Genomic DNA, 57,671 nt, shown 5'->3' with positions numbered 1-57,671 from the left:
AGAGCGCGTGCATCTGACTCAATCGGCCCTGTCACATCAGATTAAAGACCTGGAAGAACGCCTCAACTGCTCGCTGTTTATTCGTAAAACCAAACCTATCTCCTTTACCGCCGCAGGCAAGCGCCTATTGGTACTTGCTGATGAACTTCTGCCAATGATTCGTAATGCCGAGCGCGATATTGCCCGACTGGCTGGCGGTGAAGTGGGACGATTGAATATCTGTATTGAGTGCCACAGTTGTTTTGACTGGCTAATGCCTACGATCGACCACTTTCGTCAGAACTGGCCGGAAGTGGAAATGGATCTGAGCACCGGCTTCAGCTTCCAACCCTTACCCGCGCTTAGTCGTGGTGACCTGGACCTGGTAATTACTTCGGACCCGGAACCCCGCAATGGCATTACCTACCTGCCCTTATTCAGCTATGAATCGGTATTGGTCATCAGCAAGCAACACCCGCTGACTCGTAAAAAACAGATACAACCGGGCGACCTCTGTAACGAAACACTGATCACTTACCCGATCGATCATGCCCGCTTGGATATTTTCAGTCGCTTTCTCGACCCTGCCGGTAAAGAGCCTAAACAAACCCGCACGGCGGAACTGACTGTGATGATCATGCAACTGGTCGCCAGTGGCCGCGGTGTATCCGCTTTACCCAACTGGGCCATTCATGAATACCTGGAGAACGACTATATTGCTGCTCGTCCACTAGGAGAGAAGGGGTTATGGTGCACCCTCTATGCTGCCATTCGCAGTGAGCAGGCTGAGGCCGAATTTATGCTGGATTTTCTGGATACCGCCCGCGATATCACCTTTCGCAACCTGAGCGGAATTAAAACCGCCTGACGCTTGTTTCTCTGTGTCAAAGCCTTAAACTCTTGGGTTTACGTTTTGACCACACAGAAGAGACACTATGGAAAACTGGACCCTCGACAGCTGGAGAAACAAACCCATCGTTCAACAGCCTGTTTATCCTGATCAGGATGAGCTGGCGGCCGTTGAGCAACTGCTCGGCAATTTTCCGCCACTGGTATTCGCTGGTGAAATCCGTTCACTGACCCGGTCACTGGCCAAAGTATCGGCTGGCGAAGCCTTTTTGCTGCAGGGAGGCGACTGCGCCGAGAGTTTTTCCGAGTTCAGTGCCAACAAGATTCGTAATACCTTTCAGGTGCTGTTGCAGATGGCGGTGGTGATGACCTTTGCTGGCAGTAGCCCGGTAGTCAAAATAGGTCGGATTGCCGGTCAGTTTGCCAAACCCCGTTCAGCCGGTACCGAAACAATAAATGGTATTGAGCTACCCAGTTACCGCGGCGACATCATCAATGATATCGCCTTTAATGCCACTGCACGTCAACCTGATCCCAAACGACTCATCGCGGCTTACCATCAGTCCGCCTCGACACTGAACCTGCTACGCGCTTTTGCTAGCGGTGGATTTGCCGATCTGCACCAGGTTCACCGTTGGAACCGTGGCTTTGTCGACAAGAGCCCACAAGGGCAGAAATACCAGCACCTGGCGGAACAGATCACACAAACACTGGCGTTTATGGATGCCTGTGGCATTAACTCACAGAACACCCCGCAGCTGCATGAAACCTCACTCTATACTTCACACGAAGCCCTACTGCTGAACTATGAGCAAGCCCTGACCCGTCAGGACAGTTTGACCGGTGACTGGTACGACTGCTCGGCGCATATGCTCTGGATCGGTGATCGAACCCGCCAGCCGGACCATGCCCATGTCGAGTTCCTGCGCGGTGTGCATAACCCCATTGGCATCAAAATCGGTCCCAGCACCCAGTGCAATGATTTGCTGAAACTGCTGGATCAACTGAACCCAGGTCGTATTCCTGGCCGCATCACCCTGATTGCGCGCATGGGGGCCGAGAAAATCACTGAACTTCTGCCACCGATTGTGCGCGAGATTAAGGCTTCCGGCCATCCGGTGGTCTGGAGTTCCGATCCGATGCACGGCAATATCATGAAGGCCTCAAGCGGTTACAAAACCCGCAGCGTTGATGCCATTTTGAAAGAGATGCAAGGCTTCTTTGAAGTCCACCGCGCCGAGGGAACCCATGCCGGAGGCGTGCACTTTGAAATGACCGGGGATAATGTGACCGAGTGCATCGGTGGTGCTTTTCAGATCACCGAAGAAGGTCTGGCTGATCGCTACCATACCCATTGCGATCCACGCTTGAACGCTGACCAGTCACTGGAACTGGCTTTTTTGATTGCAGATACACTCAAGGCAGCACGAGGTTAAGATGGAAAAACTGCTGACACAGCTGCTACAACATGATGATAATCGTCTGCGCATTTTTGATATGGGTCGTCGCATCAGCAAACTGCCGATCGACACCTTTACCCGGGTCGAGCAGAACCGTATCCCCTACCCCTTGCCTTTTTTACACCATGCCTGGGTAGGTTTACTACTCTGGAATCCATCGGCAAAAGATCAGAATCTGATCTGGTTTCTAAAGTTACCACTGGATGAGCAAGGCTATCTGATACAGGCAGCGCGTGATGATATCGTCAATCGCCTGCTGCAAAATGCTATCGATCCACAGTCTGAGCAGGATGCGCTGAAAGACAACCCCTTTGCCTTCACCCCCGATCAGGAAAAGATGGCCAGTTTTCATGCACTGGCCAGCTGCACACTGAAAACTCCGGCCTCACGTTACTATGAAGATGTGCAACAGTACCTGGCGGGACAGTTGGACAGGGATTACTGGAGCAATCTGGGACTGCAAGGACTAGCAGACTATGTTATGCGTCTGGATCAGGGCGATAATACGAACCAGCTGTGCAAGTGCATAAGCCAGTTGCCAGAGCCCTTGTTGTTGATGCTGGCCCGGCTGTTGGAACATACTCAGCCCAATCCAGCGCTGCAACAGCGCTTAGCGGATCATCTGCTGCAGTTATTGCAACACGCTGACACACCACCGGAATTAATTGCTGCATTAATTCGCAGCCTGTGCGGCGGCAGTGACAAGATCCGTGATCAGGCTATTGACGCGGTGTTAGCCAGCCCCTATGCACTGGAAGCTGAAGTGATTGTAGCACTGGCAACCCGCTGCCATACCAGCCTTAATCAACCCCAGCGGCTGCAGCGGTTTCTGGAACAACTGGCCGCGGGTAAAGCCGGCCAGTTGGGTTTCAACCGCATCCTCAGTGACTTGATGTTTCTTGCTGACCTGCGCCCGCGTATTCTGGAAGCGTTTCGTGACCCCAATCGTAGTGAGCAGCTTAGCCAGGCCATCGGAGAGATGCTTGGTTCAGGCTTTTCCACCACTGGTCACGCCCATTGAGGTATCCGCTGGCAACTGCAAGTTCAGGCCCATGGCCTCGACCTGCAGTTGCGCATCCGCGCGTAAACGCTCGCGGATGCGAGTGCCCAAGGGTTTGGTCATGTAATACAGCAGGCTTTCCGGCAATTGGTGTTCAGTCGCGAAGGCCTGAATAAAACGCGCGGTGGTATTGTCCTGCTGATCACTGATTGCCTTGGGAATCGGCTGCTCCAGTGTTTCACCCCGGCGCACCCGCTGACAGAATAGATCGTAGGCATAACCGAATTCAGGCAACACCTGTCCTTGCTCTTCAGCGCGCAAACGGAACCAACCGGTTTCCTTACCCGCCAGATAAACTGCCACATGGCTCCAGCTATGTGCCAGCGGATCCGCCGCATACTGGCAGGCTTCCTGATAAGCAGCATAGGGTGCAGGCAAGCCAAAATCACCATTAATGCTCCGTAGAATCGTCAGAAATTCTGATACTGTTGGCATCCAGGCCAGGGTTTCCTTGCAACGATTGACCGCAGCCACCAGGTCGGCTTCCGCATAGCCGCGCAGACTCAACGCCCACTCCCGCTTGGCCAGACGGATCTCATTCTGAGTTTCAAAACAGCTTTTGAACTTGTGGCCGTAGATCGCCATAAAGCGGGCGAAAATCATATTCACATGGGCTTTGGTTTCAAGCGGTATGTCGGTAATGCGGCTTTCATCGGCCGCATAGTCGTCACCAATCGGTGTCCTTGATGTCCATGATGGCCGCGGTAACCCGTTTTCTGTTTTCGCGAGTATCTCTTCGGGTGTTTTCATTCAATTGACCTGCCGGTTGCTGTTCATGTGTTCTGGGGGCGGCATCACGAGACTGCTTTTTGACCCATTCTCGCTTGACCCAACCCAGAAACTTCTGATCCCAGTTGGTTTCCTTGCGATCTTTATCCAGCCAGTAAAGTACAAATTCATCCAGACAGTGGGTCGAAAAAGCCTCAGGTATGCCCTGACGCGCGAGCATATCATGGAAAGCAGGCCCGGGAGCCCAACCCATTGTCATCGGAATCAGGCGCTGATTACGCTCTTCATGCCAATCGAAAATCTGCTCTAGTTCATCCTTATGACGGCGCCAGCCTGACGTACCGCCAAACACCGGCGCTGGCCCACGCTGTCGACCCTTAGCGGCTGGAACGGGTGCTGAAATCGGTGGCGTATCATAAACTGGCAGGGAGCGTGCGGCAGGTGCTGGCGGTGGAGCCTGCTCAGACGCTGGAACTGGCTGGTTTGGCTGAGCTGGCTGAGCTGGCTGCTGTGCAACCTGCTGACGTGTTATTTTCAGTGTGCCACCCTGAGCACGCTCAACTTGCAATAACGCCTGATCCTCCAGGCTATCCAGGGTCAGGTAAAAATGTGCTTCGCTCCAGAATGGCGTCAAGACTTGCCAGTGGCCGGGAGCTAACAACAATCCTTCTTCGCCCGGGGACCGGGCTCCTACATGATTGGCATTACTGTTGTGGGAGCTCGCTCCGCGAGCGATGGTTTTATCGCCCGGGGACCGGGCTCCTACAACGCCGGGTTCGTCCGGGGACCGGGCTCCTACGCCGAGATAATGAAACTGTTCATTGAGCAGGCTTAACAAAATAGCTTCGTCTGCTCCGTAACGCTCGGCCATCGACGGATAAAATAGTATCGGTTTTTCAGGGAACAAGTTGCTCATAAACGCTCAACTAACCAGCCGCAATTAACCATCATTGGCAAAATCTTCCACAGCACGCAACACATCAGCACGTGAAATCATGCCGATCAGTTTACCGGCTTTAACAACCGGCAGACAACGACGTCCTTTATCAATAAAAGTTCTGGAGACAAATATAATATCCGCATCATGCCTGATGGTATCCACATCCCGCGACATGTAGTCTCCCACCTTGCCGCCACTGCCCATTTCTTCTTCATGATAGGTTTGGCTGAGAATGGCACGCAAGCCATCCACTTCTGAGAGTAGTCCTACAAGATCCCCGTCAGCATTGACTACCGGAGCGGCTGACAGTTTGTATTCACGCAGAACCATCAAGGCACGAAAAAGATCCATTTCCGGAAAAAAAGAGACCAATTTACCCGCCATATAATCCTGAGCTTTAACAGATCTATGCATTGTCGTTATCCTCTGTTGGCCGACTCTTCAAGACAACTTTGTATTTGTCCCGTCTAATTGTAAGTGTAGCGTATTTTTTAAAGAGCCCGACGTAATGTCGGACGGATCAGGCAAACACAATGGTTTTATTGCCGTGCACCAGCACCCGATCTTCGAGATGCCAGCGTAACCCCCGCGCTAACACCGCTTTTTCTACATCACGTCCGAGCCTGACCATTTCTTCAGGGTGATCACGGTGACTGATCCGAGTGACATCCTGATCAATGATCGGTCCGGCATCCAGATCCTCAGTCACATAATGACAGGTGGCCCCGATTAACTTAACCCCACGTTCATGGGCCTGATGGTAAGGGCGCGCCCCGGCGAAAGACGGCAGAAAGCTGTGGTGGATATTGATAATACGGTGCGGAAAATGGGCACACATACCCGCTGGCAATATCTGCATATAGCGTGCAAGAACCACCGCATCGGCATCATGCTCCAGAATCAGTTTTTCCACCTGATTAAAGTGTGCCTGTTTATTATCAGGATCGACCGGCACATGATGGTAAGGAATGCCATGCCATTCCACCATGCTGCGCAGCTTGTCATGATTAGAAATCACACAGGGTATTTCACAGAAAAGTTCATCACTATGGTAACGATACAGCAAGTCAGCAAGGCAGTGTGACTCGCGACTGGCCATCAATACTATCCGTTTGGGTCGATTGGAATCCTGTATTTCCCAATCCATACTAAAAGAATTGGCGATGGGTGTAAAAGCTTCTTTCAGCGCGTCCAGGCTAAAGGGTAAAGTCGCTGCACTGATTTCCACACGCATAAAAAAGCAGCCTGAGACTGGGTCAGAGTGCTGGTTAGCATCCGCAATGGAGCCACCGTGACTGGAGATGAAGTTACTGACCATTGAGACAATGCCCACCCGATCCGGACAGGAGAGTACCAATCGAAAACGGCGTTCCATGATTTAAAATTCCCGCAAATTAAACACGCGCATATCTTAGCAGGAACAACCGCAACAGCGAACCTTCCGTTATGGCCTGGATCAGTTTTCACGCTGATAAAGTAATTCCGTTTCAATAGCACTCAGAAAATCGCCCTGCTGCACCCCCCCGATTTTGTGAGTGTACCAGACCACCTCCACCAGCCCCCAACGGGTGAGTATATCCGGGTGGTGACCGATCGACTCAGCAAAGGCGCCAACACGATTAGTAAAAGCCAGCGCGCTGGCAAAGTCGGGAAAACTGAATTCACGCTTCAGCTTAAGCTCATCCGTGTCATTCATCAGGCTCCAGTCCGGAATAACGCGCATCTCAGATTGAGCTTGTTCGGCGCTAAGCTTTGGCGCATCGCTTCTACAGAAGTTACACTGTTGATCTTTCATTAGACTCTCCTCATTGTATTGATTGCCCTGGTTGCGTTGCTAACCTCTGTGAGGTCGTCTTTACTAAAGGATAAATTCGGTATCTACTTTCATTTAACCGGCATTGTTTTCTATATTGGTGCCATTTGAATAAAGGATAGTTCCTCAATATGAATTTTGTACCTGAACGCATGGCACCCTTGCGAGCCCGTCGCATGGGCATTGATACACACCATGAGCCGACACTTTACTTGCGTGCTGAAAGCCCGGTATGCCGGTCCGAAGGCTTCGAAAGCCTATCGCGCATTCTAGCAAGCAGTCATGCCGATAAATGCATCATTGCTTCTTTGAACATCATCACCAGCGATCTGATCAGTGATGATGAGGTGGGCTTCTCAGAGGTCGCATGGCGCCGTTTCAAAGTCGAGCCTGGGGCACCGGTGTGGTTATCCCACCCTCGCCCGATAAACTCTCTGTCGCACGTGCGTGCCAAGGTTTATGGGCACCGCCTGAGTGATGCGCAATTCAGTGACATTATCACCGATATTGTTGACGGTCAGTACGCTGAAGTACATTTGGCAGCATTTATCACCGCTTGCGGTGATGACAAGCTCGATGATGAGGAAATCACCTCGCTCACGCGTGCCATGGTTGACTCTGGTAGCCGAATTGACTGGAAATTGCCGGTGGTACTGGACAAGCACTGCGTCGGTGGGTTGCCAGGTAATCGCACCACACCCATTGTGATTTCCATATTGACAGCCTGCGGCATCACCATACCAAAAACCTCATCCCGCGCTATCACCTCCCCTGCAGGGACTGCAGATACCATGGAAACCCTCACCAATGTCAGCCTGTCACTGGATCAAATGCGTGATGTTGTCAGGCGTGTCGGTGGATGCCTGGCCTGGGGTGGTTCAGTACGTCTTAGTCCGGCTGATGACCTATTGATACAAGTGGAACGTGCTCTGGATATCGACAGTGAGGGGCAGTTAATTGCGTCCGTACTGTCGAAAAAAATTGCGGCGGGTGCTACGCATGTGCTGATCGACATTCCGGTCGGACCGACGGCCAAAGTGCGCAGCCAGGAAGCTGCCGACAAGCTTGCCGCCAGTTTTGAAGCCGTGGCCGCCAATCTTGACCTGAAAATCCGGGTACTATTCACCGATGGCTCACAACCTGTTGGTCATGGTATTGGGCCAGCCCTGGAAGCCAGGGATATCCTGGCGGTGCTTCAAAACCTGGCTGATTCTCCCAGCGACCTTCGTGACAGAGCCGTGCTGATTGCTGGCGCCATGCTGGAAATGGTCAAAGACCTGGCACCAGATGAAGGAATTGATCTGGCGATGAAAACATTGATTTCAGGGGCTGCCTGGAACAAATTCATGGCTATCTGTGCTGCACAGGGCGGCATGAAGACCCCACCCCTAGCTCCTTATCGTTATGCCCTGATTGCCAAAGCAAGCGGCATAGTGACTAATATAGATAATCGCCAGCTATCCAAAGTTGCAAAACTTGCCGGAGCACCTGCCGATCCGGCTGCAGGCGTTGATATGCATGTACATCTGGGGCAGCCAGTGACTGCCGGAACCCCCCTGCTGACTATTCATGCAGAGAGCGTTGGAGAACTGAACTACGCGGTGGACTATCTCGGTGAGCATACCGATATTATCTGTTTAGGCGCCGAACGCAGAGACAAGGAAAAACATTGATGACTACACTCTTCTACAACCTCGACTCAGATGCGGCACTGGCTGCACAAATTTGCACAACCTTGTCGGCTGAAGCTGGCACGCTGGAAATGCGCCACTTCCCGGATGGTGAAAGTTATGTGCGTATACATGACTCCTGTCAGAGCCGCCCTTGTGTGGTGTTCTGCAACCTGTTCCATCCTGATAACAAGCTGCTGCGCTTACTGTTTTTGGCGGACACGCTACATGAACTGGGAGCCAGCCAGGTTATACTGGTGACCCCCTATCTGGCGTATATGCGCCAGGATAAACGCTTTCATGAGGGCGAATGCGTCAGCTCAGTGCCGTTTGCACGATTACTGTCACAGGCATTTGACGGATTGATTACTATTGATCCCCATCTGCATCGCTATGCCAGTCTATCAGAGATCTACACAATACCAACCGAGGTGGTGTCAGCGGCCCCCTTGATTGCCACCTGGATCCAGCAGCACATTGCCAATCCTGTGCTGATCGGACCAGACAGTGAAAGTGAACAGTGGGTGTCTCATGTTGCCGAACTGGCCAACGCCCCCTTTCAGATATTAGAGAAAGAGCGCTTTGGTGATTACCAGGTGTCCGTTTCCCTGCCGGAACTGGCCCCCTATCACGACCACCAGCCGGTACTGGTTGATGATATCATTTCCAGTGGCCGCACCATGCTGGAAACCATTGCTCACCTGGATCGAGCAGGACTGCCACGCACCACCGCGATAGGGGTGCATGGTATTTTTGCCGGTAGTGCCTATGCACAATTAAGTGAGAAAGCACAGGTAGTCACCACTGACTGCATTCCACATATCAGCAACCAGATTGAGACCAGTGGTGCGCTGGCAGCCACTATCCGCCAGTTACAGTCAGACCTTTCCAAGTCGTAAACCCATTCAGGATCCACTATGACAAATCCAACCCTTGAGCTACTCAAACAACACCGATCCATTCGCAAATTCACTCAGCAGACAATTTCACCAGACTGGATCAATGCAATTATCGAAGCAGGACAGGCGGCAGCCACCTCCAGCTTCATTCAGGCCTGCACAGTGATTCAGGTCACCGATGAGCACAAGCGCGAACAGCTGGCGGAATGTGCCGGAAATCAGGCTTACGTCGCCACGGCTCCGATATTTCTGGTGTTCTGTGCCGATATGCAACGACACAAACTGGTATGTGACATGCATCAGGCTGATATGTTGAGCGGCTTCACCGAGCAGTTTATTACCGCAACGGTGGACTGCGGGCTGTTTGCCCAAAACTGTGCCATAGCGGCCGAGTCCCTGGGACTCGGCGTAGTCTATATCGGTGGCATTCGTAACCAGATAGCACGGGTTTCCGAGTTGCTGGGGCTGCCTGAACTGGTCTATCCGGTGTTCGGCATGTGTATCGGCTATCCGGACCAGGACCCGGAAACCAAACCACGCTTGCCTCTCTCTGTAGTGTTAAAACAGGATGTCTATGATGACAGCACAGATGCTGACAGTATTCGTGAATATGATCTAAGGGTCAGAGAATACTACCGCAGCCGCACAGGGGGTACCAAGGAGATGAGCTGGAGTGAGCAGATTTCCGGTATGCTGGTAAAAGAGGCGCGTCCACACATGCTCGATTTTCTGCACAGCAAAGGCTTTCTAAAACGCTAAAACCTCTGGGTCACGGCAGCGTCATACTGTCGTGACCTGATCCTATTAAAGCGCCTGCATCCAGGTCTTCATCCATTCTACAGCCACCCCTTCCGGGTCCGCTGTTTCGCAGGCATCGATATATAAAACCTCGCCGATACGCTGTGCCTGCAGCTCTTGCAGCAACTCATCACACTGACGCCCGGCATCGGCAAAAGTATCATAAGAGCTATCGCCCAACGCAATAACACCATAGCGACGCTCAGGCATCAGTGGAAACTGTTCACGCAACTCACTTACCAGCGCATAGATATTATCAGGCAGTTCTCCCTGACCGGTTGTGGAGGTGCAGATAATTAGTACGGCTTGCGGATGAGCCAGCAGATCATCCAGCGTTGCATTGGAATATATCTCGGCTTCATGGTCAGCACTGCGCAGTACCTCGGCACACTCTTCGGCAACTGACGTACTGTTGCCGTAGACAGAACCTACTGCGAAGATCACACTCGCCATATCACTCCCCTTTATTAAAATTTACTGATTTACAGGCATGATAATCGATAGTATCGCCACTTAACACGGTGAAGATTCAGGGTTTTTACACAGGGAACTGAATTTACGCTATCCTGTTAGTCAGGTTACCTGCTTGCCGGAGATAGAGACCATGCTAGAAACCATGCCAGACGATTATTTCAGTGCCCTGCTACTAAAGCTGGAACGCCACGCGACTGAGCGCAAGGGACAGCAATCTGTCACCCTGCCAATCCATCAGGAAGACCTTTTCAGGCTACAGGCACTTTGTGAGGTGTATGCTGTGTCACTGGATGAACTTGGGCCCGCCCTGTTTCAAACTCTGCTGCAGGAGATTGAAGCACGCATGCCCTACCGACCGGGGGCACGGGTTATCCGTGAAGAAGATGGCGACCCTGTGTATGAAGATATCGGTCCGACACCGCGTTACCTTGAAATCATCAGGCGACTGGAAAAAGCCTCGGAAAAATCGCAATAAAGCCTGGTTTGTAACGCTAGAAAACAAGACGGCGGACCCGTGGGTCCGCCGTCAGAAGGTACTATCTTAGTCTGAAATCAGACGATAGATACGTTCTCAGCCTGAGGACCTTTCTGGCCCTGGGTAACTTCAAAAGTTACCTGCTGGTTTTCATGCAGTGTACGACGACCATTGCCGTTGATTGCACGGAAGTGTACGAATACATCCGGACCGTTCTCCTGCTGGATAAAACCGAATCCTTTCTCATCGTTGAACCATTTTACGGTACCGGTAACTAGCTGTGACATGTCTTGCCTCTTTCTTTTACGTATTTGCCATCAATTGGCATTCTTTCAAAAGACCGGATTATCCGGTCTCGTTTCTGTTCCTGTACCCGGACATTTCCGAATACACTGAACACTGGTTAGAGACGCTGACTTAAAGAGCCAGCATCTCAGAATCTGTTTCCGATTGAACGGATAAAGGCTGCAAGGTTACACACAAAGATTTCCCGAGGATGATGCCATCCTGACGAGGAAAAAACTGAGTAATCGATTGAGTAGTGTTCAAACGAGGAAGTGAGCGAATCAGCCTAAGCTGCTTGCTGCTTTGTGAGTATATGGATCGGAGTGGTGTGTTCCGATCAGTGGCGAACCGCAGTCCGCATGTTATAACTTGCATCAAATTTTCTATAACTCTAATCCAGCATCAAGGCTGGTAACCCGGTCAAAACATTTACAGACAGGCTGCAATTCGAAGCACAACGACTTACCGGGAAGCTGTTGATAAAAATAACTATACACCTGTTCCAACGAATTACAACGTTGAAAAGGTTAATAATTGCGGATTTTTGTAAAAATTTTATCCCTTCCGGCGCCCCGCTATCGCTGGCTTGTGGTTTTTTGTCACCTTATGAGAACGCGGTGGCAACCCGGTATGCTGGGTCAAGAGTTTACCTTTAACAGCGCGCGCCATGCGCGGCGCATTGTTGCGGCGCGAGCCTGGATAAGCTTCGGCAACCTCCTCATCAGGTATTAATTGCTGCTCACCCGGACCGATCAAATCGGCACGCCCCATCGAATTAAGTGCTTCACGCAGCAGCGGCCAGTTTTCTGGATCATGCCAGCGTAAAAACGCTTTATGCAGACGACGTTGTCTTTCACCTTTAACGCTGTCCACCTTCTCAGCACTTTTCTTATAGGAAAGGCGCCGCAAGGGATTGCGCCCGGTATGGTACATCGCTGTCGCGGTAGCCATAGGTGAGGGATAAAAAGCCTGCACCTGGTCGGCTTTAAAACCGTTGGTTTTCAGCCAGAGCGCCAGATTAAGCATATCCGTATCGGTGGTACCGGGATGTGCAGCAATAAAATAGGGAATCAGATACTGATCTTTACCCGCTTCTTTGGAAAAACGCTCAAACATCTTCTTGAAGGTATCGTAACTGCCGATACCCGGCTTCATCATTTTATCCAGCGGACCCTGTTCTGTGTGCTCCGGTGCGATTTTCAAATAGCCGCCAACATGATGAGTCACCAGTTCACGTACGTACTCCGGATCTTCAATCGCCAGGTCATAACGCAACCCTGAGGCTATGAGGATTTTTTTCACCCCTTTGAGCTTACGTGCATCCCGGTATAACTGCGTCAGCGCTGAATGGTCGGTATTCAGATTGTTACAAATACCCGGATAAACACAGGAGGGTTTGCGACAAGCCGCTTCTATTTCGGTAGTTTTACAGGCGATGCGATACATATTGGCCGTTGGACCACCCAGATCTGAAATCACCCCGGTAAAACCCGGTACCTTGTCACGAATCTGTTCAATCTCTTTAATGATCGAGGTTTGCGAACGATTCTGAATAATCCGCCCTTCATGTTCCGTAATAGAGCAGAAGGTACAGCCACCAAAGCAGCCACGCATGATATTGACTGAGAAACGAATCATCTTGTAAGCCGGAATCTCGGCCTTGCCATACAGCGGATGCGGCACACGGGCATAGGGCAGATCAAAAACATAATCCATTTCATCTGTGGTCAAGGGAATTGGCGGTGGATTCAGCCAGACTTCCTGATCACCATGCAGTTGCACCAACGCACGTGCATTACCTGGATTGGTTTCCAGATGCAGTACCCGGCTGGCGTGAGCATAGAGCACCGGGTCCTTGCTGACTTTCTCAAATGACGGAATACGTATAACAGTTTTGCTACGATCCAGACGCACGCGGGGTTCAATATGCAAAACCTGCACATCATCTTCCGCATCCATTTCGGCGCTTTCACCGCCACCGCGCTGCTCGATTTCACACTGCGGCAGATCACGGGTATTGACGTAAGGATTGATTATTTTGTCGATTTTTCCTGGACGGTCAATACGGGTTGAATCGATTTCCATCCAGTTTTCCGGAGTATCCTTGCGCACAAAGGCGGTACCACGAATATCACGCAGGCTATCGATAGCCTCACCGGCTGCCAGGCGATGTGCCACCTCAACTATGGCGCGTTCCGCATTACCGTAAAGCAGCAGATCTGCACGTGAATCCAGTAAAATAGAGCGGCGGACTTTATCCTGCCAGTAATCATAATGGGCGATACGACGCAGTGATGCTTCGATGCCGCCAAGCACCAGCGGCACATCTTTATAGGCTTCACGACAGCGCTGGCTGTAGACAATACTGGCACGATCCGGTCGCTTGCCAGCGACATTGCCCGGTGTATAGGCATCATCAGAACGGATTTTGCGATCAGCAGTATAGCGATTGATCATCGAATCCATATTGCCCGCGGCGATGCCAAAAAACAGTGCAGGCTTGCCCAGTGTTTTGAAGGCCTCAGACGAGTGCCAATCAGGCTGAGCGATAATACCGACACGAAACCCCTGCGCTTCCAACAGGCGCCCAATAATGGCCATACCGAATGACGGATGATCCACATAAGCATCACCCGTGACCAGAATAATGTCACAACACTCCCAGCCCAACTGCTGCATTTCCTGGCGGCTCATGGGTAAAAAAGGTGCCGCTTTGGTTTTATTTTGCCGGAATGCAGGGCGTGTGTGGATCGGAGTGAATACCTGGTTCATGTAAAGCTCATTGCGTGAAATTCGACCAAAAATAGTAACAGAAAATGGCGCAGAACACCCACTATTGTCGAATAGGCGGCGGAGGGATTGCTTTGGGATGACGCACTAAGCAGGTGCCAGGTTGGGGTGTGCGGGTATGTGCCTTGCTGGGGTAGTGGTATCTCTTTGGTGTAACACGCTTTTCGCCGTCCATGGCCGCTCGACTGCCGCCGTCCTGGCGGCAGACGGTCACAACAAAGTGATACCACCACCCCGCTGAAACCCCGTGCCAGTCCACATAGCAGACAAATATGGATTTGGCAGCTGACTGTGGGGTTCTATAACTCAAGTTTCGTGTTTCAATAACAGCAAAATATCATTTACGTTACAATGTCTTTTTATAGCAGGGGCTTTTCTCGACATGGCAGTATCAACGCAGGATATCCCGCAGGCAACCGAGCTGGTGCAACAATGGCTGGAGCAGGTGGTGATAGGGCTTAATCTATGTCCATTTGCACACAAGCCTTATCGAGAAGGGCTGATACGCATACGGGTCAGCACGGTTGCAACCGAGGAGGCGGCGCTGGCGCTAATGGTTGAAGAGTTGGAAGGTCTTGATGCAAGCCAGCCTGAAACGCTGGAAACGACGATTCTGGCATTTCCGAACCTCTGGCCAGATTTTCTTGATTACAATGATTTTCTGGATCTGGCGGATGCGTGCCTTGTCTCAGTTGATCGTGTAGATCAGTATCAGGTTGCCAGTTTTCATCCGCACTATCAGTTTGGCGGCACCCAGTCTGACGATGCCGAAAATCTGACCAACAGAGCGCCTTTCCCACTACTACATCTGCTCAGAGAGGCGAGTGTCGCTGATGCGATTGAGCGCCATCCTGATGCTGAAGGCATACCTGAACGCAATATCCGACGTGTGGGTGAATTGAATGAAGAAGAACGACGAGCACTCTTCCCATGGCTTTAGCCTCTAGTCTCAGACATTACTGAGCGCTTGCACGTCACAGTAACGTCTGCACACGAAGCACTGATGCCAAACCAACTTTACTCTGGCACCCAAGTTGGTGAGGGCTGAGGGGATCGGATCTGTCTGACCCGGCCCATTAGCCCAATAGCTGGATAACCAGGTAGCCGAAACCTCAACCGTCCTGATTAATCTGCGCAATCAGCTCGTTAAGAACCGTTTCAGCCTGATCGTTGGCAACCTGACAGGTACCTGCCGCCTGATGCCCACCGCCACCGTATTTCAGCATCAGTTCGCCAACATTGGTTTTTGAACTGCGATCAAAAATGGATTTACCCGTAGCAAACACGGTGTTCTGCTGCTTCAAACCCCAAAGGACATGGATAGAAATATTGCACTGCGGGAAGAGCGCATAAATCATGAAGCGGTTACCAGCATATATTGTCTCTTCATTGCGCAGATCCAATACCACCAAATTGCCGTGAACCGTTGCACAACGCTTAATCTGCTCTTTGAACTTGGTTTCCTGCTCAAAATACAGATCTACACGCTCTTTGACATCCGGCAAAGCAATGATTTCATCGATATTGTGATTTTTACAGTAATCAATCAAATCCATCATCAGGTTGTAATTGGAAATACGGAACTCACGAAAACGCCCTAGCCCGGTTCGTGCATCCATCAAAAAGTTCAATAAGGGCCAGCCCTGAGGATTCAGCACTTCTTCTGGTTCAAACTGCGCCGAATCACCTTTATCTACGGCATCCATCATTTCATCCCACTCAGGCGGGAAGGCTTCGTGGGCACCGTAGTATTTCCACACCACACGTGCGGCTGAAGGCGCATCTGGGTCAATAATATGATTGTCGCGTTTCTCATTACGCAGGGTTTCAGACAGATGGTGATCAAATGCCAGATACACCCCGTCAACATAGGGCAGGTTAGTTGAGATATCGGTGGTGGAAATAGCGATACTGCCGTCCTGCATATCTTTGGGATGTACAAATTTGATATCGTCAATCAGGTCCAGATGCTTCAGTAATACGGCGCAAACCAAGCCATCAAAATCACTACGCGTGACCAGGCGAAACTTTTGAGCTGTCATGAGAATTTGACCTCCAACCAATTAATCTTCAAGTTTGCACAAAACATACCCGCAAACCTGTGAAATAGGAACCGTTATGCCTAATAAACTCTCTTTTCAAGCGTTTCGTACCTTGCAGCAACTTGCTATGCTGTAGGCTGCTGCCTGACCGGATATAGGGACACCTTTCCATGGCTTTTTCATCATCTTTGATCAAACTACGTTCATCACATTTTTCGCTTGCATTAGCCCTGTTGCTAGCCGCCTTACTGGCGATTTGGTTATTAAGTGGTTCAGTGTATTCACTCGCCACGGATGAACCTGAATTCATACCCAGCCCCCAGGAAACTGAACGTCCGGTTGTAGAAGTACAGCAACTGCAAGCCAGCACTTACCACCCTAGTTTCCAAGTGCAAGGTCAGTTGGAACCTTACCGGCAGAGCACCCTGACAAGTCGCATCAATAGCCAAGTCGAGGCCTGGCATGTGCGTCAGGGTCAGGCCGTCAACGCTGGTGATCTGATTATTTCATTGGATCAGGAAGATCGTCAGGCCCAGCTACAGCGAGCCGAAGCAGACTTGCGGGTTGCTGAAGCCAATCTGCGAGCAACCGAACGCCTGACAAACCAGAATCTGTCCTCTGAAACCGCACTGTTAAACCAGCAGGCCATAGTTGCCAGCGCCCGTGCTGAACGTGACCGGGTGAGCATGGAACTGCAACATACAAAAATCAGAGCACCTTTTGATGGTTTTATTGAATCCCTGCCAATTGAGGTAGGTAATAGCGTCCAGCCAGGTGATGCCCTGGCAAGCCTGGCCGATACCCGCACCCTGAAGCTGACTGCACATATTCCGCAACAGAAGGTCAGCGAATTGTCCGAAGGCCTGGTCACTGAAGCCCGGCTTCTGGATGGTGACCAACTGACGGGAGAAATCAGCTTTGTCGCCCATGTAGCCGACAGCGCCACGCGCAGTTATCGCATTGAAGCGCAAATTGATAATCCGCAATTACACCGCGTAGCTGGCGCCAGTGCCACCATTAGCATTTTGCTGCCCAGTCAGACAGCTCACAGATTCTCACCCGCGCTGCTGGCACTGGACAACAAGGGTCAGACCGGTGTCTACCTCATCAACAATGAGGAGATTATGGTGTTTATGCCTGTGCAGATTCTCAGTTTGGATACCAGTGGCGTCTGGGTCAGTGGCTTGCCCCCCCAGATTGATCTGATCACCCAGGGCGCAGGCTTTGTCAGTGAAGGGGAGCAGGTTAAAGCTGTTCCAGTGGAGTCAGACTGATATGGAGGCAATAATCCGTGCTGCGCTGCTTCGTAGCCGCGCCACCCTGACCCTGTTTGTTTTTTTGATGCTTGGCGGACTGGCGGCATATCAGGCTATTCCTAAAGAAGCCAACCCGGATGTCGTCATTCCGATGATGTATGTCTCGATGAGTCTTGAAGGCATCAGTCCAGAAGATGGCGAGCGACTACTTATCCGTCCGATGGAACAGGAACTGCGCTCACTGGAAGGGGTCAAGAAAATGACCTCAACCAGCAGCGAAGGCCATGCATCGGTGATGCTCGAGTTTGATGCTGGTTTCGATCCTCAGAGCGCGCTGCAAAACGTCCGCGAAAAAGTGGATACCGCCCGGTCAAACCTACCCTCAGAGGCCGATGAACCCAGTGTTCATGAAATTAATGTCGCCCTATTCCCGGTACTGTCCGTTGCTCTGTCTGGCCCGGTATCTGAAACTGAACTGGTGTACATGGCGCGACGTCTGAAACAGGTAATTGAAGGCATTCCCGAAGTGCTTGAAGTGGATATTGGCGGTGACCGCGAAGATCTGCTGGAAATCATTGTTGATCCCCAGGTACTAGACAGCTACCAGATAGATTACACCCAGTTATTTAACCTGGTCTCTCGCAACAACCGTCTGGTAGCTGCAGGTAGCCTGGACACAGGGGCCGGGCGCATGTCGATGAAAGTACCCGGTATCATCGAAAATCTGGATGATGTACTCAATATGCCGGTAAAAGTTGACGGTAATACAGTCATCACCTTTGCCGACATTGCCCTGCTGCAACGCACCTTCAAAGATCCTTCCGGTTTTGCCCGCATCAACGGCCAGCCAGGTATTGTGCTGGAAATCAGCAAGCGTGCCGGTGCCAATATCATCGATACCAATACCCAGGTTCGCGAATTGGTTGAGCAGGCCCGTGCACAGATGCCGGACGACATCAGCGTCGATTACATCATGGACCAGTCCGATGAGGTCCGGATAATGCTGGATGAGTTGCTCAACAACGTGTTGACCGCCGTGGTGCTGGTGTTGATGCTGATCATTGCCACCATGGGCCTGAAATCAGCGATTATGGTGGGACTAACCATTCCTGGAGCATTTTTAACCGGTATTCTGATGGTCTGGGCCGTCGGCTACACGCTGAATATTATTGTGCTCTTCTCACTGATTCTGGTGGCAGGCATGCTGGTTGACGGGGCCATAGTGGTCAGCGAACTGGCCGATCGTAATCTACGTGAAGGTCAAGCACCTAAAGAAGCCTGGATAGGCGCCGCCACGCGAATGAGCTGGCCGATTATTGCCTCCACCGCCACCACCCTATCAGTATTTTTCCCACTACTGTTCTGGCCCGGCGTGGTCGGTGAGTTTATGAAGTACCTGCCTGCCACAGTGATTCTTTGCCTGCTAGCCTCTCTGGCCATGGCGCTGATCTTTCTGCCGACCATGGGTGGCGTACTCTCAGGTCACGTACCCAAGGAAGAAACTCAAGCAGGCTTTTTTACTCATGCCTACCGGAGTCTGTTAGCAACCTTGCTCAAGGCCCCCTGGCTGACCCTGCTGGGCATGCTGCTACTCATCGCACTGATTTATACAGCCTATGGTCGTTTCAATCACGGAGTTGAGTTCTTTCCGGATATCGAACCAGAAACCTTGCAGCTACAAGTCCGGGCACGAGGCGACCTTTCCGTGTATGAAAAAGACAGCCTGCTGCAACGGATAGAAGCCCGCCTGAATCACTACCCGGAGGTCGAATCAATTTATGCACGCAGTTTTGCTATGCCTTCTATGCAGATGGGCACCGACGTCATAGGTATTTTACAGTTCCGCCTGGTCGGCTGGCACCAACGCCGCCCATCCGAGGCCGTTATTCAATCCCTGCGTGAACTGACCCAGGATATTCACGGTATCGAACTGGAATTTCGCAAGCAGGATATGGGACCAGGAGAAGGCAAGCCAGTTGAGCTGATGATCAGCGCCAATGATCCGCAACTGACAGAGCAGGCAGTAATCCAGATCAGAACTCTGATGCAAGAACTGGGTGGCTTCGTAGATATAGAAGATGACCGTACACTACCCGGTATTGAGTGGCGACTGCAAGTAGACCGCGAAGCCGCCGCCCGTATGGGGGCGGATGTAATGAGTGTAGGTAATGCGGTACAACTGGTTACAAATGGCCTGATGCTGGCCACCTACCGTCCGGAAGATGCTACCGATGAGGTTGATATCCGCGTAAGACTACCCGAAGACTGGCGCTCTGTGGACCAGCTCTCACGTCTGACCATCAACACCAGCCGCGGTCAGGTGCCATTGATCCATTTTGTCAATCTGGAACCGGCTCCGCGTATAGGCAACCTACACCGTGTGGATGGTGTGCGGACTCTGACACTCCAGGCTGACTTGGCCGAAGGCTTCCAACTGGATGAACGACTCACTGCCCTCAACAGCCACTTTGACCAGCTACCCGAAGGCGTTCAGATACGCACTGGTGGCGAAGATGCTGACCAACAAGAAGCCTCACAGTTTCTTATCTCAGCCTTCATTGTGGCCATTTTGCTGATGCTGCTGATTCTACTGGTACAGTTCAACAGTTTTTACCAGACGGCTTTGATTTTGTCTGCCGTGGTATTCTCCACTGCTGGCGTATTGCTGGGATTGCTGATCAACGGCCAATCCTTTGGCGTTGTGATGGTAGGCATGGGCATCATTGCGCTGGCTGGTATCGTGGTCAACAATAATATTATTTTGATAGATACCTACAATACACTGCGGCAGGAAGGCATGAGCGCTTACACCGCTGCACTGGAAACGGGTGTGCTACGTCTACGCCCGGTCCTGCTGACCGCCATCACCACTATTCTGGGGCTAATGCCGATGGTACTGGGTGTAAATGTTAATCTGCTAGAGCCAAGCCTGGGCTTCGGTGCCCCCTCCACGCAATGGTGGACACAACTCTCCAGTGCTATCGCCGGAGGTCTGGCGTTCGCCACACTACTGACGCTACTGCTGACGCCCTGCATGCTATTGCTGGGCACCAAAGTACTAAAGCGCTGATTTAGCTCTCGGCTGATGGTTGATGAATACGGAAAAACAGGCTGTACAAGGCCGGCACCGCCAGTAACGTCAACAGCGTCGCGAAGGCTAGTCCGCTCATGATGGTCACGGCCATATCGGCAAAAAACACATCAAATGCCAGTGGCAGCATGCCCAGAATAGTGGTAATTGCCGCCAGAACGACCGGTCGGAGACGTGAAACACTGCCGTCGACCAGCGCCTTGGCAGGTGGCTCGCCCTGAGCAATACGCTGATCAATTTCATCAACCAGCACAATGGCATTTTTAATCAACATGCCTGACAAACTGAGCATTCCCAACAGCGCCATAAAACCAAATGACATACCGGTTATTAGCAAGCCCCAAGACACGCCACAAATAGCCATGGGCACACAAAGCCAGATAATCAAGGGTTGTTTTATTCGTGCAAACAGCAGTATTGAGATCAGCATCATCACCAGAAGGCTCAAGGGCAGTTGGCTTGCCAAAGCCCGCTGGGCATCACCGGAGCTTTCATACTCACCACCCCATTCCAGTTGATAACCCGGTGGCAGAGCCAGGGATTCAATATCTCCTCGAAGCTCAGCAAATGCCGCAGCCACATTCACCCCTGGCAAAGGGTCAGCACTGACCGTGAGCGTGCGTTGCATATCACGTCGCAATATTAGCGCCTCTTCCTGTCGGGTTTCAAAACGGTCGACTACTTCGCTGGCGGGCACGAAGTGATCTGCTGCCCGACTCCAGATCATACGATCCTGCAGCTGTGTTGCCCGGCCTCGCTCATTGTCCGGTGCGCGCAACAACAGCGGAATCAGACGATCCCCCTCACGGTACAATCCAAGTGTTTGCCCGGTAGTAATCATTGACAGTGATTGAGCCAGATCCTGACGACTTACACCCAGTACACTGGCGCGATCATCGGCCAAATGCGGCACGATCACGCGCTCAGGCTGACGCCAGTCGGTACGTAGATGCGTTAAACGCTGACTGTCACGAAATACCTGCTTGGCTGCTTCCGCCAGTTGTCGCAACACCTGCGGATCCTCACCTTTAAAACGTGCCTGAACAGGTGCACCCTTGCCAGGCCCCAAACGAACCCGCTCTACCCAAGCCTGAGCCTGTGGGTATTGCTGCAACTCTGTCTCTATCTGCAGGGACAATTGCTCAATCTGTTGTGTTGAACTGGCGGTGATAATCAACTGGCCATAGGCTGGATTGGTGCGTTCCGGTTGATACACCAGCATCATCCGTGCAGCGCCCATCCCGACCACGCTGGTCACCTGTTCTACACCTTCCAACTTACTGACAAAGTTACTCAATGCTGCCAAATCACGGTCAGTCGCGCGGATATCTGTACCCTGCTCACGCCAGTAATTGACATAGAACACCTCTGTCTGTGCATTGGGAAAGAACATCTGCGGCACCTGAGTAAAGGCAATAAAACTGATACCGGTGAATCCCAGCAATCCCAGCAAAGTTACACGACGATGACGCAGTACCCGTAATAACAGACCACGGTATCCTGACGAACCTACAGCCGGAGCAGGTGTTGCGGTGCCTTCGGTTTGGCTGACAAACAACAGGCTGGCCAGCAAAGGGACAACGGTAATCGCCAAAATCCAACTCAGCAGCAATGACAATCCAATCACCACAAACAGGGACAGGGTATATTCACCAGTGACATCCTGTGACAGGCCTATTCCGGAAAATGCCAGAATGCCAATAATAGTAGCGGCTAATAAAGGCATCTGCGTCTGTCCAGCAATACCGCTAGCTGCATCTCGTGCACTGCGCCCCTGCTGCATCCTCACCAACATGCCTTCGGCAATAACAATGGCATTATCTACCAACATGCCCATAGCTATAATTAACGCACCCAGTGAAACACGCTGCATCTGTAAACCGGTTATTTTCATCAGAAGAAGTGTTCCGGTGACCGTTAGCAACAATGCGCTGCCCACCACGACCCCGGCACGCCAGCCTAGAAACAGACAAAGCACCAGAATCACAATCGACACAGACATGAGCAAATTGAGCATAAACGCATTCAGTGAGCGTTCTACGATATGATGCTGTTGGTAGATGGGTTGCAGAGACACACCCAGCGGCAGCTCTGCCATATGCCCAGTGAGCGCGGCCTCCACTGCATGACCCACTTCAACAATATTGCTATCACCTGTCGCGGCGATCCCAATGGTGACGGCATCTTCACCGGCAAAGCGGATTAACTGCCGGGGTTGTTCATGATAATCACGCGAGATGACAGCCACATCGCCCAAGCGCAAGGTATCGCCAGATGGTGTGGTAATAAATAAGTTACGTATCTGCTCCAGACTGTCAAGTTCACCCGTAGGAACAACTCGTACCGCCAAGTCATCGAGGGTCTGGCGCCCGGCATCAATGACCGCATTCTGTAGCTGCAGGCGTCCGGCCAGCTGTTCCGGACTCAACCCCAACTGAATCAAAACCGTCTGGGGAATTTCAACAAGAATACGCTCATCACGCTCACCGTTGATCACCACCTTGGCAACCCCCGGAACGCGTAGTGCAACCCGGCGTAATTCACGGGCAAAATCACGCAGTTCAGCCACTTCGAATCCAGGTGCCGTCACTGCATAATACAGGCCGAAAACGTCGCCAAAACTATCATTCACACGCGAAGGCCCTGCGCCAGGCGGCAAATTAGGCTGGGTATCTTGTACTTTGCGGCGCAACTCATCCCAGACCTGAGGCAGATCATCCGAGCGAAAGGCATCTTTGATTTCAACCGTTATTTCGGACAGCCCCGGCATTGAGCGGGATGTAAGGCGCTTCAGTTGTGGCATCTCTTGCAGAGCAATTTCTAATTGATCCGTAACTTCCTGCTCTACCTCCCTGGCCGATGCACCTGGATAAGGAGTCAAAATAATCGCTTCCTTGATGGTAAACTCGGGATCTTCCAGTTGCGGCAACGTCAACACGGCCCAAATCCCCCCTATTAGACAGATCAAAACCAACAACCAGGTATTGACCGACTTATCAATCGACGCACGTGCAATATCCATCAGCGCGACTCCTGTGGGCCCATATCCACTCGGACCTGCATACCGTCACTCAGAAAACCGGCGCCAGTTGCAACCACCCATTCTCCCCGCTGGATTCCCTGCAGAATTTCTATACCTTCGGCCATTAACCGTCCCGTTTCTACAGCGCGCTGTTCTACCTGCTTAGTGTCTGGATCATACACAAACACTCGGGTTTGATCGCCTTCACCCACCAGTGTCTGCAAGGGCAGCACAGGTAATGGGTCTTTATCTTGCATGAGGGCCACCCGAACTGTTGCACTCATGCCAGGTAACAAGCGCAAATCGGCTGGATTTTCCATATCGAAGGTGACTCGATAGGTACGTGATCGGGGGTCTGGCTCAGTGGCATATTCTTTAAAGCTCAGCTCAAACTGCCGATCCGGCACTGATGGTAATGTAGCTGTGACATAGTAACCGGCAGGATCCTGTACCTGCGGCAATAACATTTCAGGTACCGCTATTTCTACCTTAATGCGGCTTAGATCCTGAATACGCACTAGCGGTGTACCTGCGGCTAACTGAGTAAATTTATCCGCCATGCGATCGGCAATCAGTGCATCATAGGGGGCAAATATTTCGGTATAAATTAGATTTTGTTTGGCACGATCCAGTTCAACAGTCGCGCGATCATAAACTGTGCGAGCTTCATCCAGTTGCGCTTGTGAAACATGGTTCTGACTGCGTAATTGTTCTAACCTGTTCAGATCACGTTCGGCTTGTGCATAGGCTACACGGGTTGATTCCAACAGCAATTGATAGTCAGTCTGATCCAGTCCAGCGATCAATTCTCCCTCACGAACCTGATCACCCTTGATAACAGGAAAATACACTAGTTTTCCCGACACCTGAAATGACAAATCAGCCGCCTGAGCAGCCTCCAGGCGCGCCGGAAAATAACGCTCAGCTATAGTAGAGTCAGGACTTATCTGCAATAACCTCACCAGCGGGACCGTCAGTGTCTGTTGCTCGGTATGTGAATCATTGCAGCCAAACAGAATAAAAAGGGCTGATGCAAGTATCAGTAATCTGAACATTTATCTTTCCTCTTGAACACTACCCCTAAAAAAACCTGATTGAAGGCGCTATACTATGACAGCATAAGGATATTCCCTTAAGTATGACGCCTTTTACCTAGGCTTCAATAACATTTGAAATCATTTTGACAGTTAACAGATTTTTAGACTGACTGCCCAAAGCGGCAAGAATTAGCGGAGAGTGTATGAGCCAAACCAAATGTATCAGTGTCAATGCAGAGATGGGTGAAGGCTTTGCTGTAGAAGCCCTGCTCGGAGAGCACAGAGTGGTAATAGACCAACCTGTGGCTGCCAGAGGTACAGGTCAGGGACCCACACCCCTGGAATATTTTCTGTTTGCCATTGCCGGTTGTATCGGCACCATTGGTCGCATCGCCGCCATGCAGCAGAAAATTGAACTACGGGGCATGAAAATCGCTGTTACAGGTGATTACAACCCTGCCGGACTACTGGGTAAACCCTCTGATGACCGTACTGGCTTTCAACAGATCCGTATTGAAGCTGAGATCGATGCCGACCTGAGTGAGGCAGAAAAGAAGGTTTTCCTAGATCAAATCTGTGAGCGCTGCCCTCTGCACGATAACACCCGCTTGGAAACCAGTATCGTTCACAGCCTGAAAGGCTAAGTTTTACAGCTTTCTTTTACACGCTGCTTTTGTGTATCCGCCGTATCAGCGATAATGGCTTGCCTGATACGGCTGATGTTTATCTGCGGAGTGTGTACACCTTATGAAACTTTATTGGACTCGCGTTCAGGATAAACTGGAACGACTGCGCGCTAACAAGCTTTTTGAAACCTTTGTGATCTTCGTGATCATTGCGTCAGCGCTGCTGATCGGTGCCAAAACCTACGAAGAAACCTCGCGCTTTGATATTATCATGCGTTGGCTGGATCTCGGCATTACCCTGTTTTTCCTGTTCGAGATCTTTATCCGTCTGGCGGCTGAAAAACGAACCCTCGATTTTTTCAAGAAAGGCTGGAACATTTTCGATTTTGTTATCGTTACAGCCAGCCTGATTCCAATCAATGACTCAGAAATGGTGTTGATTGCGCGCTTGTTGAGAATATTCCGGGTATTGCGTCTGGTCTCAATGATCCCGGAGTTACGCATGTTGCTCGGCGCACTGCTGAAATCTATCCCGCGGATGGGCTATGTAGCCCTACTGATGTTCATCATTTTTTACATCTACGCCGCCATCGGCAGTTTCCTGTTTGAAAGTGTAGACGAGAAGCTTTGGGGGAATATCTCTGTGGCGATGCTCACGCTGTTTCAAGTAGCGACCTTTGAAAGCTGGGCCACCGCGGTACTTTATCCAACAATGGAGCAATACCCCTATAGCTGGATATTCTTCCTCACCTTTATTTTTCTCAACGCATTTATCTTTTTGAATATGATGATCGGCATAGTGCTGGATGTGATGCAAAAAGAGAACACCGCGGCGCAACTGGAATCCGGTGAAGGTGAAGCTGCTGAAATCCACTGGATGCGCGAACACATAGAGAGTATGGCTGAACAATTGAACCGGATTGAAACGCAGTTAAATACTGCAGAAACCGCATCAAATAAAGGCAAACAACCATGAGATACTAAAAGCACCTCATGGATAGATTTAAATATAGTAGATCAATTCAGTGTAGCCAACTTAGAATTTTAACTGGCTCACAATTTCTTTAAGCTTATCAGCGTGTTCTGCAATCCGGCGACTGGATTCAGCCGTCAGCTCAGATGCCTGTGATGTTTCATCAGCCGCCAGATTGATACGATTAAGATTTTCATTCATCTCATCAGCCACAGAGCTCTGCTCTTCGGCTGCACTGGCAATCTGTGTATTCATATCATTGATGGCCATAATAGCTTCCATAATCTCCTCCAGCGCCTGACTTGCCTTATTGGCATTGCCAACCCCTTCACTAGCGCGCTTCTGGCCTTTATTCATGACTTCTGTAGCATTAACCGCCGAGGTCTGCAGGTGTGAAACCATTGATTGTATTTCACTAGTGGATGCTTGCGTGCGGCTAGCGAGTGAACGTACTTCATCGGCAACTACAGCAAAACCTCTACCTTGCTCACCTGCTCTCGCAGCTTCAATTGCAGCATTGAGTGCCAATAGATTAGTTTGCTCAGCGATATCACGAATAACATCCACGACAGAACCTATTTTACGTGCATCCTCTGCTAATTCATTGATAACCCGAGCGGCAGATTCAACTTCAACAGCCAGTTGTTTCATACCCTCTGCACTACTACCTACAACATTTTGGCCTTCGCGTGCACGCTGATCAGCTTCATTGGCACTAGACGCAGCGCTGGCTGTGTTTTTTGCAACATCATGTACTGTGGCATTCATTTCATACATAGCCGTCGCCACCATATCTGTTTCAGAACGTTGTTTCTGAATACCACGACTGGCCTGTTCGGCTACCACCGATCCTTGTTCAGCTAACTCTGACAAAGATTGACCCGCCTCTCCTATTTGACGACTCATTATATTCAGATGATCTCTAGTGCTTATAAATTGCCGAATAATGTCACCAAACTCATCGGTTGCAGCATGATGAGAGACAGTGTGATTTCTGAAATCCCCATTTGCCAAGTAGGTAGCCATACTCGACAAGCCAACCATTCCATTATTTAAACGACTAATTACACGCCAAGCAAAAAATAATGCCAATATCACACCAACAAGACCCACACCAATCAATTGATAGGTCAATCTGGCCGATGTGTGATCCATTTTGGATTTAGCTTCTTGCGCTCCGCGTAGCTTGCGATCACTAAGTGCGTGTCTTGCGCTATCAACCTGGGTATAAAGTGAATTTACCGAACGTAAAATATGCAAATTTGCCTGGGCATATTGGTTATTTTCCAAATAAGTCATTGTTGGACGAACACCATCAGATAAATAACGTTGATAAGCGACCTCAAATTCACCGCTTATCTTCATAGCTTCTTCGCCATGATAGACCGACATGAAATGTGTCCATAATCGATCAATTTCATCTGCATTGACTTGGATAGCGTCAAGATGCAACCGGGTAGGATGATCATGCATATCAACAAATTGGCCAACGGGGTTATGCTGTATTGACAACAATAACTGTGTACGGATTTGCTCGATTAAGCCACCGATTCGTTCAACTTCATAGAGTGGTACCATACGGCGATTGTAGTTATCGTCAAATTCAAATGCTTCGTATTTAAGACCGTATAACGCAAAAGACAATATACTGGCAACAGCCACTAGAAAAACAAAAACCAGAAAACGCATCTGGTTTTTGACCGAGCTTAAATTCAATAGCATTGAGTGCCCCGACGGCTGATTAAAAAGAGACTTGAGAGACTAAGGTCGAATATAAATTATACCTTATATTAAAAGTCTCTCAAGTAAACTTCATAATATTTTACACCTTGACTAAATACTCTTTCACCCGTAACGTACCCCCGGCAGCCAAAGCACCAGATCCTTCCAGTAGAACACCATCGCCACGGCCAGCAGCTGAATCAAGATGAATGGAATAACGCCTTTGTAAATATCGGTGGTCTTGATACTCGGTGGCACCACCCCTTTCAGATAAAACAGCGAGAAGCCCACAGGCGGAGTCAAAAATGATGTTTGTAATGCCAGCGCAAACAGCACTACAAACCAGGTCAGATCAAAGCCCAGAGCAGAAACGACCGGCCCAACCAGTGGTAACAGGATTAAACTGATTTCCAGCCAGTCAAGGAAGAACCCTGCTGCGAAGGTAATCAATAAAATCACGATGACTATGCCTTCTGGCGACAGCGGAATGGACTTCAGCATACCACCAATAAATTCATCACCTCCCAAAGACCGCATAACCACCGCAAAGGCTGTGGCGCCAAGGAAAATACCAAACACAAAAGCCGTAGTAATACTGGTTTTGATACTCACATCTTTGAGTACTTCTTTATTCAGACGACCATTCATCGCAGCCAGTATAGTTGCACCCAAAGCACCGACACCCGCCGCTTCTGTGGGTGTGGCAATGCCGAGAAAAATGGAACCCAGCACCGCCAGAATCAGACCCAACGAAGGCACAACGGCCCATAAGGTCGACAGCACCATTTTAAAAGAGATTGGTGGCAGATCCGTTTTCGGACGAGCCAGTGACGGAACAAATATGGAGGCCAGTACCACATAAGCGATATACATTAACCCCAGCATAACCCCCGGAATCAGAGCCCCCATAAACAGATCACCAACGGCCAAGGACAACTGATCAGCCATGATAATCAGCATGATGCTCGGTGGAATCAGAATCCCCAGGGTGCCGGCTGAAGCTACAATGCCACTGGCAAAGGCGGGCGAATACTTTTGTTCCAGCATGGTCGGGATAGACAACATCGCCAGCAGTACCACCGAAGCACCCACTATGCCGGTTGAAGCCGCCAATAGAATACCGATGGTAATAACAGCCACACCCAAACCACCCCGAAAGCGGCCAAATAGCTCGACAAAGTTCTTCATCAGCTTTTCAGCTACGCCGGATCGTTCCAGCATCAACCCCATAAAGATAAACATGGGCAAGGCCACCAATACCCAGTTGGTCATCTGCGTATAGATTCGTTGGACCATCACCCCAAAGATACGCCAATCGGTCAAAAAATAGGTATCTACATCAAAATATTGATAAGCAATGATTGAACCGGCACTAAACAACACCGAAATGCCAGCTAGTATCCAGGCAACAGGGTAGCCAGAAAAGATCAGCAGTATAAAACTGCTAAGCATGGCAATTACAATTAATTCATTGGTTTCAAACACAAAAAAGCCCTCTTACACAGCCTGTACATTCGCCTGAAACTTAGGTTACAGGCAATTTTTTATTATTTGCTGCTTGGCTTTCGCTCACGCGGGAAGCCGGTCAGGAAAGAAAATGCCCGTATCAATCGTGCAACCGCAGCCATCGCCATCAGCGTAAACGCAAGCAAAATGACCGATTTAATCAGCCAGCGCATCGGCAAACCTCCCGGCGCTGCAGATACTTCGTTAATCCGGTAAGAACGCTCAACAAAGGGCCAGGCGTAGGAAAGGATGAAATAACAGAAAGGTAAAAACAGCACCACCAATCCGATAATTTCAACGACTGCCCGGGTGCGTGGATGCCAGTGTTCAGCCAAAACATCGACGCGCACATGACCATCATGCAAGACGCAATAGGACAGGCCCACCATGAAGCCCACGGCATAAAGATGCCACTGGAGTTCTTCCAGCGCGATAAAGTTTGTTCCGAGGGTATAGCGCATCAGCACATTGGCTACGATCAACAACATCAGCGCAATCCAGAGCAAAGAGGTGTATTTGCCGAAAAATTCAACAGTTCCTTCAAGCACATCAGAAACCAGCGTTCGAGGGTATTCGACGGCCGCCTTGTGAGCGACCGCCTCCTCGACTTTATTCAGATCTACGTTATATTCAGCCATTGTGAATATCGCCTTTAAGTTTAAGTCAGAGGGTTAACGGGTTTCAGTCTTCAACGCCCCAATCACGCGGCAGATAACCCAGATGTTTCCAGGTACGATGCTCGGCCTGGAAGGCTTTCATCGATTCATAAACCTTGGCAAACATAGGATCACTTTCTGAACGACGCGCCATGACTCGATCAGTGGCCTCCTCAAAAGCCTCCAACACATCTTCAGGATACTGATGCAGTGTTACACCCTTCTCTTTAAAGCTTTCCAGCACGGCCCCCTGCAAAGCTTCAGCTTTGGCAAGTGCCATAGCGTTACCGGCCATACAGGCATTTTCAATCAGTGCCTGGGTCTGCGCATTCAAGCCGTTCCACTCATCCATATTCACATAGAGGAATTGGTTGGTAGATGGCTGATGCCAACCCGGCAAGTAGTAATGCTTAGCTACTTGATAGAAGCCCAACTGCTCATCCACTGTTGGTAATGAGAATTCGGTGCCATCCAGCACACCGGTTTCCAATGCCTGATACAGCTCGCCACCTGGCAATAAGGTCACAGACATACCGAACTCGGCCATGATTTCACCACCAACACCGGCAGCACGAAACTTCAGGCCCTCAAATTTATCTACTGAATCCATTTCTTCACGGAACCAGCCAGCGGCTTCCGGACTGATAGTGCCACAATGAATCGGGTAGACATTGTAGGGTGCGAAGGCTTCTTTCAGCAGTTCATCGCCACCGTGAAAATTCATCCAGGCCAGAAATTCCTGCGATTCCAACCCGAAAGGTGTGGCACCGAATAAGGCCGCAACTGGAAGCTGACCCCATTCATACCCCATCCAGGAATAGGCCGCGGGTACGTTGCCGTTGCTGACGTTTTCGAAAGCGCCTAAAGCAGGGATCAAGGCACCTGGTTCAAAGGTCTGTAAAGTGACTCGACCATCACTCATTTCATCTACCATGCGAGAAACCTCGGGCATGGTATCCCCCAACGCCGTCAATGTAGATGGGAAGCCCATGGGAACCTGCCAGCGAACACGGTCGAACTCGGCCATAACAGCCGTGGAGGTCACCAGAGAGAAAGAAACAGCAGCGGCTAGTAGTGATTTTTTCATGCTTTTATACCTTTTGTTAGATTTATAAAACAGGCTTATTTAGCTTAGATTTTTTATGTTTAATTGCTTAGTTGTGCATAGAGTTCAATGGGCAGTCCAACCTCCATCTATCGGCATTGATGTTCCGGTAATGGCTTTGGCCGCGTCGGAACAGAGGAACAGTACCAACTGACCAATATCAGCTGGTGATACGAAATCCGGATAAGGGGCTTTCGCCTTGATCAGGCCTTGCTTGGCCTCTTCATAACTGGTGTTATTGTCTTGCGCATAGGCTTTAAATTGCTCTACCAACAACGGCGTGTCCGTCCAGCCGGGACAGATGCAGTTGGCTGTTATTCCTTTAGCTGCCAGTTCAAGTGCCGTCACTTTAGTCATACCAATTAAACCATGCTTCGCCGCACAGTAAGCCGCTTTATGAACCGAAGCGACCAGACCGTGAACTGAGGATATATTGATAATGCGCCCCCAGCCCTGTGCCTGCATGGCCGGGATCGTCAAGCGCGTGGTGTGAAATGCAGCCGACAGATTAACTGCCAGGATCTGATCCCACTTATGCGGTGGAAAATCCTCTACCGGCGCGGTGTGCTGGATCCCGGCATTATTAACTAGAATTGTTATTGGTCCAACCTGTGCTTTAATCTGCGACATCATGGCATCAATATTATCTGGATGACTGATATCTGCCTGAACATAGATGGCTTCAACACCATGCTGGTTGTGAAAAGCAATGGCAAGTTTGTCACCATCTTCCTGCGATTCCAGGCCATGCAACACCACATCTGTTCCGGCAACTGCAAGCTGATGGGCGATAGCAAGACCGATACCACTGGTCGACCCAGTGATCAGTGCGCGTTTGATTCGACTCATAAGTTACTTTCCATTGTTGTTATTTTTTAGTTGTGGCTTTAACACGGCATTACTGTAACTGCGGCAGATCCCTGAACAGTTCCAAAGCTTCTGGATTCGCCAGGGCATCTTTGTTTTTAACCGTTTCACCCAACACCATTTTTCTAACCGCCAGTTCCACGATCTTGCCACTGATGGTACGTGGAATATCAGCCACTTGAATGATCACAGCAGGCACATGGCGAGGTGTAGTATTAGCGCGAATAGTGGTCTTGATATGATCGATCAAGGCGTCATTCAGTGTCACGTCTGGCTTTAATCGCACAAACAGCACGACACGCACATCCTCTTTCCAGGGCTGGCCAATACACAGGCTTTCCAGTACCTGATCCACCTTTTCCACCTGTCGATAGATTTCTGCTGTACCGATACGCACACCACCGGGATTGAGTACCGCATCTGAGCGACCATGAATAATCACGCCATCATGCGCCGTTATTTCACCGTAATCACCGTGCGCCCAGATATTATCGAACTGGGAAAAATACGCTTCAGTAAAACGGCTGTTATCAGGATCATTCCAGAAACCGATGGGCATGCTGGGGAAAGGTTTAGTACAGACTAATTCACCCTTTTGCTGACGCAGTGGCTGACCTTCATCATCAAAAATATCCACAGCCATAGCCAAGCCACGGCACTGCAACTCACCCGCCCATACCGGCAGAATAGGCGAGCCCAATGCAAAACAGGACACTATATCCGTACCACCGGAGATAGATGATAGCTGCAGATCCTGTTTGATCTCACGGTATACATAATCAAAACTTTCATGCGCCAGCGGTGAACCGGTAGATAATACCGCCTTCAGTGAACTCAGATCAAAATCACGTCCGGGTTTTACATCAGCCTTTTCTAACGCTGCAATGTATTTAGCACTGGTGCCAAATACACTAATCTGCTCTTCGTCCGCCATTTTCCAAAGTACCGTTGGGGCTGGAGCAAAAGGCGAGCCATCAAATAAAACCAGCTTGCAGCCTGTGGCCAGCCCGGTAACCATCCAGTTCCACATCATCCAGCCGCAGGTAGTGTAGTAAAAGAAACTGTCTTTTCGCGAAAGATCGGTATGCAGAACCAGTTCTTTCAACTGTTGCAGTAATGTGCCACCTGCACTATGAATAATACATTTAGGCACTCCGGTGGTACCTGAGGAATACATGACATACAACGGATGATCAAAAGGCAGTTGCTCAAAAACCACATCAGTGGCATCGGCATCAGTGAAATCCTGCAGTAATTTAGCGCCAGGCAGAGCTGAAATATCAGGACTGACTTCAACAAAAGGAATAACAACAATATGTTCAACGCTGCTTAATTCAGACGCTATACCGGCTACCCGTTCAATCGAACTGTTAATTTTGCCGTTGTAAATATAGCCATCAGCGGTAAACAGGATTTTGGGTTTGACCTGACCAAAGCGATCCAACACACCGTTGATGCCAAAATCCGGTGAACAGGAAGTCCATACCGCGCCAATTGAAGTGGTTGCCAACATAGCAATCACTGTTTCCGGAATATTGGGAACGAATCCAGCAACGATATCTCCTTTTACAACTCCTTGCTGACGTAGGGCGGAAGCCAGCCCAGCCACCTGGATATAGAGTTGTGCATAGGTGTAACTTTGCCGACGCCCATCTTCTCCCCGAAACACCAGTGCAGGCTGGTCATCCCGGTATTTCAGCAAATTTTCAGCGAAATTCAGACGAGCCTGTGGAAACCACTGCGCACCGGGCATTTTGTCGCCATCGACGAGTATCTGCGATCCTTTTTCAGAGGCCAGCACCGCTGCAAAGTCCCAGAAATGATTCCAAAAGCTCTGAAGCTCATCCACACTCCATTGCCATAAATCTTGATAAGTGGAAAATGAGGTACCTTGATGCTGATTGACGTATTGAATGAACGATTCAATACGGGTCGCCTGAATGCGATCGGCTGACGGGCTCCAGAGAGGCGTTGGCATAGACTTTCCTTATTATTATTTTGCTATTGAACGCTGACAGGCAGGTTCAATGAATTTCTTTTTTAATGTTTTTGTTATTGCAGATAACGTGCCAACTCCACACAAGGCAGGCAGTACGCTTAACATCGAAATACCTTGTTGAAATTATGTTTACAAAAAAAGACACTATGTCTAGTATTAACAACAAATACTGTCCAATAATAAAGACAATACAACTATGACAGCACTGAATCTAAAAGAATTTGACACCCGCATTCTCAGAACCCGCATCCTTAAGTTTCTGCAGCACTCCTTTGATGATTTTTACGAACACACCATTGCGGCAGATAAAAAAGGCATCCTCACCTGGATGAGCGAAAGCTACTGCCAGTTTCTGGGCCTGACTGAAAGTCCGGTGGGCAAACACATCACCGAGATTATTCCCAACAGCTACCTGCCTCAAGTAATCGCGAGTGGCAAGCCGGTACTGCTGGATGTGCTGTATATTCGCAATCAATGGGTTCTGGTCAGTGCTGTACCGCTATTGAACAAGCAGAAGGAGGTGGAGGGTGCTTTTGCCTTTGTTGCCACAGACAGCCCTTCGACTGCCAAACCCTTGCTAGCTAAATACAACCGCCTGCAAAGCGAGCTGCGCAACTCCAAGCATTATCAGTCAGAACGCAGCTCGCGTTATCAATTGTCACAGATTTCCGGACAAAGCGACGCCTTAAAAACCGTTAAACATCAGATACGTCAGGCAGGTCGGTTTGATATCTCGGTATTACTAACGGGTGAAACGGGCACCGGTAAAGAATTGTTTGCCCATGCACTGCACAATCTGTCGGATCGGGCTGACAAGCCGTTTGTATCCATTAACGTCGCCGCCATTCCGGACACGCTGATAGAGGCCGAATTTTTTGGTGTAGCACCCGGCGCATTTACCGGTGCAAAGAAAGAAGGTCGCCCTGGCAAGATAGAGATTGCTCAGGATGGCACCCTGTTTCTGGATGAAATTGGTGATATGCCGCTTGCCCTGCAATCCAAGTTACTACGCGTACTGCAGGAAAAGGAGTTTGAAAAAGTGGGTTCCAACGAGGTCCAGGCCACCAATGTCAGAATTGTTGCCGCTACCAGTCGCGACCTGCTGCACATGGTCTCCATGGGAGAGTTCCGGGCGGATCTTTATTATCGCCTGAGTGCCATGCCGATTCATCTACCACCCTTACGTGAACGTATGGAAGATATCGAACTACTCAGTGAGCGTATTCTGGATGAATGCTGCGAGCGTCTGGGCGTGGCCACTAAAGAGCTGACTGTGGATGCGCTGGACCTGCTCAAATCACATGACTGGCCAGGTAATGTACGTGAACTTTACAATGTCATCGAACGCGCCTGTATCATGAATGAAAATGCTACCCAGATCAGTGGCAAGGGTTTTCGTGACGTATTCACCAACAACCTGATACGCCATGAAGAATTGCGTACGCCCCTGGCGGCCCTGACAGCCAATCAGCAGAATCCCTGGCAGAATATCGGTAGTGAGCCCAAAACACTGAAAGAGCAGGTTCGTGAAACAGAACGCCAAGCCATTACTGAGGCACTGAAACAAGCCAGCGGCCATCGTACCCGGGCGGCTAAGGCATTAGGGATTTCACGCGCTGCGTTATATCAGAAACTGGAATCACTGCAGATCAACTAAGTGGGAAAAGCCGCGATAACAGCACCGGAACAGCTGTTTCCACACGCAATATACGCGAACCCAAGGATAACCGATGCAAACCCGCCTCTTGCAACTTATCTACCTCGTAACTGATAAAGCCCCCCTCAGGACCTACGGCTACCAGTGCCGGTGCATTGGAGGCAGGCGGGCAAGGTTCAGCATCGTAAGGATGTGCAACCCAGCCTTGTCGGTCAGCCAATAACCCCGGTAACTCATCCTCAACGAAGGGTTTGAAGCGTTTACGTATCTCAACCCGCGGCATCAGGGTATCACCGGCCTGCTCCAACCCCAGCAGCAACTGAGCCTGGATCATGGAATCACTCAGCAAAGGTGATGACCAGTAACTTTTATCCACTCGGTAGGAGTGTATCAACCAGATCTCTTTGACGCCGAGAGTCGCCACTGTTTGCATAATACGTTTGAACATTTTCGGCCGTGGCAGTGCCAGCACTAAAATCACCGGCAGGGGCGCTGGCGGCTGACGTGGTGCACTAAAATCCACCTCCAGCTCTACTGAAAGTCTATCCAGTCGAACGACCCGAGCAGCTCCGATTGCGCCATCAAGCATACCCACCCGCAGGCTGTCACCTGGCTGCGCACGATGTACATCACGAATATGTTCGAAGCGACGATCTTTTAACACCACGGCAGTTGAATTGCTCAACTCCCCTGGGTACAGCAATATAAGATTCATGATTCAATATCAGCCGACGCGAGCAAAAGAAGCCTGTTATGTTAACAAAAACCCGATCAATTTCAGAGTCGGCAGTGTCCCTGACCGCGCTTAGCAAGGTACTGTTGGTGGTATTCTTCAGCGCGCCAAAAAGTTGCTACTGGCAGAATCTGCGTCACAACAGGTTGCGCGAACACCCCGGCGGCATCCATATCCGCTTTACTCTGCTCTGCCAATACACGCTGCGCCTCATCCTGATAAAAAATGACCGAACGGTACTGTGTGCCAACATCCGGTCCCTGTCGATTCAAAGTTGTGGGATTGTGGCACTGCCAGAACACAGCCAGGAGTGCTTCATAGCTTAGCTGCTCTGTATCGAACACCACCTGCACCACTTCAGCATGACCAGTATCTCCCTGGCATACCGCTTGATAATCCGGATGCTCACTACTACCACCCATGTAGCCCACGGCTGTCTCTGTGACACCGCTCAATTCGGCGAATGTCAGCTCTACGCCCCAGAAACACCCGGCGGCAAACGTTGCTATAGCCATGCTTTTACCTCAATTATTACCGATTAAATGCTTTTATATTCTACGCAAAAGCGCTTTACTTAGATTAGAAATTTATAGCCTATATGGGGTATGATTCAGTGACAACACAGGGGATTTATGGCTACTTACGCAATTGGCGATATTCAGGGCTGCTATGATGAGCTGATGCAACTGCTTGATCTGATCAACTTCAATGATTCAGACCATCTATGGTTTGCAGGTGATCTTGTCAATCGTGGCCAACAATCGCTGGAGGTGCTGCGTTTTGTATCCGGGCTCGGTGAGCGCGCTCAATGCGTACTGGGTAATCATGATCTGCACCTGTTAGCCCTGCATTATGGTGCTACACGTGACAAACGTAACAGCACCCTGAGCCAGGTACTGCAAGCCCCTGACCGTGATGAACTGATGCACTGGCTCAGATGCCGGCCTTTACTGGTCGAAAATGAGCAACTTGGCTACATTATGACACATGCCGGCATTCCACATATCTGGTCGCTGGGAAAAGCCAGAAAACGTGCTCAGGAAGTTGAACGGGTACTGCGCAGTAAAGATGTCGGCGATTTTTTTAATCACATGTATGGCAACAAACCGGATACCTGGCATAACGACCTTGAAGGCTGGGCACGCTTACGTCTGATCACCAATTACTTTACCCGAATGCGTTTTATCACACCAAACGGACAACTGGAATTTAATGGTAATGGTGAAGCGGATACAGCGCCGGATGGCTTTTTGCCCTGGTTTGCTGTCAGGCGCCAATCACCACTGCTGCGTAGACAGCTTTTTGGTCACTGGGCCGCACTGATGGGGAGCACCGGCAAACCGGAAACCATCGCCCTGGACACTGGCTGTGTCTGGGGGTTCAGTCTCAGCGCTTTCTGTCTGGAAAACCAGACACTGACTCGCTGTAACTGCACGGCCTATCAACCCAAACCACATGAGAAAATTGTCTGATGAGCCAATTTAAAGCGATTGCACCCCAAGCGGCAGCCACTCTTATAGAGCAGGGTGCTGCCATTGTCGATATACGCGACCAGAACAGCTTCAGCGCTAGCCATATTGCCCAAGCCCAGCACCTCAACAACGATAATCTGCCAGTTTTCCTGCAACAGGCTGACCGCCAGCAAGCACTGATCGTCTACTGCTACCATGGAATAAGCAGCCAATCTGCAGCTGACTTTCTCGCCGGACAGGGTTTTTCCGAAGTCTATAGCCTGGATGGTGGCTTTGAACAATGGAAACTACAGTACCCGGAACTGTGCCAAGCCTGATGGAGATATGTCTGGTAGGCGGCGCCGTCCGTGATCAGCTGTTGGGGCTGGAAATCAAAGACCGCGACTGGGTTGTTGTCGGTGCCACACCGGAATTAATGCAACAACAAGGCTTTCGTCCGGTCGGAAAGGACTTCCCGGTGTTTATCAGACCGGATACCGGTGAAGAGTATGCGCTGGCTCGCACCGAACGCAAATCTGGGCGGGGATATCAGGGTTTCACCTTTCACACCAGCCCAGAGGTCACCCTAGAGCAGGATTTACAACGCCGCGACCTGACCATTAACGCCATGGCGATCCGCCCTGACGGTACTCTGGTTGACCCGTTTTACGGCCAGCAAGACCTGCAACAGCGCACGTTGCGCCATGTTTCAGAAGCCTTTGCCGAAGACCCATTACGCGTTCTACGCGTAGCGCGCTTTATGGCACGCTTTGCCGCACTGAAGTTTACAGTCGCGCCTGAAACACTGGCGCTGATGCAGCAGATCAGCGCCAGTGGCGAACTGAGCCACCTGAGTGCCGAGCGCGTGTGGATGGAATTTGAGCGAGCACTGGCAACCGCACAGCCCGTCACCTTCCTGCTCTGTTTAGCTGAGGCCAATGCGCTTGAACATCTGTTACCTGACTTCTGCGGGCTCAATTTCAGCTACTGCGAACAGCTGATCCAGCAACTTAAAACGCAAGACTCTGATGCTGAAAGCTGCTTTGCCCTGCTGTGTCAGCAGGCACTGACGGATGATCCTTGCTCACAGTTGAACAATCTGTGTGATCGACTGAAAACCCCAAACCGTTTTCGCCAGCGAGCTCGTGACCTGATCGATTGGCATAGCAAGCTAGCGGCACTGGATAGTCTTAGCGCAGAAGAGCGCATGAGTCTGATCAAGACCCTGAAGTTGCTGCGAACCCCTGAACGCGCCAGGCCTCTGCTGCAACTGTCTCGCGTACTACATCCGCACATGCACACCTCTGTGGAGAGGCGTTTGTATGCATTGCTGGAGCAACTGCAACAACTCTCCATAGAGCCTTTGTTACAACAAGGCTTACAGGGCAAGGCACTGGGCAAGGCATTGGAAGCTCAACAACAGCAACTTGCTGAAAGCTTCTGATACAGCCAGCTTACGCTATTCTTCTAACCCACCCGGCAACACCAGTTGTGGCGAAGGTCGACCGATGAAGTAGCCCTGCCCATAATCGATCCCCAACGCACGAATGGCATCCATGACGGCCTGATCTTCAACAAACTCTGCCACCGTCTGAATACCCAGGTTGTGCGCCAGGGTGACAATGCTTTTAACAAACGCCATATCTTTATCATCAATGAGCATATTACGAATAAACTCCCCTTCAATTTTAATCACATCTATTGGGAAGTGTTTAATGTAATGAAATGAAGAAAAACCCGAACCAAAATCATCTATGGCAAAATTAAAACCTTCCAGCTTCAGGTCCTGCACGAAACGCTCCAGCAACGCCATATTGCTTACCGTTTCCCGCTCAGTCAGCTCAAAGACGATACGCTTCGGCTCTATCTCATATTCCATAGCCAATTGACGCACACGAGAAATAAATTCACCTATAATGAGTGATTTAGGCGACAAATTCACGAACAGCATGCCTTTGTACTGTTGCTCATGCATCTGCTGAAAGGCTTTTTCGATCAACAGATAATCCATTTTATGTACCACACCGATTGACTCAGCAATATCGATAAACTCGCCAGCCGGTACGATTCGATCACCCATATCAATACGCATCAGCAGCTCATGGATTGCAATATCACCGCTTTCCAATGCGATGATCGGCTGAAAATATGGCACGATTCGCTGCTGCTCCAAGGCATCCAGTACCATCAGGTTCTTTTCACCCACAGCCTTGAACACTTCCGCCATTTCATGCTCATCCGGAATGGCGATCTGGTTCTTGCCCTTGCGTTTAGCCTTGTACATCATGTTATCGGCTACCACGAACAGGTCACGGGGATCGTCAGCATGACGAGGATAGACCGCAATACCAATCGACGTGGTTGCGCGGACATTACTGCCATCCGGTGCTGTCAGTGCCAGCTTTTGCAGCAGCCCAGCAATTCGCTGCGCCACCGTATGCGCCTGCTCTTCTCCGGTTTCGGGCAGAATAATAGTGAATTCATCACCACCGTAACGCGCCACAAAATCCCCCGGTCGCACAGCACTCTCCAATACTTTAGCAAATGCATGCAGGAACTGATCACCAAAAGCATGGCCATAGCGGTCATTAACGTTCTTGAAGTTATCCAGATCCAGCATTAGCAGGCTGAACTCCTCTTCATGACGTGAAGAGCGCCCCACTTCATAGCCCAGCAATTCACGGAACATGCGCTGATTATGCAAGGCCGTTAGCGGGTCACGGGTAGCATAGTACTCCAGGTCCTTGGTGTACTTATAAATCGCTTTGACTGACCCCACCAGATTCAACAAGGTTGTCAGAATGCTGTCGATGACAATATGCCGAATCGGGTCACGAGCCATTTCAGACTGCACACCAATACCCACCACTCCGCCGATTTTTGGTGTTTCCAATAGCAAGGACTTGGTTTGCAACTCAATATCATGTGAGCTCAGGCTGAGCTTTTCATGCTCCTCCAGCTCTCCGGGACAGGCAACATGATGGATAATATTCAGTATGGGAACACCACTATGGTAATGTGTATTGCTGCCCAACTGACGTGTTACCACTGCTTCAAATTGCTGCTTGGTGGTTTCACACACATCAAGGTGCCAAAACACCTCCAACTCATACCCCTCTTCTTCGACCTGGAAAATGGTGACCAGCGTGTGCGCCTTGATAATTGAATTGATATCAACCAGCAGATCCTTGATGAAATCACGCCAGTCTTTAACTACTTCAGAAGTGATAATGAACTTGCTCAGCAGGCGGATTTCGAATTCAAGTATATCCTTATCCACGGCTACACCCTTCAACCGTTCCATCAGCACATTAATCTGGCTGAAGGTGCTGTTGAACTCCTGAAAGTACAGATCTACATCACTGATATCCAGTTGCTTAAAGTCAGTGACGCTATTGACCGAACTCAAGCGATTGCCAAACTGAGCAACTGAGTCGTTGATACGACGTGATGCAAAAGCAGAAATCAGCGAGGCAATTAAAAATGTAAATACGCCAAACAGCAGAAAGAGCATAATATAGTCGCGGCGCATCTCTGTGCTGATCGCTTGCTTATCCTGCCGCAATTCGATCACACCCAGCACATCCCCTGGACTGGCATTCGCATGACAACTCAAGCACTCCTGACGCGCTTCAACCGGGTACAAACGACGAGTATGAGTAGCTTCTTCAAGTACCTGCCTACCGGCACCGTCAAAGGTACGATCAACCGCTTCGTCTGATTGACGCTGAGCCACCTCGCCATAGAGTCTTTTTACTTTAGCACCGCGATACAGCGCGATTTCGAAAGGACTGTTCGCATAAGCAGACTGAGTGACATCAACAAAATTCTCCATCTCTGCACGTGACCAGCCCTGGCTCATAATCATGAACATAGTACTGAAGGTGTGGTTAGCTATCGCTTCGGAGGTTTGTTGCGCCTGACGGTCGATCACGCTCTCGTAGAGCAATGAAACAGTCAGGGATACCCCCAAAAACACGGCCAGGGTGACCGCCATAATCGCAGAAAAAACAAAACCCGGCAGGGTTTTCACAAAATGAATAATACGGCTCAAACCAAACTCTCATCAGTACATTGAATATATCCTGCAAAAATATGTGGATACGTGACTTAAGTCAATCAGTCCTTTGCTTTTGCGTATGAAATCTGTTGGTCATGCCAACTAAAATCAACTGGCCAGAGCTTCTGATCTTGATCATAGGCCGACCATAAAGCTGCATAAGTCAGGTGACGCACAGGGTGGCATTGATTTGGTAAAAGCTCCGCTAAAGGCCACAAAACAAAGGCATTTTTATCAACTTCATCTCGTGGCAAAAGAACCCCATCAATCTCTCCTACCTGGTCATCGTAGGTTAAAATATCAATATCCAGTGTACGTGAACAAAAACGCGGGCCATTTCGCTGACGCCCATTGGCATCTTCAATTTGTTTTAAATTACGCGACAGCTCAGCCACCGACAGATCGGTATGAATAGCCACCACCATATTGTAGAAGGGACTGCCTTTGAAACCGACCGACTCGCTTTCGTAGACAGATGACAGTGCCAGCTCTCCGAATAGCTCAGCCAGCGCATCCAGCCCAGCGGCAATATAGTGTTCCCGATCAAGGTTACTGCCTAAGCTCAGCAGGACTTGAGCCATCAGCGTTTTTCTCCACGTTCAATAATAATGCCAACATCACGTGCTTCAGGCACTGCGCCTGGCTTACCCAACTGCAAGCGCAACCAGGGCACGGAAAACTCATCCATCAACAACGAAGCAATCTCTTCTGCCAGGGCTTCAATCAATAAAAACTCACTACCGGATATAAATGCAATCAGTCGATCACTAATGCTTTTATAGTTCAGGGTACTATCAATATCATCCGCATGCGCAGCCGCACGAATATCAGTACCCAGATCAAGATCGACGCAAACGCACTGGCGGACTTCACGCTCCCAGTCGTATATTCCGATAACCGTTTCCACCTGCAACCCACGAATGTACACTATATCCATTATTTACCCCTGAAAACTGTGAGCCAGTTATGCTAACCGACAGTTTATTGGAACCCATCCTGATCAGCTTTGCCTATCTACTGGGTTCTGTGCCGACCGCATTACTGGTGTGCAACTCTATGGGGATCGCTGATCCCCGTCAACAAGGCTCCGGTAACCCGGGCGCCACTAACGTACTCAGAATCGGCAGCCCTGTTGCCGCAATGCTGACGCTAGTGGGTGATTCCAGTAAAGGGGCTTTGGCCGTCTACCTGGCTGTCCTCACTAATCAGCCGCCAGGCATTATCGGACTTTGTGCGCTGGCTGCTGTACTCGGCCACTTGTTTCCCTTGCTGGGGGCCTATCGGGGCGGCAAGGGTATTGCCACTTTTCTCGGCTGCAGCCTGGTACTCAGTTGGCCGCTGATGTTCGCCCAGTTGCTAAGCTGGTTATTGGTTGCCAGCGTCACCCGTATTGCATCACTAGCCTCAGTGATGATGGCCCTGATCACTCCGCTACTGGCTTGGCTATTAGCCCCGCAACTACTCAGCCCTATGGCGCTGATCTCGCTACTGCTGATCGCCCGCCATCGCTTAAATATAGTACGGCTTTTCAAAGGTCAGGAAGCGCGCTTTTGAGACGCTTACAACGCTGGAAGACTATCCATCGGCCAGCGTGGCCGGGCCAGAATAGTCAGGTCACTCTGCTGCCCCGCCATTAAACGCTGACACCCCGCATACGCAATCATGGCGCCATTATCGGTACAAAACCTAGGGCGGGCGTAATACAGACTGGCTTTTTCCACCGAGACAGTTTCGGCCAGTTTTTCACGCAGACGCCGATTGGCGCTCACCCCGCCAGCGATAATCAACTGTTTCAAGCCGGTTTCACGCAACGCCCGACGACATTTGATCGCCAGCGTATCCACCACAGCTTCTTCAAAAGCCGCCGCAATATCCGCCATGGTTTGTGGATCTATCACGCCCTCTGCATCACGGCAGGACTGCGCAGTATTCAGGGTAAAAGTCTTCAAACCCGAAAAACTAAAGTCCAGCCCAGGACGATCCGTCATCGGCCGTGGAAATCTGAAGCGCGTGCGATCACCCTGTTCAGCCAGCTTGGCAATCAGCGGGCCACCGGGATATTCCAAACCGAGCATTTTCGCCGCCTTGTCAAACGCCTCACCGGCGGCATCATCAAGGGATTCACCCAGTAGCTTGTACTCACCTATGCCATCCACACGAACCAGTTGTGTATGGCCACCCGATACCAGCAAAGCTACAAATGGGAAAGACGGTGGCGATTCTTCTAACATGGGTGCCAACAAGTGCCCTTCCATATGATGTACACCGATGGCCGGAATACCCAAGCCTAGCGCCAGAGCACGCCCTGTCGAGGCACCGACCATTAACGCACCGATCAAACCAGGGCCTGCGGTATAGGCAACAGCATCCAGATCAGCCAGCACCAGTCCGGATTCAGTCATCACTTCACGAATCAGCGGCAAGAGTTTACGGATATGATCACGGGACGCCAGCTCAGGCACCACCCCCCCATACTCGGTATGCATTTCTACCTGACTGTAGAGGGCATCACCCAGCAATCCCAGCTCACTGTCATAGACCGCCACACCGGTTTCATCACAGGATGTTTCAATACCCAGCACACGCATTTCTATTGCTCACTCACAGTAAAACAGGCACTCATGGCCTGCTGGAAGAATAAAGACTGCATTATCACCAAAACTCTACGGAATTTCACCCCTATATGACTTTACTTCGCCTCTCGCTACCAGTAAAATTTTGCACCTTGATCACAAACTCGCCCAAGTTCCGTTTGTTTAGCGCAAACCCCTGGATGAAATTACTGATCAAGAATCAACCTAACCCTAATCTACTGAAGGAGCATTCATGCCAGCAGTAAAAGTTAAAGATAACGAGCCGTTTGACGTTGCTCTGCGTCGCTTCAAGCGCTCTTGTGAGAAAGCCGGTGTTCTGGCTGAAGTTCGTCGTCGTGAACATTACGAAAAACCAACTACAGTGCGCAAACGTAAAGCCGCTGCAGCTGTTAAGCGTCATGCAAAAAAAGTATCTCGTGAAACTGCACGTCGCGTTCGCCTGTACTAATTTGAGCATTACACCCTTTTTATAACCGTAACAACCGACTTGTAATCGAACCCATCAAGTGTTCATAGCAGGTGTTCATAACAACAGGACTTAAGATGTCTGATCTGAAGCAACAAATTACAGAACAGATGAAGGCCGCCATGCGTGCCAGGGATAAAGTGCGTCTCGGCGCTATCCGTCTAATCCTGTCCGATCTCAATCGTATTGAGGTAGATGAACGCATTGAACTGGATGATACACGCGTCCTGGCCTCTTTAGATAAAATGGCCAAACAGCGTCGCGATTCGATTGCCCAGTATCTAGCGGCTGAGCGTCCGGAACTGGCAGACAAGGAGCAGCAAGAGTTGGAGGTGATTAAAACTTTCTTGCCGCAACCTCTCAGTGATAGTGATATAGAACAGATTATTGATGATGCCATTAACGCCACAGGTGCATCCAGCATGCAGCAGATGGGACAGGTTATGGCACTAGTCAAGCCCAGGGTTCAAGGGCGTGCCGATATGGGTCAGGTCTCTACCCGAGTGAAAGCCCGGTTCTGACACCAGCAATTTCGCTGGACATGACAGCGGAGTAATTATGGCAGGGCGAATACCGCAATACTTTATTGATGACTTGCTGGCCCGCATCAACATTACCGACATCGTGGAAAGCCGCGTAAAATTACGCCGCAGCGGTAAAAATTACTCAGGCCTCTGCCCTTTCCATAAAGAAAATTCTCCCTCTTTTACCGTTAGCCCCGACAAGCAGTTCTACTATTGCTTTGGTTGTGGTGCCGGTGGCAACGCACTCGGCTTTTTAATGGAGTATGAACGCCTTTCTTTTCCGGAAGCCGTTGAAGAGCTCGCCCGCCTCGCCGGTGTCGATATCCCGCGCGAAGAGCAAAACCCCCAACAAATCGAGCGCGACCATCAGGTCAAGCAGCAAATTTCACTGCTTGATCAGGCCAGCCAGTTTTATCGAGAACAACTGCGTAGCGCCAATACCCGTGACAAAGCCATTCAGTACCTGCAACAACGCGGACTCTCCGGGCAGATCGCCTCACAGTTTCAAATCGGCTATGCCCCAGCTGGATGGGACAACCTGATACAGCATTTCAGCGACCAGAAAGACGCCACCAGCTTGCTGGAAAAAGCCGGCATGGTCATCCACAACGAAGAAAAAAACCGCCACTATGACCGCTTTCGCGATCGTATCATGTTCCCGATTCGGGATATGCGCGGCCGTGTAATCGCCTTTGGCGGGCGGGTACTCGGCGACGACAAACCCAAATACCTTAACTCTCCCGAAACCGATACCTTCCACAAAAGCCGTGAGCTCTACGGCCTTTACGAAGCCCGCCAAAGCAATCGCCAACTTAACAGACTGCTGATTGTCGAAGGCTATATGGATGTCGTCGGCCTGGCACAAAACGGCATCACCTGGGCCGTTGCCACGCTTGGCACCGCCACCACCGAACAGCACCTTATCCGCCTGTTCAAACTGGTGCCGGAGCTTATTTTCTGCTTCGACGGCGACCAGGCCGGGCGCAAAGCCGCGTTGCGCGCTCTGGATATCGCTCTGCCAGCACTACAGGATGGCAAATCCGTGCGCTTCCTGTTTCTGCCTGAAGGTGAAGACCCAGACAGCCTGATTCGCCAGGAAGGCCAGAGCGCCTTCGAGCAACGCATTCTCAACGCCACCCCCTTGAGCACCTTTTTCTTCAACAATTTATCCGAAGGCTTCAACCTGGACAGCATGGATGACCGTGCCCGCCTTGCCTCGACCGCACTACCACCGATTCGCAGCATGCAGCCGGGTCTGCTGCAACAGATGATGCTGGACCGGGTCAGTGAAATCACCGGCCTGAGCGCCGAGCAGTTGGCGAGCCTGATCAACCTGCACAAAATCAGTCAACCGGCTGCTCCAGACACTCAGGAGAACAGTTACCACCCAGATCAGGAGTATGGTGACTACCCGGAACTGAGCCTACCTGATGGCGAAACCCCGCCCGCTCCAGTTCAACGCCAAGCCGCACGCAGCCGCACGGTAAGCCTGGTAAACCGGATTATCTCCATCATACTGCATCGCCCGGCGCTGGCCCGTGAGCTTCAAGACCCCGAAGCACTGGGAAATCTACAGGAATCCAATATCGATCTTCTGATAGAACTCATCACCTACCTGCGCCAACACCCGGATAACTCACTAGGAACCCTGCTTGTGGACTGGCAACACGACACACAGCGCTCAGCCTACCTGATGATATTAAATGAAATATCACATCTGGAACCCGTGCCCGAAACAGCGGACCCATTAGCTGAATTAAATGGTGCACTGACACGCCTACTCAGCCGACACACAGAAATTCAACTCGACAGACTCTTGAAAAAAAAGCAACAGTCCCCATTAACACAGGAGGAAAAAAATTTATTGCAGCAGCTTCTTCTATCCGGACGTTAAAAACACCGGTTCAGGTTTGGCAAATACCCGTTAATGCTCTATTTTAATACAGTAGATAACGAATTACGGAGCTAAATCTATTCAGCAAGGTCTGAAACAGCTATAATGTTGCGCTTCTTTTTTCACCCATTATTCACATCAGCATTCATCGCAGGGGCTCTATGTCAGATACTTCCCAACAGCAGTCTCGTCTGAAAGAACTCATCGCACGAGGCAAGGAACAGGGTTATCTCACCTATGCAGAGGTAAACGACCACCTGCCAGAAGATATTGCCGACCCGGATCAGGTCGAAGATATCATCCGCATGATCAACGACATGGGCATCAGCGTTTCCGAAGAAGCGCCCGATGCAGAAACCCTTCTGATGACCGAAGGTGACTCAGCAGAAGAAGCCGACGAAGAAGCCGTCGCCGCGCTTGCCGCGGTTGAATCCGATGCCGGCCGCACTACCGACCCTGTTCGTATGTATATGCGTGAAATGGGCACCGTGGAGCTGCTGACTCGTGAAGGCGAGATCGAGATTGCCAAGCGCATAGAAGAAGGCATTCGCGAAGTCATGATGGCACTGGCGCACTTCCCAGGTAGTGTCGAAGCTATTCTGGCAGCCTACGATGCCACTCTGCAGGAAGAAGGCCGCCTCAGTGATATTTTCAGCGGCTATATCGATCCTGACGCACCCATTCCGGAAGAGGAAGTCGAGGTCGAGGAAATCGACGAAGATGATGCTGATTCGGATGATGACGACGATGACGACGACAGCACCGACGACAGTGCAGATGAGGAAAAGGACCGCGGTCCTGATCCTGAAGAAGCGCGTCAGCGTTTCGGATTGATTCGTGACAAGCTTGATGCCTACCTGCTGGTCCTGAGTGATAAGGGCAAAGACAGCCCTGAAGCCAGACTGGCTCTGGAAGAACTCAGCATCGCTTTCTCACCAATCAAACTGTCACCACGCTTTTATGAAATGCTGGTCAGCCGTATTCGTGCGTTTATCGAAAAGGTTCGTGCACAGGAGCGTACTATCATGCGCATCTGTACCCAGCGTGCTGGCATGTCCCGCAAAGACTTCATCAGCGGCTTCCCCGGCAATGAAACCAACCCGGAGTGGTTCGATAAACTCGCCAGCGGCAAGCAGAGCTGGGCCAGTAAAATTGAACAAAGCCTGGATGATCTGAAACGCGCCCAGCGCCGCCTGATCAATATTGAAAATGATGTCGGCATCAGCCTTTCTGAAATCAAAGATGTAAACCGCCGCCTGTCAATTGGTGAAGCCCGCGCCCGTCGCGCCAAGAAAGAGATGGTTGAAGCCAACCTGCGTCTGGTTATCTCTATCGCCAAGAAATACACCAACCGCGGCCTGCAGTTCCTTGATTTGATCCAGGAAGGCAACATTGGCTTGATGAAAGCGGTAGACAAATTCGAATACCGTCGTGGCTACAAGTTCTCAACCTATGCCACCTGGTGGATACGTCAGGCGATCACACGCTCGATTGCCGATCAGGCACGTACCATTCGTATTCCGGTACACATGATCGAAACAATCAATAAGCTCAACCGTATTTCCCGTCAAATGCTGCAGGAAATGGGTCGCGAACCCACCCCTGAAGAACTTGCTGAAAAAATGGAAATGCCGGAAGACAAAATTCGCAAGGTACTGAAAATTGCGAAAGAGCCGATCTCCATGGAAACCCCCATCGGTGACGATGAAGACTCCAGTCTCGGTGACTTTATTGAAGACATCATCATGGCCTCACCGGTTGATACCGCCACAGGCGAGGGCCTGCGTGAAGCCACACGCAGCGTACTGTCCGGACTCACCGCTCGTGAAGCCAAAGTACTCAGAATGCGTTTCGGTATCGATATGAATACCGACCACACGCTGGAAGAGGTTGGCAAACAGTTTGATGTCACTCGCGAACGTATCCGTCAGATCGAAGCCAAGGCGCTGCGCAAACTGCGTCACCCCAGTCGCTCCGATCACCTGCGCGGCTTCCTCGACGAATAACTCAACGCGTTCAACATATTGCGCCAATGCATACTTCTCTGTATCATTGGCGCTCGCTTTTCAAGGGCCTATAGCTCAGTTGGTTAGAGCAACGGACTCATAATCCGTTGGTCGCTGGTTCGAGTCCAGCTGGGCCCACCATTTCTAGTTAAAAATCACTTATAAATCACAAAATATCTGCATGAATAAGTGATCCTCGCCACACCAGCTTAACCTACAGACTCCCAAAAGAGCCAACTACCCCGAAACCTGATTCCTAGACAACAACGCCCAAAGACCCGCCGCCGAAAGTAACGACCCGCCCACCAGGTTAAAGCCTCGATGCGCGCCCGGACGCGACAAAAGTCGACGAGCTGAACCGGCAAATATGGCGTAGAGGGTTGCATTCAAGGTAGCCATGGCGACGAAGGTGACGCCTAAAATCCAAAGCTGCTGTACATGATCAGCACCTGGGTGAATAAACTGCGGCAGGAAAGCTACAAAAAACACCATACCTTTAGGGTTCAAAGCAGTTACCAGGTAGGTATTCAGGAACAATCGCCAGCGTGATCCGGGTTTAGGCGGCGCCGCCATCTCAACTGAAACAAAACCACTGCGTAACAGTTTGATGCCGAGGTACAACAAGTAAAGTCCACCAAGCCATTTGATGATCATAAACCAGAAGGCAGATGCCGCCAGCAAGGTACCTAAACCCAGCAGTGAAACCGCCAGCGCGGTGGAGTCCCCCAGTGCGACAGCCGTTACCAGGGGCACATTGGCCCGGCGTCCATGGGCGATAGAATAACTGATGACTGCCAGAATAGTTGGCCCTGGAATGATCAACAACAACGCAGAGGCAGCAACAAAGGCTAGCCAAAGTTCAACAGGCATGAATTTTACTCCTTGAAAAATCTTAAAATATAGCCGTTGCGTATAAAAAACTATAGCATCAGCAGAGGCCAAAATATGTCCCTAATCTACTCTACAGGCCCAATACAGATGAGTGAGATTACGAAGTTGTTTAACAGCCAGCGCCATATGCCAGCTTGACTATATATTAGAATGTATTAATGTTAAAAACCCAGCATTGGAAATCAACAAGATCTACGCCTGTAAAGGTGCACATTTTTACAGTAAACTTCCACGGCTGCATTAAGCCAGTTTGCAACACGGACTAGTTTTAACATCTAAGTATAATAGTTGTGTTGAGCCGTTTACACGTTACTTTTTATTTTGCAGGAGCATGTTGCTACCATGAGTCTTTTCTGGATTCCTCTACTACCTGCCTTGGGAGTGCTAGCGCCGCTGTTATCCCAGCGCTTTGGCAGAACCCGATGTGCATTTGCAACCGCTGCCGCACCAGCGCTGGCTTTGCTGATGCTGTTGTTGAGTGCTCCGGCTGTATTCAGGGGTGAAACACTGATAGCAACCGCCAACTGGGTTCCGGCATTGAGTATGGATATCTCTTTTCGCCTGGATGGATTGGCCTTTCTGTTTGCTCTGCTAATTCTAGGTATCGGTTTATTAATAATTCTCTATGCACGTTACTACCTGTCCGCCAAAGACAGTATGGGGCAGTTTTACGCCTATCTGATGCTGTTTATGACCGCCATGCTGGGGATTGTGCTATCTAATAATCTGATCCAGTTATGGATGTTCTGGGAACTGACCAGCATCAGCTCATTCCTGCTGATCAGCTTTTGGCATGGCAACACAGAGGGCCGCAAGGGAGCTCGCATGGCCCTCACAGTAACCGGTGCCGGTGGTCTTGCTTTATTAGCAGGCCTGATGCTGATTGGTAAAATTGTCGGTAGCTATGATCTTCAAACCGTCATTGAAAGCGGTGATATCCTTCGAGAGCATGCCGCATACCCGGTTGTGCTGATATTGGTACTCTTGGGTGCCTTCACCAAGTCGGCTCAGTTCCCGTTTCATTTCTGGCTGCCTCATGCAATGTCAGCGCCTACACCCGTAAGTGCGTACTTACATTCAGCCACCATGGTAAAAGCCGGCATTTTCCTGATGGCGCGTTTTTATCCGGTATTGGCTGGTACAGAACTGTGGATCATTATTGTCACCCTTACGGGTATGGCAACACTGTTGTTAGGGGCTTATACGGCACTATTTAAACATGATCTTAAGGGATTACTGGCTTATTCAACTATCAGCCACCTGGGCCTGATTACACTGCTGCTGGGCATGGGTACTGAACTGGCCACCATTGCTGCAATTTTTCATATTATCAACCATGCCACGTTTAAAGCCTCCCTGTTTATGGCGGCAGGGATCATCGACCATGAAGCTGGTACCCGCGACATGCGCCGCCTAAATGGGTTATGGAAATTCATGCCTTACACAGCCACGCTGGCGATGGTGGCGGCGGCTTCCATGGCGGGTGTGCCACTGTTAAACGGATTCCTGTCAAAAGAGATGTTCTTTGCCGAGACACTGCTTCAGCATACATTGGGGTCCTTATCCTGGATGGTGCCTGTGCTGGCAACATTGGCTGCGGTCTTCTCAGTCGCGTACTCATTGCGCTTTATTCATGATGTATTTTTCAATGGCGAACCAGTTGATCTGCCAAAAACTCCGCATGAACCACCACGCTATATGAAAGTGCCGGTAGAAATTCTGGTCGGACTCTGTCTGCTGGTAGGATTATTCCCTGGCTTTATGGTCGGTAGCCTGCTTTATTCTGCGTCGGCAGCCGTACTCGGCGGCGAAGTACCCTATTTCTCTCTGTCAATCTGGCATGGGTTTAACCTGGCACTGATTATGAGCATTGTCGCCATGGTACTGGGTGTTATCATTTATCATAACCGCCGCAAACTGTTTAAGTTTCACAGCCAGTTTCCGGAAACCGATGCCAAGCTGGTATTTGAAAGTATGATGCAATGCCTTGTCCGAAGCGCGACAAGAATTAACCAGTTTTTTGAGAATGGCTCATTGCAACGCTACCTTATGTTGCTGTTTCTGATGGTCATCGTGTTTGCTGGCAAACCGTTGTTGCTGTTGATGCAAACGGCCGGGGAGCGCGAGCAACTTCCTACCAACAGTATTAGCATTGTTCTGGCTGTTATTCTGATTTTTTCCGCACTCGCTACGGTTATCTGGCATCGCCAGCGTTATATATCTTTGCTGACACTGTCGGTGGTTGGCTTGATAGTCTCCATGTCATTTACCTATTTTTCAGCGCCAGATCTGGCACTGACGCAACTGTCGGTAGAGGTAGTCACAGTCATACTGTTGATGCTGGCGTTGTTCTTCCTGCCGCAACAGACCCCCAAGGAATCCAGCCCTGGACGGGTAGCACGTGATCTGGGCATTGCTGCTTTGGTCGGGGGAATTTTTGCCACCCTGAACTATGCCATCATGACCCGATCAGGCTTGAGTATTTCCGATTTCTATCTGGAAAACAGCAAACCTGGCGGCGGGGGCACCAATGCAGTAAACGTCATTCTGGTTGACTTCCGAGGTTTTGATACCTTTGGTGAGATACTGGTGTTGGGTATTGCTGCCCTGGGTATTTTCAAACTGATTAACCGCATGAAGATATCCAAACCCTCCGGGGATATCAAAGGACGTAGCTGGACACAAGACAGCCACCCGATGATCCTTAGAACAGTGTCCCAGTCACTTTTACCCTTGGCACTACTGGTATCGGCCTATATTTTCCTTCGTGGTCATAACATGCCCGGCGGTGGTTTTATTGCCGGGCTGATTACAGCGGTGGCCATCATACTGCAATACATTGCCCATGGGGTGGACTGGATTAAACCCCGCCTTAAGGTCAACTATCAGTGGTCTATAGCCATTGGCGTGTTAATTGCTGCCGCAACCGGCGCAGGCAGTTGGGTATTTGGAAAGCCCTTCCTGACCAGTTGGTTTGACTATTTCCACCTACCCTGGATTGGTAAATTTGAGTTAGCCAGCGCCATTTTATTTGACCTTGGCGTATACATTACCGTGGTAGCGGCCACCCTGCTGATTCTTGCAAATCTGGGTAAGCTGACCACCTCGCACCGTCCTAAAATGGAGGATCAATCCTGATGGAAGTGCTTTTTGCTCTCTGCGTGGGCGTACTCACCACCTGTGGTGTATTTTTAATTCTGAGGGGTCGCACCTTTCCTGTAGTGATTGGTTTAACTATGCTGAGCTACGCTGTTAACCTGTTTTTATTTTCGAGCGGTCGACTGTCAATAAACTCTGCAGCTGTTATTGGTACCAGTGACAATTATGTCGACCCCCTACCGCAAGCATTAGTGCTCACAGCGATAGTAATAGGATTTGCGATGACAGCATTTGTTGTCATTCTGGCTATGCGCGGTCGCGGTGATCTGGGCAATGATCATGTCGATGGCCGTATCCCTGATCATTCATCACTGACTGATAAGGAGCGAAGTTAATGTCGCTGCATCTGGTTATTCTGCCATTTCTGCTTCCGATTGTGGCCGGGTTGCTGCTATTACTTCCCCCTATTCAGAACAGTTTGAGGCGTCAACGCATCTTTGCTGTAGCATCGGGCATGCTGCTGATCCTGGTATCCGCTCTTTTATTGCACACGGCCTATACACAAGGCACGCAGATTTACATGCTTGGGGACTGGTCTCCGCCGTTCGGAATTGTGCTGGTAGCGGATGTGCTGGCCTGTTTACTGGTTCTACTCACCGGCATTCTGGGACTGGCCTCAATCCTGTTCGCTACAGCCGGAGATGATGAAACCGGCATGTATTTCCACACCCTGACATTATTACTTGTCGCAGGGGTTAATGGGGCCTTTCTCACAGGTGACCTGTTTAACCTGTTTGTTTGCTTTGAGATCCTACTCATTGCGTCCTACGCATTACTGGTTCATGGCGGTGGAAAACAAAAAACCCAGGCCAGCTTGCACTATGTCATCCTGAATTTGGTGGGCTCAAGTATTTTCCTGTTTGCGCTGGGGATACTTTACGGCATGCTTGGAACTCTGAATATTGCCGATATGGCCGTCAAGGTTAACCTGCTGAATGCTGATGACAAGTTGCTGGTCAAAGTAGCCGGTTTGCTGTTATTGGTAGTATTTGGTCTTAAATCAGCCATGCTGCCACTGCACTTTTGGTTACCACGGACCTATGCGGTGGCAAGCGCCCCTGTGGCAGCGATGTTCGCTATCATGACCAAGGTGGGGATATACAGCATTTTTCGCGTTCACACCGTGATTTTTGGGGATTTTGCTGGAGACTTAGCCAATATTGCCCAAGTCTGGCTTTGGCCGATTGCAATTTTGACGCTGTTCATAGGGTCTATAGGTTCACTGGCCAGTTCCAACCTGCGCATGTTGACTGCAAATATGATCCTGATTTCAGTGGGTACGCTCTTGGTGGCGGCAGCGCTGGGTACTGAACAGGCGGCAGGTGCTGCATTTTATTACCTGGTACATACCACTCTGGTGGCGGCTGCCATGTTCCTGATTGCGGATATGATCATCAGGCAACGGGGAAAAGCCGAAGACCGCTTTGTTGCTGCACGAATGATGAAACAGCGTGACTTACTGGCCGGATTGTTCTTTTTAGCTGCAGTGGCAATGGTGGGAATGCCACCGCTATCCGGCTTTATCGGCAAGGCGTTACTGATGCAGGCGGCACAAACTGGCACCGAGATGGTCTGGGCATGGACAGCTATCCTGTTGTCTGGACTTGCGGCTATTATCGCTTTGTCTCGTGCCGGAACAACGCTGTTCTGGCGGGTAACAGGCAGTACAGCCGATGGCGAAAATGTTAAAAATGCTAAATTGATCGCTGTGGCAGGTCTATTGATGTGCTCCCCTCTGATGGTGTTGTTCGCCGGCCCAATTACCGCACTGACATCAGAAGCCGCTGCTGTTCTGTACAATCCGGAAATTTCAGTACATGCACTGCTGCCGCTACAGCCGATGCACACAGGAGGGCAATAAGATGCTTGTGAAACCTCGCTTTCGTTGGCTACCCATGCCGTATCACAGCACGCTGTTGTTTGTGACCTGGCTGCTCCTGAACAATACCGCTGCACCAGGACACCTGGTATTAGGGGCTTTTCTGGCTTTGGGCATCCCGATGCTGACCAGTGGCTTGAGCAAGCCCCAGCCGGCCCTGCACAAACCCATTAAAACTATACGCTACGCCCTGCTGGTGTTGGGCGACATTATCACCGCCAATCTCGAAGTAGCTCGCCAAGTCATGGGGCCGATAGATCAACTGCATCCGGCATTGATTGCCATGCCACTGGATATTGAGGGAGACTTACCCATCACCCTGCTAGCGAGCACCATCTCACTCACCCCAGGCACCGTTAGTTCGGAAGTATCGGAATGTAAGAAGTTTATATATATTCATGCACTTTCCATGACCGATGAAGCCGAGTTGATCGCCACTATCAAACAGCGTTACGAAAAACCGTTGATGGAGATTTTCTCATGCTAACCTGGACTGTCATACTGGTAAGCATCATGGTTGTGATCGCCCTGATTCTGAATCTTTGGCGACTATTTGCCGGTCCGGATCTTGCTGATCGTCTGCTGGCACTGGATACCATGTATATTAACAGTATTGCTCTGATTATCTTACTGGGAATCTGGTTCAGCACAACGCTGTATTTCGAAGCCGCACTACTGATCGCTATGCTGGGCTTTGTGAGTACAGCAGCCTTGTGTAAATACTTATTACGCGGCGACATTATTGAATAAGGTATTTGTAAATGAATTTTTTACTCGAACTGATTGTATCCATTTTTTTGCTCACTGGTGGCGTATTTATTCTGGTGGGCTCTATAGGATTGGTAAGACTGCCGGATTTTTTCATGCGTCTGCATGCGCCTACTAAAGCGACAACCTTGGGTATGGGAGGCTTACTGATTGCGTCGATGATACTCTTTACGCTACGCGAGCCAGGTCATATCAGCGTACATGAATTGTTGATCACGCTGTTTTTGTTTATCACCGCACCCGTGAGTGCACACATGATGGCAAAGACTGCATTGCATCAAAAGTTGAAAATGCTGAAACGTACTCAGGGGCAACATCTGGTAGATACGGCAGCACGCCAGGAGGCACCTGCTCAAACTGAAACAGTGCAGAGCAACTCCTGAATAAGTGCCCAGATACAGTAGTCAGCGCTTAAGCTAATCAGCTTGAAACGTCAGCCAGGATACGCTCGATAATTGGTCGATTGGCGGCTGGAAAAGCATACTCACCGAGTTGCGACACATCCACCCAAACGAGTGGCTGGCCCTCACAGCCCCGGGCTTCACCGATAAACGCCGTTACATTGAAAACATCTAATAACACATGGCGTTCAGGATATTCATAAGGAATCTGTATAAGTGGCTGAGCAGCCGTGACCTGAATACCCAACTCCTCCAACAGTTCACGATCCAGCGCCTGACGCGCTGTTTCATGCACCTCCACCTTACCACCGGGAAACTCCCATAACCCACCCTGATGCTTATCCGAGGGGCGACGAGCGATCAGGATAGAACCCTGAGGGTTGTATATCACCGCCGCCGCTACATGCAGTACCTGCCGCGGCGGCTGGGAAGTTATATCAGGAACGGTATTCGGCATTGATCTTGACGTAATCATGTGACAGATCCGTGGTCCAGATACTTTCCTGTACCTGACCACGGTTCAGAGACACTCTGATCAGGATAGTGTCTTTATTCATCACTGCCTGACCCTGCTCTTCAGTATAACTGTCTGCACGACCACCCTGCTTCACGATCGCTACATCATCCAGCCAGATGGCGACGTCATCAACCTTCAGATCACTGACACCCGCACGTCCGACACAGGCCAAAATACGGCCCCAGTTAGGATCACTGGCAAACAGGGCAGTTTTGACCAAAGGCGAGTGCGCTATGGTGTAAGCCACTTTGAGAGCCTCATCAACGCTGGCCGCCGTTTCAACACGCACTTCAACAAATTTGGTAGCCCCTTCTCCGTCCTTGACGATTGCTTGTGCCAGTTCCAGCATCACTTCGTGCAGACCGGCAATAAATTGATCCATCAATACCGGTTCCATATCACTCAACTCAACACCACTCTGACCGGTAGCGACCAGCATGCAAGCATCATTGGTGGAGGTATCACCATCGACAGTGATTCGATTAAAAGTCTGCTCGTTAACCTGACTCAGCAACCGTTGCAACAGATTAGCATCGACAATCGCATCG

General features: G+C 50.3%; 53 protein-coding genes and 1 tRNA gene (2 of these 54 only partly in view). 28 read left to right on the top strand and 26 right to left on the bottom strand.

Features of this window, described 5'->3' with window-relative positions:
• From F5I99_RS04610 to F5I99_RS04600, 3 genes are all read left to right on the top strand, one after another.
• Positions 1–847, top strand: the 3' portion of a protein-coding gene (locus tag F5I99_RS04610; RefSeq protein ID WP_151053866.1) for a LysR family transcriptional regulator. It extends 68 nt beyond the left edge of the window; 847 of the gene's 915 nt are visible here — the last part of the coding sequence; its start codon lies beyond the left edge, outside the window; the stop codon is at positions 845–847.
• Positions 848–914: 67 nt separating this feature from the next.
• Positions 915–2,264, top strand: a complete 1,350-nt coding sequence (locus tag F5I99_RS04605; protein ID WP_151053865.1) for a class II 3-deoxy-7-phosphoheptulonate synthase — start codon at positions 915–917, stop codon at positions 2,262–2,264.
• Between the two features lies 1 nt (position 2,265).
• On the top strand, positions 2,266–3,309 hold the full coding sequence (locus tag F5I99_RS04600) for a DUF3549 family protein (protein ID WP_151053864.1): 1,044 nt from the start codon (positions 2,266–2,268) through the stop codon (positions 3,307–3,309).
• Here the strand turns inward: F5I99_RS04600 and F5I99_RS04595 are convergent.
• From F5I99_RS04595 to F5I99_RS04575, 5 genes are all read right to left on the bottom strand, one after another.
• A complete protein-coding gene (locus tag F5I99_RS04595) occupies positions 3,277–4,098 on the bottom strand; it encodes a replication protein P (protein ID WP_225307554.1) in 822 nt (273 codons plus the stop codon). The two genes, F5I99_RS04600 and F5I99_RS04595, sit on opposite strands and share 33 nt — an antisense overlap.
• A complete protein-coding gene (locus F5I99_RS04590) occupies positions 4,016–4,993 on the bottom strand; it encodes a DnaT-like ssDNA-binding domain-containing protein (protein WP_151053863.1) in 978 nt (325 codons plus the stop codon). The genes F5I99_RS04595 and F5I99_RS04590 overlap by 83 nt, the downstream gene beginning before the upstream one ends.
• A gap of 24 nt (positions 4,994–5,017) precedes the next feature.
• Positions 5,018–5,431: a CBS domain-containing protein gene (locus tag F5I99_RS04585; RefSeq protein WP_151053862.1), complete on the bottom strand. Its 414-nt coding sequence runs from the start codon at positions 5,429–5,431 to the stop codon at positions 5,018–5,020.
• A gap of 106 nt (positions 5,432–5,537) precedes the next feature.
• The gene (purU, locus tag F5I99_RS04580; protein ID WP_151053861.1) at positions 5,538–6,392 is read right to left on the bottom strand and encodes a formyltetrahydrofolate deformylase; all 855 of its coding nucleotides are present in this window, start codon (positions 6,390–6,392) and stop codon (positions 5,538–5,540) included.
• Between the two features lie 81 nt (positions 6,393–6,473).
• On the bottom strand, positions 6,474–6,812 hold the full coding sequence (locus F5I99_RS04575; RefSeq protein ID WP_151053860.1) for a 4a-hydroxytetrahydrobiopterin dehydratase: 339 nt from the start codon (positions 6,810–6,812) through the stop codon (positions 6,474–6,476).
• A gap of 149 nt (positions 6,813–6,961) precedes the next feature.
• On the opposite strand from F5I99_RS04575, the gene F5I99_RS04570 reads away from it, so the two are divergent.
• The 3 genes from F5I99_RS04570 to nfsA are packed head-to-tail and all read left to right on the top strand — an operon-like array spanning position 6,962 to position 10,158.
• Positions 6,962–8,503 carry a thymidine phosphorylase family protein gene (locus F5I99_RS04570; RefSeq protein ID WP_151053859.1) on the top strand — a complete coding sequence of 514 codons (1,542 nt, stop codon included), beginning with the start codon at positions 6,962–6,964 and terminating at the stop codon, positions 8,501–8,503.
• Positions 8,503–9,399 (top strand): ribose-phosphate pyrophosphokinase, encoded by an 897-nt coding sequence (locus F5I99_RS04565; protein ID WP_151053858.1) that lies wholly within the window; start codon positions 8,503–8,505, stop codon positions 9,397–9,399. The genes F5I99_RS04570 and F5I99_RS04565 overlap by 1 nt, the downstream gene beginning before the upstream one ends.
• Before the next feature lie 18 nt (positions 9,400–9,417).
• Positions 9,418–10,158, top strand: a complete 741-nt coding sequence (gene nfsA, locus F5I99_RS04560; protein ID WP_151053857.1) for an oxygen-insensitive NADPH nitroreductase — start codon at positions 9,418–9,420, stop codon at positions 10,156–10,158.
• Between the two features lie 45 nt (positions 10,159–10,203).
• On the opposite strand, the gene F5I99_RS04555 is transcribed toward nfsA, so the two are convergent.
• A complete protein-coding gene (locus F5I99_RS04555) occupies positions 10,204–10,650 on the bottom strand; it encodes a flavodoxin (protein ID WP_151053856.1) in 447 nt (148 codons plus the stop codon).
• 151 nt (positions 10,651–10,801) lie between these two features.
• Between F5I99_RS04555 and F5I99_RS04550 the strand changes: the two genes are divergently transcribed.
• Positions 10,802–11,146 carry a hypothetical protein gene (locus tag F5I99_RS04550; RefSeq protein WP_225307553.1) on the top strand — a complete coding sequence of 115 codons (345 nt, stop codon included), beginning with the start codon at positions 10,802–10,804 and terminating at the stop codon, positions 11,144–11,146.
• A gap of 77 nt (positions 11,147–11,223) precedes the next feature.
• On the opposite strand, the gene F5I99_RS04545 is transcribed toward F5I99_RS04550, so the two are convergent.
• Both F5I99_RS04545 and F5I99_RS04540 read right to left on the bottom strand, forming a co-directional pair.
• On the bottom strand, positions 11,224–11,433 hold the full coding sequence (locus F5I99_RS04545) for a cold-shock protein (RefSeq protein ID WP_036520985.1): 210 nt from the start codon (positions 11,431–11,433) through the stop codon (positions 11,224–11,226).
• Positions 11,434–11,986: 553 nt separating this feature from the next.
• Entirely contained in the window at positions 11,987–14,203 is a 2,217-nt protein-coding gene (locus tag F5I99_RS04540; protein WP_151053855.1) for a YgiQ family radical SAM protein, read from the bottom strand.
• 400 nt (positions 14,204–14,603) lie between these two features.
• On the opposite strand from F5I99_RS04540, the gene F5I99_RS04535 reads away from it, so the two are divergent.
• Positions 14,604–15,161 carry a DUF1415 domain-containing protein gene (locus F5I99_RS04535; RefSeq protein ID WP_151053854.1) on the top strand — a complete coding sequence of 186 codons (558 nt, stop codon included), beginning with the start codon at positions 14,604–14,606 and terminating at the stop codon, positions 15,159–15,161.
• 172 nt (positions 15,162–15,333) lie between these two features.
• On the opposite strand, the gene F5I99_RS04530 is transcribed toward F5I99_RS04535, so the two are convergent.
• On the bottom strand, positions 15,334–16,263 hold the full coding sequence (locus tag F5I99_RS04530; protein WP_151053853.1) for an exopolyphosphatase: 930 nt from the start codon (positions 16,261–16,263) through the stop codon (positions 15,334–15,336).
• A 170-nt stretch (positions 16,264–16,433) separates the two neighbouring features.
• Between F5I99_RS04530 and F5I99_RS04525 the strand changes: the two genes are divergently transcribed.
• Both F5I99_RS04525 and F5I99_RS04520 read left to right on the top strand, forming a co-directional pair.
• Entirely contained in the window at positions 16,434–17,537 is a 1,104-nt protein-coding gene (locus F5I99_RS04525) for an efflux RND transporter periplasmic adaptor subunit (protein ID WP_151053852.1), read from the top strand.
• A gap of 1 nt (position 17,538) precedes the next feature.
• Positions 17,539–20,589 carry an efflux RND transporter permease subunit gene (locus tag F5I99_RS04520; RefSeq protein ID WP_151053851.1) on the top strand — a complete coding sequence of 1,017 codons (3,051 nt, stop codon included), beginning with the start codon at positions 17,539–17,541 and terminating at the stop codon, positions 20,587–20,589.
• A gap of 1 nt (position 20,590) precedes the next feature.
• Here the strand turns inward: F5I99_RS04520 and F5I99_RS04515 are convergent, their stop codons facing one another.
• Together F5I99_RS04515 and F5I99_RS04510 are read right to left on the bottom strand one after the other, a co-directional pair.
• Positions 20,591–23,632, bottom strand: a complete 3,042-nt coding sequence (locus tag F5I99_RS04515; protein ID WP_151053850.1) for an efflux RND transporter permease subunit — start codon at positions 23,630–23,632, stop codon at positions 20,591–20,593.
• Positions 23,632–24,687, bottom strand: coding sequence for an efflux RND transporter periplasmic adaptor subunit (locus tag F5I99_RS04510; RefSeq protein ID WP_151053849.1), 1,056 nt, complete (start codon positions 24,685–24,687; stop codon positions 23,632–23,634). Before F5I99_RS04510 ends, F5I99_RS04515 begins: the two co-directional genes overlap by 1 nt.
• A 185-nt stretch (positions 24,688–24,872) precedes the next feature.
• On the opposite strand from F5I99_RS04510, the gene F5I99_RS04505 reads away from it, so the two are divergent.
• Together F5I99_RS04505 and F5I99_RS04500 are read left to right on the top strand one after the other, a co-directional pair.
• Positions 24,873–25,313: an OsmC family protein gene (locus F5I99_RS04505; RefSeq protein WP_151053848.1), complete on the top strand. Its 441-nt coding sequence runs from the start codon at positions 24,873–24,875 to the stop codon at positions 25,311–25,313.
• A gap of 103 nt (positions 25,314–25,416) precedes the next feature.
• Positions 25,417–26,271 carry an ion transporter gene (locus F5I99_RS04500; RefSeq protein WP_151053847.1) on the top strand — a complete coding sequence of 285 codons (855 nt, stop codon included), beginning with the start codon at positions 25,417–25,419 and terminating at the stop codon, positions 26,269–26,271.
• 60 nt (positions 26,272–26,331) lie between these two features.
• On the opposite strand, the gene F5I99_RS04495 is transcribed toward F5I99_RS04500, so the two are convergent.
• The 6 genes from F5I99_RS04495 to F5I99_RS04470 all read right to left on the bottom strand — a co-directional run bounded on the left by F5I99_RS04495 (position 26,332) and on the right by F5I99_RS04470 (position 34,102).
• A complete protein-coding gene (locus tag F5I99_RS04495) occupies positions 26,332–27,990 on the bottom strand; it encodes a HAMP domain-containing methyl-accepting chemotaxis protein (RefSeq protein WP_151053846.1) in 1,659 nt (552 codons plus the stop codon).
• A gap of 123 nt (positions 27,991–28,113) precedes the next feature.
• Entirely contained in the window at positions 28,114–29,475 is a 1,362-nt protein-coding gene (locus tag F5I99_RS04490) for a TRAP transporter large permease (RefSeq protein ID WP_225307552.1), read from the bottom strand.
• A gap of 62 nt (positions 29,476–29,537) precedes the next feature.
• Entirely contained in the window at positions 29,538–30,134 is a 597-nt protein-coding gene (locus F5I99_RS04485; RefSeq protein ID WP_151053845.1) for a TRAP transporter small permease subunit, read from the bottom strand.
• A 43-nt stretch (positions 30,135–30,177) separates the two neighbouring features.
• Positions 30,178–31,239 (bottom strand): TRAP transporter substrate-binding protein, encoded by a 1,062-nt coding sequence (locus F5I99_RS04480; RefSeq protein WP_151053844.1) that lies wholly within the window; start codon positions 31,237–31,239, stop codon positions 30,178–30,180.
• Between the two features lie 84 nt (positions 31,240–31,323).
• Positions 31,324–32,106 carry a 3-hydroxybutyrate dehydrogenase gene (locus tag F5I99_RS04475; RefSeq protein ID WP_151053843.1) on the bottom strand — a complete coding sequence of 261 codons (783 nt, stop codon included), beginning with the start codon at positions 32,104–32,106 and terminating at the stop codon, positions 31,324–31,326.
• A 49-nt stretch (positions 32,107–32,155) separates the two neighbouring features.
• Positions 32,156–34,102 (bottom strand): acetoacetate--CoA ligase, encoded by a 1,947-nt coding sequence (locus F5I99_RS04470; RefSeq protein WP_151053842.1) that lies wholly within the window; start codon positions 34,100–34,102, stop codon positions 32,156–32,158.
• Between the two features lie 217 nt (positions 34,103–34,319).
• Between F5I99_RS04470 and F5I99_RS04465 the strand changes: the two genes are divergently transcribed.
• Positions 34,320–35,780 (top strand): sigma-54 interaction domain-containing protein, encoded by a 1,461-nt coding sequence (locus tag F5I99_RS04465; protein WP_225307551.1) that lies wholly within the window; start codon positions 34,320–34,322, stop codon positions 35,778–35,780.
• Here F5I99_RS04465 and F5I99_RS04460 read toward each other — a convergent pair.
• Both F5I99_RS04460 and msrA read right to left on the bottom strand, forming a co-directional pair.
• Positions 35,773–36,495, bottom strand: coding sequence for a 16S rRNA (uracil(1498)-N(3))-methyltransferase (locus F5I99_RS04460; protein WP_151053841.1), 723 nt, complete (start codon positions 36,493–36,495; stop codon positions 35,773–35,775). The genes F5I99_RS04465 and F5I99_RS04460 overlap by 8 nt on opposite strands.
• A gap of 62 nt (positions 36,496–36,557) precedes the next feature.
• Entirely contained in the window at positions 36,558–37,028 is a 471-nt protein-coding gene (gene msrA, locus F5I99_RS04455; protein ID WP_151053840.1) for a peptide-methionine (S)-S-oxide reductase MsrA, read from the bottom strand.
• A 117-nt stretch (positions 37,029–37,145) separates the two neighbouring features.
• Between msrA and F5I99_RS04450 the strand changes: the two genes are divergently transcribed.
• From F5I99_RS04450 to F5I99_RS04440, 3 genes are read left to right on the top strand one after another with little or no spacing between them, the layout of a single operon-like run.
• Entirely contained in the window at positions 37,146–37,985 is an 840-nt protein-coding gene (locus F5I99_RS04450) for a symmetrical bis(5'-nucleosyl)-tetraphosphatase (protein ID WP_151053839.1), read from the top strand.
• Positions 37,985–38,302, top strand: a complete 318-nt coding sequence (gene glpE, locus F5I99_RS04445; protein WP_151053838.1) for a thiosulfate sulfurtransferase GlpE — start codon at positions 37,985–37,987, stop codon at positions 38,300–38,302. The genes F5I99_RS04450 and glpE overlap by 1 nt, the downstream gene beginning before the upstream one ends.
• Entirely contained in the window at positions 38,266–39,408 is a 1,143-nt protein-coding gene (locus F5I99_RS04440) for a hypothetical protein (protein ID WP_325063011.1), read from the top strand. The genes glpE and F5I99_RS04440 overlap by 37 nt, the downstream gene beginning before the upstream one ends.
• Positions 39,409–39,423: 15 nt before the next feature.
• Here F5I99_RS04440 and F5I99_RS04435 read toward each other — a convergent pair whose 3' ends face one another.
• The 3 genes from F5I99_RS04435 to folB form a co-directional block, all read right to left on the bottom strand.
• Complete coding sequence (locus tag F5I99_RS04435; RefSeq protein ID WP_225307550.1) at positions 39,424–42,018, bottom strand: putative bifunctional diguanylate cyclase/phosphodiesterase; 2,595 nt, start codon at positions 42,016–42,018, stop codon at positions 39,424–39,426.
• Positions 42,019–42,083: 65 nt separating this feature from the next.
• Positions 42,084–42,605, bottom strand: a complete 522-nt coding sequence (gene folK / locus F5I99_RS04430; protein ID WP_151053837.1) for a 2-amino-4-hydroxy-6-hydroxymethyldihydropteridine diphosphokinase — start codon at positions 42,603–42,605, stop codon at positions 42,084–42,086.
• A complete protein-coding gene (gene folB / locus F5I99_RS04425) occupies positions 42,605–42,961 on the bottom strand; it encodes a dihydroneopterin aldolase (protein ID WP_151053836.1) in 357 nt (118 codons plus the stop codon). The genes folK and folB overlap by 1 nt, the downstream gene beginning before the upstream one ends.
• 29 nt (positions 42,962–42,990) lie before the next feature.
• Between folB and plsY the strand changes: the two genes are divergently transcribed.
• Positions 42,991–43,578 (top strand): glycerol-3-phosphate 1-O-acyltransferase PlsY, encoded by a 588-nt coding sequence (plsY, locus tag F5I99_RS04420; RefSeq protein ID WP_151053835.1) that lies wholly within the window; start codon positions 42,991–42,993, stop codon positions 43,576–43,578.
• Positions 43,579–43,583: 5 nt separating this feature from the next.
• Here plsY and tsaD read toward each other — a convergent pair whose 3' ends face one another.
• Positions 43,584–44,612 carry a tRNA (adenosine(37)-N6)-threonylcarbamoyltransferase complex transferase subunit TsaD gene (gene tsaD / locus F5I99_RS04415; RefSeq protein ID WP_151053834.1) on the bottom strand — a complete coding sequence of 343 codons (1,029 nt, stop codon included), beginning with the start codon at positions 44,610–44,612 and terminating at the stop codon, positions 43,584–43,586.
• Positions 44,613–44,850: 238 nt separating this feature from the next.
• On the opposite strand from tsaD, the gene rpsU reads away from it, so the two are divergent.
• From rpsU to F5I99_RS04390, 5 genes are all read left to right on the top strand, one after another.
• Positions 44,851–45,066, top strand: coding sequence for a 30S ribosomal protein S21 (rpsU, locus tag F5I99_RS04410; RefSeq protein ID WP_036521983.1), 216 nt, complete (start codon positions 44,851–44,853; stop codon positions 45,064–45,066).
• Positions 45,067–45,161: 95 nt separating this feature from the next.
• Positions 45,162–45,605: a GatB/YqeY domain-containing protein gene (locus tag F5I99_RS04405; RefSeq protein ID WP_151053833.1), complete on the top strand. Its 444-nt coding sequence runs from the start codon at positions 45,162–45,164 to the stop codon at positions 45,603–45,605.
• A gap of 37 nt (positions 45,606–45,642) precedes the next feature.
• A complete protein-coding gene (dnaG, locus tag F5I99_RS04400) occupies positions 45,643–47,502 on the top strand; it encodes a DNA primase (protein ID WP_151053832.1) in 1,860 nt (619 codons plus the stop codon).
• Positions 47,503–47,663: 161 nt separating this feature from the next.
• On the top strand, positions 47,664–49,508 hold the full coding sequence (gene rpoD / locus F5I99_RS04395) for an RNA polymerase sigma factor RpoD (RefSeq protein ID WP_151053831.1): 1,845 nt from the start codon (positions 47,664–47,666) through the stop codon (positions 49,506–49,508).
• A 64-nt stretch (positions 49,509–49,572) separates the two neighbouring features.
• Positions 49,573–49,649 (top strand) — tRNA-Ile (locus tag F5I99_RS04390).
• A gap of 96 nt (positions 49,650–49,745) precedes the next feature.
• On the opposite strand, the gene F5I99_RS04385 is transcribed toward F5I99_RS04390, so the two are convergent.
• Positions 49,746–50,378, bottom strand: coding sequence for a LysE family translocator (locus F5I99_RS04385; RefSeq protein ID WP_151053830.1), 633 nt, complete (start codon positions 50,376–50,378; stop codon positions 49,746–49,748).
• A 363-nt stretch (positions 50,379–50,741) separates the two neighbouring features.
• Here F5I99_RS04385 and F5I99_RS04380 point away from each other — a divergent pair, with 363 nt between their 5' ends.
• Genes F5I99_RS04380 through F5I99_RS04355 form a run of 6 tightly spaced genes read left to right on the top strand, consistent with a single transcriptional unit; the run spans position 50,742 to position 56,588 of the window.
• Positions 50,742–53,537, top strand: coding sequence for a monovalent cation/H+ antiporter subunit A (locus F5I99_RS04380; RefSeq protein ID WP_151053829.1), 2,796 nt, complete (start codon positions 50,742–50,744; stop codon positions 53,535–53,537).
• Positions 53,537–53,893, top strand: coding sequence for a Na+/H+ antiporter subunit C (locus tag F5I99_RS04375; RefSeq protein WP_151053828.1), 357 nt, complete (start codon positions 53,537–53,539; stop codon positions 53,891–53,893). The genes F5I99_RS04380 and F5I99_RS04375 overlap by 1 nt, the downstream gene beginning before the upstream one ends.
• Positions 53,893–55,419 (top strand): monovalent cation/H+ antiporter subunit D, encoded by a 1,527-nt coding sequence (locus tag F5I99_RS04370; RefSeq protein WP_151053827.1) that lies wholly within the window; start codon positions 53,893–53,895, stop codon positions 55,417–55,419. The genes F5I99_RS04375 and F5I99_RS04370 overlap by 1 nt, the downstream gene beginning before the upstream one ends.
• A gap of 1 nt (position 55,420) precedes the next feature.
• Positions 55,421–55,924 (top strand): Na+/H+ antiporter subunit E, encoded by a 504-nt coding sequence (locus tag F5I99_RS04365; RefSeq protein ID WP_151053826.1) that lies wholly within the window; start codon positions 55,421–55,423, stop codon positions 55,922–55,924.
• Positions 55,918–56,187 (top strand): K+/H+ antiporter subunit F, encoded by a 270-nt coding sequence (locus F5I99_RS04360; protein WP_151053825.1) that lies wholly within the window; start codon positions 55,918–55,920, stop codon positions 56,185–56,187. Before F5I99_RS04365 ends, F5I99_RS04360 begins: the two co-directional genes overlap by 7 nt.
• Before the next feature lie 11 nt (positions 56,188–56,198).
• Positions 56,199–56,588, top strand: coding sequence for a Na+/H+ antiporter subunit G (locus tag F5I99_RS04355; RefSeq protein WP_151053824.1), 390 nt, complete (start codon positions 56,199–56,201; stop codon positions 56,586–56,588).
• Positions 56,589–56,625: 37 nt separating this feature from the next.
• Here F5I99_RS04355 and mutT read toward each other — a convergent pair whose 3' ends face one another.
• Together mutT and argJ are read right to left on the bottom strand one after the other, a co-directional pair.
• Positions 56,626–57,081, bottom strand: a complete 456-nt coding sequence (gene mutT, locus F5I99_RS04350) for an 8-oxo-dGTP diphosphatase MutT (RefSeq protein ID WP_225307549.1) — start codon at positions 57,079–57,081, stop codon at positions 56,626–56,628.
• On the bottom strand, positions 57,044–57,671 hold the 3' portion of the coding sequence (gene argJ, locus F5I99_RS04345; RefSeq protein ID WP_151053823.1) for a bifunctional glutamate N-acetyltransferase/amino-acid acetyltransferase ArgJ. It continues 593 nt past the right edge of the window; only the last 628 of its 1,221 coding nucleotides appear in the window; the start codon falls outside the window, past its right edge — the gene reads right to left on this strand; the stop codon is at positions 57,044–57,046. Before argJ ends, mutT begins: the two co-directional genes overlap by 38 nt.

The organism is Nitrincola iocasae, from assembly GCF_008727795.1.
Lineage (GTDB): Bacteria > Pseudomonadota > Gammaproteobacteria > Pseudomonadales > Balneatricaceae > Nitrincola > Nitrincola iocasae.
The sequence above is the reverse complement of the archived record's forward strand: the minus strand, read 5'-3'. Positions and strand labels throughout refer to the sequence as shown.

What these genes read in the sequence shown, in the direction of transcription:
- F5I99_RS04450 (WP_151053839.1), top strand. Translation starts at nt 37,146, where the DNA reads ATGGCTACTTACGCAATTGGCGATATTCAGGGCTGCTATGATGAGCTG.
- F5I99_RS04550 (WP_225307553.1), top strand. Translation starts at nt 10,802, where the DNA reads ATGCTAGAAACCATGCCAGACGATTATTTCAGTGCCCTGCTACTAAAG.
- F5I99_RS04570 (WP_151053859.1), top strand. Translation starts at nt 6,962, where the DNA reads ATGAATTTTGTACCTGAACGCATGGCACCCTTGCGAGCCCGTCGCATG.
- F5I99_RS04370 (WP_151053827.1), top strand. Translation starts at nt 53,893, where the DNA reads ATGTCGCTGCATCTGGTTATTCTGCCATTTCTGCTTCCGATTGTGGCC.
- F5I99_RS04590 (WP_151053863.1), bottom strand. Translation starts at nt 4,993, where the DNA reads ATGAGCAACTTGTTCCCTGAAAAACCGATACTATTTTATCCGTCGATG.
- F5I99_RS04495 (WP_151053846.1), bottom strand. Translation starts at nt 27,990, where the DNA reads ATGCTATTGAATTTAAGCTCGGTCAAAAACCAGATGCGTTTTCTGGTT.
- F5I99_RS04460 (WP_151053841.1), bottom strand. Translation starts at nt 36,495, where the DNA reads ATGAATCTTATATTGCTGTACCCAGGGGAGTTGAGCAATTCAACTGCC.
- F5I99_RS04375 (WP_151053828.1), top strand. Translation starts at nt 53,537, where the DNA reads ATGGAAGTGCTTTTTGCTCTCTGCGTGGGCGTACTCACCACCTGTGGT.
- F5I99_RS04360 (WP_151053825.1), top strand. Translation starts at nt 55,918, where the DNA reads ATGCTAACCTGGACTGTCATACTGGTAAGCATCATGGTTGTGATCGCC.
- purU (WP_151053861.1), bottom strand. Translation starts at nt 6,392, where the DNA reads ATGGAACGCCGTTTTCGATTGGTACTCTCCTGTCCGGATCGGGTGGGC.
- F5I99_RS04605 (WP_151053865.1), top strand. Translation starts at nt 915, where the DNA reads ATGGAAAACTGGACCCTCGACAGCTGGAGAAACAAACCCATCGTTCAA.
- rpoD (WP_151053831.1), top strand. Translation starts at nt 47,664, where the DNA reads ATGTCAGATACTTCCCAACAGCAGTCTCGTCTGAAAGAACTCATCGCA.
- F5I99_RS04520 (WP_151053851.1), top strand. Translation starts at nt 17,539, where the DNA reads ATGGAGGCAATAATCCGTGCTGCGCTGCTTCGTAGCCGCGCCACCCTG.
- F5I99_RS04405 (WP_151053833.1), top strand. Translation starts at nt 45,162, where the DNA reads ATGTCTGATCTGAAGCAACAAATTACAGAACAGATGAAGGCCGCCATG.
- glpE (WP_151053838.1), top strand. Translation starts at nt 37,985, where the DNA reads ATGAGCCAATTTAAAGCGATTGCACCCCAAGCGGCAGCCACTCTTATA.
- folB (WP_151053836.1), bottom strand. Translation starts at nt 42,961, where the DNA reads ATGGATATAGTGTACATTCGTGGGTTGCAGGTGGAAACGGTTATCGGA.
- F5I99_RS04470 (WP_151053842.1), bottom strand. Translation starts at nt 34,102, where the DNA reads ATGCCAACGCCTCTCTGGAGCCCGTCAGCCGATCGCATTCAGGCGACC.
- F5I99_RS04515 (WP_151053850.1), bottom strand. Translation starts at nt 23,632, where the DNA reads ATGGATATTGCACGTGCGTCGATTGATAAGTCGGTCAATACCTGGTTG.
- F5I99_RS04365 (WP_151053826.1), top strand. Translation starts at nt 55,421, where the DNA reads ATGCTTGTGAAACCTCGCTTTCGTTGGCTACCCATGCCGTATCACAGC.
- F5I99_RS04475 (WP_151053843.1), bottom strand. Translation starts at nt 32,106, where the DNA reads ATGAGTCGAATCAAACGCGCACTGATCACTGGGTCGACCAGTGGTATC.
- nfsA (WP_151053857.1), top strand. Translation starts at nt 9,418, where the DNA reads ATGACAAATCCAACCCTTGAGCTACTCAAACAACACCGATCCATTCGC.
- F5I99_RS04575 (WP_151053860.1), bottom strand. Translation starts at nt 6,812, where the DNA reads ATGAAAGATCAACAGTGTAACTTCTGTAGAAGCGATGCGCCAAAGCTT.
- F5I99_RS04565 (WP_151053858.1), top strand. Translation starts at nt 8,503, where the DNA reads ATGACTACACTCTTCTACAACCTCGACTCAGATGCGGCACTGGCTGCA.
- dnaG (WP_151053832.1), top strand. Translation starts at nt 45,643, where the DNA reads ATGGCAGGGCGAATACCGCAATACTTTATTGATGACTTGCTGGCCCGC.
- F5I99_RS04355 (WP_151053824.1), top strand. Translation starts at nt 56,199, where the DNA reads ATGAATTTTTTACTCGAACTGATTGTATCCATTTTTTTGCTCACTGGT.
- F5I99_RS04530 (WP_151053853.1), bottom strand. Translation starts at nt 16,263, where the DNA reads ATGACAGCTCAAAAGTTTCGCCTGGTCACGCGTAGTGATTTTGATGGC.
- F5I99_RS04525 (WP_151053852.1), top strand. Translation starts at nt 16,434, where the DNA reads ATGGCTTTTTCATCATCTTTGATCAAACTACGTTCATCACATTTTTCG.
- folK (WP_151053837.1), bottom strand. Translation starts at nt 42,605, where the DNA reads ATGGCTCAAGTCCTGCTGAGCTTAGGCAGTAACCTTGATCGGGAACAC.
- F5I99_RS04510 (WP_151053849.1), bottom strand. Translation starts at nt 24,687, where the DNA reads ATGTTCAGATTACTGATACTTGCATCAGCCCTTTTTATTCTGTTTGGC.
- F5I99_RS04545 (WP_036520985.1), bottom strand. Translation starts at nt 11,433, where the DNA reads ATGTCACAGCTAGTTACCGGTACCGTAAAATGGTTCAACGATGAGAAA.
- F5I99_RS04440 (WP_325063011.1), top strand. Translation starts at nt 38,266, where the DNA reads ATGGAAACTACAGTACCCGGAACTGTGCCAAGCCTGATGGAGATATGT.
- F5I99_RS04465 (WP_225307551.1), top strand. Translation starts at nt 34,320, where the DNA reads ATGACAGCACTGAATCTAAAAGAATTTGACACCCGCATTCTCAGAACC.
- F5I99_RS04505 (WP_151053848.1), top strand. Translation starts at nt 24,873, where the DNA reads ATGAGCCAAACCAAATGTATCAGTGTCAATGCAGAGATGGGTGAAGGC.
- mutT (WP_225307549.1), bottom strand. Translation starts at nt 57,081, where the DNA reads ATGATTACGTCAAGATCAATGCCGAATACCGTTCCTGATATAACTTCC.
- F5I99_RS04485 (WP_151053845.1), bottom strand. Translation starts at nt 30,134, where the DNA reads ATGGCTGAATATAACGTAGATCTGAATAAAGTCGAGGAGGCGGTCGCT.
- rpsU (WP_036521983.1), top strand. Translation starts at nt 44,851, where the DNA reads ATGCCAGCAGTAAAAGTTAAAGATAACGAGCCGTTTGACGTTGCTCTG.
- msrA (WP_151053840.1), bottom strand. Translation starts at nt 37,028, where the DNA reads ATGGCTATAGCAACGTTTGCCGCCGGGTGTTTCTGGGGCGTAGAGCTG.
- F5I99_RS04595 (WP_225307554.1), bottom strand. Translation starts at nt 4,098, where the DNA reads ATGAAAACACCCGAAGAGATACTCGCGAAAACAGAAAACGGGTTACCG.
- plsY (WP_151053835.1), top strand. Translation starts at nt 42,991, where the DNA reads ATGCTAACCGACAGTTTATTGGAACCCATCCTGATCAGCTTTGCCTAT.
- F5I99_RS04585 (WP_151053862.1), bottom strand. Translation starts at nt 5,431, where the DNA reads ATGCATAGATCTGTTAAAGCTCAGGATTATATGGCGGGTAAATTGGTC.
- F5I99_RS04480 (WP_151053844.1), bottom strand. Translation starts at nt 31,239, where the DNA reads ATGAAAAAATCACTACTAGCCGCTGCTGTTTCTTTCTCTCTGGTGACC.
- F5I99_RS04540 (WP_151053855.1), bottom strand. Translation starts at nt 14,203, where the DNA reads ATGAACCAGGTATTCACTCCGATCCACACACGCCCTGCATTCCGGCAA.
- F5I99_RS04535 (WP_151053854.1), top strand. Translation starts at nt 14,604, where the DNA reads ATGGCAGTATCAACGCAGGATATCCCGCAGGCAACCGAGCTGGTGCAA.
- F5I99_RS04385 (WP_151053830.1), bottom strand. Translation starts at nt 50,378, where the DNA reads ATGCCTGTTGAACTTTGGCTAGCCTTTGTTGCTGCCTCTGCGTTGTTG.
- F5I99_RS04500 (WP_151053847.1), top strand. Translation starts at nt 25,417, where the DNA reads ATGAAACTTTATTGGACTCGCGTTCAGGATAAACTGGAACGACTGCGC.
- F5I99_RS04555 (WP_151053856.1), bottom strand. Translation starts at nt 10,650, where the DNA reads ATGGCGAGTGTGATCTTCGCAGTAGGTTCTGTCTACGGCAACAGTACG.
- F5I99_RS04600 (WP_151053864.1), top strand. Translation starts at nt 2,266, where the DNA reads ATGGAAAAACTGCTGACACAGCTGCTACAACATGATGATAATCGTCTG.
- F5I99_RS04380 (WP_151053829.1), top strand. Translation starts at nt 50,742, where the DNA reads ATGAGTCTTTTCTGGATTCCTCTACTACCTGCCTTGGGAGTGCTAGCG.
- tsaD (WP_151053834.1), bottom strand. Translation starts at nt 44,612, where the DNA reads ATGCGTGTGCTGGGTATTGAAACATCCTGTGATGAAACCGGTGTGGCG.